Origin of the sequence: Raoultibacter massiliensis (assembly GCF_900199545.1) — a bacterium.
Classification (GTDB): domain Bacteria; phylum Actinomycetota; class Coriobacteriia; order Coriobacteriales; family Eggerthellaceae; genus Raoultibacter; species Raoultibacter massiliensis.
The window spans coordinates 73,766-131,436 of record NZ_LT962671.1 but is presented as its reverse complement, the minus strand read 5'-3'; the positions used below and the strand labels follow the sequence as shown (position 1 = coordinate 131,436).

Annotated in this window: 47 protein-coding genes (1 of these 47 cut by a window edge); 17 read left to right on the top strand and 30 right to left on the bottom strand. The window is 59.5% G+C overall.

Annotated features, from left to right (window positions below):
• Together C1719_RS04620 and C1719_RS04615 are read right to left on the bottom strand one after the other, a co-directional pair.
• Positions 1 to 792 carry the beginning of an NAD(P)-binding protein gene (locus C1719_RS04620; protein WP_102374070.1) on the bottom strand. It extends 1,047 nt beyond the left edge of the window, so 792 of the gene's 1,839 nt are visible here — the first part of the coding sequence; its start codon is at positions 790 to 792; its stop codon lies beyond the left edge, outside the window.
• Positions 793 to 916: 124 nt separating this feature from the next.
• Entirely contained in the window at positions 917 to 1,921 is a 1,005-nt protein-coding gene (locus C1719_RS04615) for an asparaginase (protein ID WP_102374069.1), read from the bottom strand.
• Positions 1,922 to 2,175: 254 nt separating this feature from the next.
• Here C1719_RS04615 and C1719_RS04610 point away from each other — a divergent pair, with 254 nt between their 5' ends.
• Positions 2,176 to 3,600 (top strand): amidophosphoribosyltransferase, encoded by a 1,425-nt coding sequence (locus tag C1719_RS04610; RefSeq protein ID WP_102374068.1) that lies wholly within the window; start codon positions 2,176 to 2,178, stop codon positions 3,598 to 3,600.
• 55 nt (positions 3,601 to 3,655) lie between these two features.
• On the opposite strand, the gene thrH is transcribed toward C1719_RS04610, so the two are convergent.
• Positions 3,656 to 4,258 (bottom strand): bifunctional phosphoserine phosphatase/homoserine phosphotransferase ThrH, encoded by a 603-nt coding sequence (gene thrH, locus C1719_RS04605; RefSeq protein ID WP_102374067.1) that lies wholly within the window; start codon positions 4,256 to 4,258, stop codon positions 3,656 to 3,658.
• 232 nt (positions 4,259 to 4,490) lie between these two features.
• Positions 4,491 to 5,444, bottom strand: coding sequence for a class I SAM-dependent methyltransferase (locus C1719_RS04600; RefSeq protein WP_102374066.1), 954 nt, complete (start codon positions 5,442 to 5,444; stop codon positions 4,491 to 4,493).
• A gap of 62 nt (positions 5,445 to 5,506) precedes the next feature.
• Here C1719_RS04600 and C1719_RS04595 point away from each other — a divergent pair, with 62 nt between their 5' ends.
• Complete coding sequence (locus C1719_RS04595) at positions 5,507 to 7,315, top strand: elongator complex protein 3 (RefSeq protein WP_102374065.1); 1,809 nt, start codon at positions 5,507 to 5,509, stop codon at positions 7,313 to 7,315.
• A 121-nt stretch (positions 7,316 to 7,436) separates the two neighbouring features.
• Here the strand turns inward: C1719_RS04595 and C1719_RS04590 are convergent, their stop codons facing one another.
• From C1719_RS04590 to C1719_RS04565, 6 genes are all read right to left on the bottom strand, one after another.
• Complete coding sequence (locus C1719_RS04590; protein WP_102375922.1) at positions 7,437 to 8,762, bottom strand: DUF1015 domain-containing protein; 1,326 nt, start codon at positions 8,760 to 8,762, stop codon at positions 7,437 to 7,439.
• Positions 8,763 to 8,897: 135 nt separating this feature from the next.
• Positions 8,898 to 11,870, bottom strand: a complete 2,973-nt coding sequence (locus C1719_RS04585; protein WP_102374064.1) for an ABC transporter permease — start codon at positions 11,868 to 11,870, stop codon at positions 8,898 to 8,900.
• Positions 11,867 to 12,550: an ABC transporter ATP-binding protein gene (locus C1719_RS04580; RefSeq protein ID WP_102374063.1), complete on the bottom strand. Its 684-nt coding sequence runs from the start codon at positions 12,548 to 12,550 to the stop codon at positions 11,867 to 11,869. Before C1719_RS04580 ends, C1719_RS04585 begins: the two co-directional genes overlap by 4 nt.
• 126 nt (positions 12,551 to 12,676) lie before the next feature.
• Positions 12,677 to 13,729, bottom strand: a complete 1,053-nt coding sequence (locus C1719_RS04575; RefSeq protein WP_102374062.1) for a sensor histidine kinase — start codon at positions 13,727 to 13,729, stop codon at positions 12,677 to 12,679.
• A 1-nt stretch (position 13,730) separates the two neighbouring features.
• The gene (locus C1719_RS04570) at positions 13,731 to 14,402 is read right to left on the bottom strand and encodes a response regulator transcription factor (protein WP_102374061.1); all 672 of its coding nucleotides are present in this window, start codon (positions 14,400 to 14,402) and stop codon (positions 13,731 to 13,733) included.
• A 108-nt stretch (positions 14,403 to 14,510) separates the two neighbouring features.
• Positions 14,511 to 16,448 (bottom strand): DUF6020 family protein, encoded by a 1,938-nt coding sequence (locus tag C1719_RS04565; RefSeq protein WP_146007837.1) that lies wholly within the window; start codon positions 16,446 to 16,448, stop codon positions 14,511 to 14,513.
• A 650-nt stretch (positions 16,449 to 17,098) separates the two neighbouring features.
• On the opposite strand from C1719_RS04565, the gene C1719_RS04560 reads away from it, so the two are divergent.
• A complete protein-coding gene (locus C1719_RS04560) occupies positions 17,099 to 17,719 on the top strand; it encodes a hypothetical protein (RefSeq protein ID WP_102374059.1) in 621 nt (206 codons plus the stop codon).
• Here C1719_RS04560 and C1719_RS04555 read toward each other — a convergent pair.
• The gene (locus C1719_RS04555; protein WP_102374058.1) at positions 17,663 to 18,649 is read right to left on the bottom strand and encodes a helix-turn-helix transcriptional regulator; all 987 of its coding nucleotides are present in this window, start codon (positions 18,647 to 18,649) and stop codon (positions 17,663 to 17,665) included. The genes C1719_RS04560 and C1719_RS04555 overlap by 57 nt on opposite strands.
• A 304-nt stretch (positions 18,650 to 18,953) precedes the next feature.
• Between C1719_RS04555 and C1719_RS04550 the strand changes: the two genes are divergently transcribed.
• The 3 genes from C1719_RS04550 to C1719_RS04540 all read left to right on the top strand — a co-directional run bounded on the left by C1719_RS04550 (position 18,954) and on the right by C1719_RS04540 (position 23,255).
• Positions 18,954 to 20,585 carry an FAD-dependent oxidoreductase gene (locus C1719_RS04550; RefSeq protein ID WP_102374057.1) on the top strand — a complete coding sequence of 544 codons (1,632 nt, stop codon included), beginning with the start codon at positions 18,954 to 18,956 and terminating at the stop codon, positions 20,583 to 20,585.
• Between the two features lie 163 nt (positions 20,586 to 20,748).
• Complete coding sequence (locus C1719_RS04545) at positions 20,749 to 22,296, top strand: response regulator transcription factor (RefSeq protein ID WP_102374056.1); 1,548 nt, start codon at positions 20,749 to 20,751, stop codon at positions 22,294 to 22,296.
• A 53-nt stretch (positions 22,297 to 22,349) separates the two neighbouring features.
• Positions 22,350 to 23,255 carry a LysR family transcriptional regulator gene (locus C1719_RS04540; RefSeq protein ID WP_102374055.1) on the top strand — a complete coding sequence of 302 codons (906 nt, stop codon included), beginning with the start codon at positions 22,350 to 22,352 and terminating at the stop codon, positions 23,253 to 23,255.
• 91 nt (positions 23,256 to 23,346) lie between these two features.
• On the opposite strand, the gene C1719_RS04535 is transcribed toward C1719_RS04540, so the two are convergent.
• The gene (locus C1719_RS04535; protein ID WP_102374054.1) at positions 23,347 to 25,191 is read right to left on the bottom strand and encodes an FAD-dependent oxidoreductase; all 1,845 of its coding nucleotides are present in this window, start codon (positions 25,189 to 25,191) and stop codon (positions 23,347 to 23,349) included.
• Between the two features lie 399 nt (positions 25,192 to 25,590).
• On the opposite strand from C1719_RS04535, the gene C1719_RS04530 reads away from it, so the two are divergent.
• Positions 25,591 to 29,694: a YidC/Oxa1 family membrane protein insertase gene (locus C1719_RS04530; protein WP_102374053.1), complete on the top strand. Its 4,104-nt coding sequence runs from the start codon at positions 25,591 to 25,593 to the stop codon at positions 29,692 to 29,694.
• An 89-nt stretch (positions 29,695 to 29,783) separates the two neighbouring features.
• On the opposite strand, the gene C1719_RS04525 is transcribed toward C1719_RS04530, so the two are convergent.
• Positions 29,784 to 31,151, bottom strand: coding sequence for a response regulator transcription factor (locus C1719_RS04525; protein WP_102374052.1), 1,368 nt, complete (start codon positions 31,149 to 31,151; stop codon positions 29,784 to 29,786).
• 217 nt (positions 31,152 to 31,368) lie between these two features.
• Here C1719_RS04525 and C1719_RS04520 point away from each other — a divergent pair, with 217 nt between their 5' ends.
• The 3 genes from C1719_RS04520 (at position 31,369) to C1719_RS04510 (ending at position 35,074) form a co-directional block, all read left to right on the top strand.
• Positions 31,369 to 33,057, top strand: coding sequence for an FAD-dependent oxidoreductase (locus tag C1719_RS04520; RefSeq protein ID WP_180963666.1), 1,689 nt, complete (start codon positions 31,369 to 31,371; stop codon positions 33,055 to 33,057).
• Positions 33,058 to 33,265: 208 nt separating this feature from the next.
• The gene (locus C1719_RS04515) at positions 33,266 to 34,249 is read left to right on the top strand and encodes a diaminopimelate dehydrogenase (protein WP_102374050.1); all 984 of its coding nucleotides are present in this window, start codon (positions 33,266 to 33,268) and stop codon (positions 34,247 to 34,249) included.
• 30 nt (positions 34,250 to 34,279) lie between these two features.
• Positions 34,280 to 35,074, top strand: a complete 795-nt coding sequence (locus C1719_RS04510) for a nitroreductase family protein (RefSeq protein WP_102374049.1) — start codon at positions 34,280 to 34,282, stop codon at positions 35,072 to 35,074.
• Positions 35,075 to 35,165: 91 nt separating this feature from the next.
• Here C1719_RS04510 and C1719_RS04505 read toward each other — a convergent pair whose 3' ends face one another.
• On the bottom strand, positions 35,166 to 36,323 hold the full coding sequence (locus C1719_RS04505) for a hypothetical protein (RefSeq protein WP_102374048.1): 1,158 nt from the start codon (positions 36,321 to 36,323) through the stop codon (positions 35,166 to 35,168).
• 333 nt (positions 36,324 to 36,656) lie between these two features.
• Here C1719_RS04505 and C1719_RS04500 point away from each other — a divergent pair, with 333 nt between their 5' ends.
• Positions 36,657 to 37,247: a hypothetical protein gene (locus tag C1719_RS04500; protein ID WP_102374047.1), complete on the top strand. Its 591-nt coding sequence runs from the start codon at positions 36,657 to 36,659 to the stop codon at positions 37,245 to 37,247.
• Here the strand turns inward: C1719_RS04500 and C1719_RS04495 are convergent.
• The 4 genes from C1719_RS04495 to C1719_RS04480 all read right to left on the bottom strand — a co-directional run bounded on the left by C1719_RS04495 (position 37,244) and on the right by C1719_RS04480 (position 40,682).
• Complete coding sequence (locus tag C1719_RS04495) at positions 37,244 to 37,990, bottom strand: TatD family hydrolase (protein WP_180963474.1); 747 nt, start codon at positions 37,988 to 37,990, stop codon at positions 37,244 to 37,246. The genes C1719_RS04500 and C1719_RS04495 overlap by 4 nt on opposite strands.
• Positions 37,987 to 38,793, bottom strand: a complete 807-nt coding sequence (locus tag C1719_RS04490) for a tRNA threonylcarbamoyladenosine dehydratase (protein WP_102374045.1) — start codon at positions 38,791 to 38,793, stop codon at positions 37,987 to 37,989. Before C1719_RS04490 ends, C1719_RS04495 begins: the two co-directional genes overlap by 4 nt.
• An 87-nt stretch (positions 38,794 to 38,880) precedes the next feature.
• Positions 38,881 to 39,822: a patatin-like phospholipase family protein gene (locus C1719_RS04485; RefSeq protein ID WP_219717798.1), complete on the bottom strand. Its 942-nt coding sequence runs from the start codon at positions 39,820 to 39,822 to the stop codon at positions 38,881 to 38,883.
• A gap of 8 nt (positions 39,823 to 39,830) precedes the next feature.
• The gene (locus tag C1719_RS04480; protein WP_102374044.1) at positions 39,831 to 40,682 is read right to left on the bottom strand and encodes a class I SAM-dependent methyltransferase; all 852 of its coding nucleotides are present in this window, start codon (positions 40,680 to 40,682) and stop codon (positions 39,831 to 39,833) included.
• A 193-nt stretch (positions 40,683 to 40,875) separates the two neighbouring features.
• Between C1719_RS04480 and C1719_RS04475 the strand changes: the two genes are divergently transcribed.
• Both C1719_RS04475 and C1719_RS04470 read left to right on the top strand, forming a co-directional pair.
• Complete coding sequence (locus C1719_RS04475; RefSeq protein ID WP_102374043.1) at positions 40,876 to 41,529, top strand: TetR/AcrR family transcriptional regulator; 654 nt, start codon at positions 40,876 to 40,878, stop codon at positions 41,527 to 41,529.
• Positions 41,530 to 41,647: 118 nt separating this feature from the next.
• Positions 41,648 to 42,640: a DUF5692 family protein gene (locus C1719_RS04470; RefSeq protein WP_102374042.1), complete on the top strand. Its 993-nt coding sequence runs from the start codon at positions 41,648 to 41,650 to the stop codon at positions 42,638 to 42,640.
• A gap of 118 nt (positions 42,641 to 42,758) precedes the next feature.
• Here C1719_RS04470 and C1719_RS04465 read toward each other — a convergent pair whose 3' ends face one another.
• The 8 genes from C1719_RS04465 to C1719_RS04430 all read right to left on the bottom strand — a co-directional run bounded on the left by C1719_RS04465 (position 42,759) and on the right by C1719_RS04430 (position 51,789).
• Positions 42,759 to 44,213 carry a DUF92 domain-containing protein gene (locus C1719_RS04465; protein ID WP_245874361.1) on the bottom strand — a complete coding sequence of 485 codons (1,455 nt, stop codon included), beginning with the start codon at positions 44,211 to 44,213 and terminating at the stop codon, positions 42,759 to 42,761.
• Between the two features lie 5 nt (positions 44,214 to 44,218).
• Positions 44,219 to 45,121: a phytoene/squalene synthase family protein gene (locus tag C1719_RS04460; RefSeq protein ID WP_102374041.1), complete on the bottom strand. Its 903-nt coding sequence runs from the start codon at positions 45,119 to 45,121 to the stop codon at positions 44,219 to 44,221.
• Entirely contained in the window at positions 45,105 to 46,601 is a 1,497-nt protein-coding gene (locus C1719_RS04455) for a phytoene desaturase family protein (RefSeq protein WP_102374040.1), read from the bottom strand. The genes C1719_RS04460 and C1719_RS04455 overlap by 17 nt, the downstream gene beginning before the upstream one ends.
• Positions 46,602 to 46,909: 308 nt before the next feature.
• Positions 46,910 to 48,331 carry an MFS transporter gene (locus tag C1719_RS04450; RefSeq protein ID WP_102374039.1) on the bottom strand — a complete coding sequence of 474 codons (1,422 nt, stop codon included), beginning with the start codon at positions 48,329 to 48,331 and terminating at the stop codon, positions 46,910 to 46,912.
• 6 nt (positions 48,332 to 48,337) lie between these two features.
• Positions 48,338 to 49,786 carry a M20/M25/M40 family metallo-hydrolase gene (locus C1719_RS04445; RefSeq protein ID WP_102374038.1) on the bottom strand — a complete coding sequence of 483 codons (1,449 nt, stop codon included), beginning with the start codon at positions 49,784 to 49,786 and terminating at the stop codon, positions 48,338 to 48,340.
• Between the two features lie 301 nt (positions 49,787 to 50,087).
• Positions 50,088 to 50,297, bottom strand: coding sequence for a hypothetical protein (locus C1719_RS04440; RefSeq protein ID WP_102374037.1), 210 nt, complete (start codon positions 50,295 to 50,297; stop codon positions 50,088 to 50,090).
• Between the two features lie 86 nt (positions 50,298 to 50,383).
• Positions 50,384 to 51,220, bottom strand: a complete 837-nt coding sequence (locus tag C1719_RS04435; protein WP_102374036.1) for a 4Fe-4S binding protein — start codon at positions 51,218 to 51,220, stop codon at positions 50,384 to 50,386.
• Positions 51,220 to 51,789: a TetR/AcrR family transcriptional regulator gene (locus tag C1719_RS04430; RefSeq protein WP_102374035.1), complete on the bottom strand. Its 570-nt coding sequence runs from the start codon at positions 51,787 to 51,789 to the stop codon at positions 51,220 to 51,222. The genes C1719_RS04435 and C1719_RS04430 overlap by 1 nt, the downstream gene beginning before the upstream one ends.
• 178 nt (positions 51,790 to 51,967) lie before the next feature.
• Between C1719_RS04430 and guaA the strand changes: the two genes are divergently transcribed.
• Positions 51,968 to 52,951, top strand: coding sequence for a glutamine-hydrolyzing GMP synthase (gene guaA / locus C1719_RS04425; protein WP_102374034.1), 984 nt, complete (start codon positions 51,968 to 51,970; stop codon positions 52,949 to 52,951).
• A gap of 498 nt (positions 52,952 to 53,449) precedes the next feature.
• Here guaA and C1719_RS04420 read toward each other — a convergent pair whose 3' ends face one another.
• The 4 genes from C1719_RS04420 to C1719_RS04405 all read right to left on the bottom strand — a co-directional run bounded on the left by C1719_RS04420 (position 53,450) and on the right by C1719_RS04405 (position 55,570).
• Positions 53,450 to 53,872: a metal-dependent transcriptional regulator gene (locus tag C1719_RS04420; protein WP_013978942.1), complete on the bottom strand. Its 423-nt coding sequence runs from the start codon at positions 53,870 to 53,872 to the stop codon at positions 53,450 to 53,452.
• A 7-nt stretch (positions 53,873 to 53,879) separates the two neighbouring features.
• Positions 53,880 to 54,518: a class I SAM-dependent methyltransferase gene (locus C1719_RS04415; RefSeq protein ID WP_013978943.1), complete on the bottom strand. Its 639-nt coding sequence runs from the start codon at positions 54,516 to 54,518 to the stop codon at positions 53,880 to 53,882.
• Positions 54,519 to 54,591: 73 nt separating this feature from the next.
• Positions 54,592 to 54,984, bottom strand: a complete 393-nt coding sequence (locus C1719_RS04410) for a TetR/AcrR family transcriptional regulator (RefSeq protein WP_245874358.1) — start codon at positions 54,982 to 54,984, stop codon at positions 54,592 to 54,594.
• 166 nt (positions 54,985 to 55,150) lie between these two features.
• Positions 55,151 to 55,570 carry a helix-turn-helix domain-containing protein gene (locus C1719_RS04405; RefSeq protein ID WP_022362993.1) on the bottom strand — a complete coding sequence of 140 codons (420 nt, stop codon included), beginning with the start codon at positions 55,568 to 55,570 and terminating at the stop codon, positions 55,151 to 55,153.
• A gap of 139 nt (positions 55,571 to 55,709) precedes the next feature.
• Between C1719_RS04405 and C1719_RS04400 the strand changes: the two genes are divergently transcribed.
• From C1719_RS04400 to C1719_RS04390, 3 genes are read left to right on the top strand one after another with little or no spacing between them, the layout of a single operon-like run.
• Entirely contained in the window at positions 55,710 to 55,922 is a 213-nt protein-coding gene (locus C1719_RS04400; RefSeq protein WP_013978946.1) for a hypothetical protein, read from the top strand.
• Positions 55,922 to 56,995, top strand: coding sequence for a site-specific integrase (locus tag C1719_RS04395; RefSeq protein ID WP_013978947.1), 1,074 nt, complete (start codon positions 55,922 to 55,924; stop codon positions 56,993 to 56,995). The genes C1719_RS04400 and C1719_RS04395 overlap by 1 nt, the downstream gene beginning before the upstream one ends.
• Positions 56,995 to 57,381 carry a plasmid mobilization protein gene (locus C1719_RS04390; protein WP_013978948.1) on the top strand — a complete coding sequence of 129 codons (387 nt, stop codon included), beginning with the start codon at positions 56,995 to 56,997 and terminating at the stop codon, positions 57,379 to 57,381. The genes C1719_RS04395 and C1719_RS04390 overlap by 1 nt, the downstream gene beginning before the upstream one ends.
• The last annotated feature ends 290 nt before the right edge of the window (positions 57,382 to 57,671 follow it).

Here is a 57,671-nt window from a genome sequence, read left to right as displayed (position 1 = left end):
CATTCCTCCAAGCTGCCTGCGCGCCTCGAACACAACCACGCGATGTCCCATGAGGGAAAGGTAGTACGCACAGGTCAAGCCGCTCGGGCCGCCGCCTACGACCGCAACCGTGCGACCGGTGTCGGCATTTCGCTTCGGCACGTCGACCGTATCGGCCGGCGCCTGTTCGACCGCGTACTTCTTGATGCCGCGAATGTTGATCGGAGCATCAAGAAGCGTTCTGCGGCACCGATCTTCGCACGGATGCTCGCACACGTACGCGCACGCCGTCGGAAACGGGTTGTCCTTGCGTATCATGTTCACAGCCTGGGCGTAATCGCCCGCTCCCGTCAAGGCTATGTAGGCGGGAACGTCGACATGCGCGGGGCACAGGGTCTCGCACGGAACGGTTTGCCCGACCCCCTGTTGGCACAGCCGATCAAACACGTGGCTTCGGTATTCGCCATCGAACTCTTCGAGCCCCGCAAGCACAGAAGAAGCGGCCTCGTATCCGATGGCGCAATCCGACGCATCGCGGATCATTTCGGCAAGCGTCTTCAGAGTGGAAAGTGCGCTCTCATCGGCCTCGCAGGCAACTACCCGTTCGAGCAGAGCCGTCAGCTGGGAAATGCCGTCGCGGCAGGGGACGCACTTGCCGCACGTCTGAGATCCGCTCGCCCGAAGAAGCGATAGCTGCACAGCCAAAGGGCAGGTGCCCGGAGGCGTCGCCGCCACGCGGCGGGCATGTTTATCCAGGTAGTCAGCGATGCGCTCATCGGCACGTGCCTTCGGCGCAACCGATAGTCTCGCCACCAGTTCCTCCCGTTTCCCAAACACCAGCGGATTCCCGCCTAAAGCCCGCCTAAGAAAACAGGCTTCTGCTCGGAAAACCGCACAGACAATGTAACAATTCTAGCGCATCGACCGGCGTTCGGCCTTACTCGGCGACCGTCCTGTCGTGATTCACCACATGGTAGAACAACTTCTTGATTTCGGCGGAATCGTCGGTCTGCCCGAGCACCCACATGGTCTTCGCCACAAGCGCCTCGGTCGTCATATCGCCGCCCTTCAGTATGCCGCAGTGATCGGCGTAGGCGCGTCCGACCTCGTACACGCCAAGATCCAGCCCCTCTTCGGGCACCTGCGTGGTCACGACGAGCGTCTTGCCCGAATCGACCCAATCGAAAATAGCCTTCCGATAGTCGCCGTAGTCGGGAATGCCCCCGATGCCGAACGTTTCGAGGATGATCGCATCGTAATCCCGTTTGAGCAGTCGGAAAACGCTCGGCTTCATCTCAGGCGTGATCTTGAGCACGAACACGCGCTCGTTCAAGCGATCGTACACGCGAGGCTTCGATTCCCTGTCCGGACAGGAAACGCACGTTCCCGCCCTGATAATGCGATTGTTCCTGATAAGCGCAATTTCGGGGAAGTTGACGCTCGCAAACGCGTTGAAGCTCATTGTGCGCTGCTTGCGCGCGCGAGTGCCCGCAAGAACAGCGCCTCCGAACACGACCGAAACGTCGCACGACCGATCGTCGCAGGCGAACAGGACGCTCTGGTACAGATTGAGCTTCGCATCGGTGAAGGGGCTTGCCATGGGTTGCTGCGACCCGGTGAGCACGATGGGCTTTGGACTTCCCTGGATAAGGTAGGAAAGGGCCGCTGCGGTGTAGGCCATGGTGTCGGTTCCGTGCAGCACGACGAACCCATCGTAATCGTCGTAGGATTTCACGATCGCATCCCCGATGCGCATCCAATCCGACGGACGCATGTTGGTGCTGTCTATGTTCATGAGCTGCACGAAGCCAAGCTCGCACAAGCTTCCAATCTGGGGTACGAACTCCGTTAGCTCTTCGCCCGTAAACGCAGGCTTCAAGCCGCATCCGTCCTCAACCGAGGCGATTGTTCCACCCGTAGCGATCAAAAGGATCTTCTTCATGTTCGCGCTTTCTTCTCAACCGTCGTCCTGAAACGATATCCGCACCATTCGCGATGCGCCAGCATAAGGAAAAATCTCCATCAAGCGACTACGCGCGGACGGTCGGCGGAAATGCGCCGCCCCGCTGCCGCTGATGGGTGCTTTCTGTGCATACCGAGAACAGCATCGCGACTTCGCCCCCCGCAAACCACCGAGAGCTTTATACTGGTATATTCGTTGTAACGAAAGCGGTCAGGCAAGGCGAAAGGTACACGATGGGCGGATTCTTCGGAGCGGCATCCCGCAACGATGTGGTGTTGGACGTGTTTTTCGGAGTGGACTACCACTCGCATCTAGGTACACGACGCGCAGGTATGATCTTTCACGACGCGAAGGACGGATTCCAGCGCGAGATACATTCGATCGAGAACACGCCGTTTCGCACCCGTTTCGAAAGCGACCTCCCAGGGTTCCACGGATGCACCGGCATCGGCTGCATCAGCGATACCGATCCGCAACCGCTGCTCGTCCGATCGCATCTCGGCACCTTCGGCATCACGACGGTCGGCGCCATCAACAACGCCGAGCAGCTCGTGGAAAACAACTTCGCCAACGGAGGAAGGCAGTTCATGGCAATGAGTTCGGGGGCCGTGAACACCACGGAACTCGTTGCCGCCCTCATCAATCAGAAAGACGACTTCGTTTCAGGCATCAAACATGCTCAGGATGCCATCGAAGGATCGCTCACGCTGCTCATCATCACCAACGACGGCCAGATCATCGCCGCGCGCGATAAGATGGGGCGCCTGCCGGTGCTCGTCGGCAAAAAGGACGACGGACACTGCATTTCGTTCGAATCGTTCCCCTACCACAAGCTCGATTACGATGATGAGTACGAGCTGGGGCCGGGTGAAATCGTACGCGTGACAGCCGATCGCTACGAGACCATATCCCCTGCCGGCGACAAGATGAAGATCTGCGCGTTCCTGTGGACTTATTACGGCTACCCGAACTCGAACTACGAGGGCATGAACGTCGAGGTCATGCGCTATCGCAACGGTTCGATCATGGCGCGCGACGAAGCGGCGGCAGGCGGCATTCCCGATGTCGACTACGTAGCCGGCGTACCCGATTCGGGCATACCGCACGCGATCGGGTATTCGACGCAGTGCCAAACCCCCTTCGCCCGCCCCTTCATCAAGTACACGCCCACATGGGCGCGTTCGTTCATGCCATCGAACCAAGAGGTGCGAAACCGCGTGGCGAAGATGAAGCAGGTTCCCGTACCCGAATTGATTAACGGCAAGAAACTGCTGTTCGTAGACGATTCCATCGTGCGCGGCACGCAGCTGCGCGAAACCGTCGACTTCCTGTACGGCGCAGGCGCCGCCGAGGTCCACATGCGCTCCGCTTGCCCGCCCCTCATGTTCAGCTGCAAGTACTTGAGCTTTTCGAGCAGCAAATCGGAGATGGAGCTTCTCGCCCGCCGTGTGGTGCAGCAGCTCGAAGGCGACGAAGGGCAAAACCACCTCGACGAATACGCCGACAGTTCGACCGAACGCGGCAAGTGCATGCTTTCCGCCATCTGCGAGGAGATGGGCTTCGATTCACTGGGATTCCAATCGCTCGACGGCATGCTCGAGGCAATCGGCATCGACCCCGAAATGGTATGCACGTATTGCTGGACCGGAAAAGAGTAGCGGCACCAAACGGTGCCGCATTCGCATCTTCCTTCAGGGGTTTCGCCGCAAGCGATCAGTCCATAGCGCGCTTGATGGCCTCCATGAGCTCGCCGTATTCCTCGAATGCAGGCAAATCGGGGTTTTCTGCCTTGATAGAGTCAGGGCTCTTGAACAGGAATCCCGCTTTGCTCGCCTTGATCATTGCAAGGTCGTTGAAGCTATCGCCCGCCGCAACGGTGGTGAATCCGCATGACTGCAGCGCGCGAACCGTCGTCAGCTTCGATTGGGGGCAGCGCATCGCGAATCCCGTGATTTCGCCGTCGGGAGCAACCTCGAGCGTGTTGCAGAAGATCGTCGGCCAGCCAAGTTTCTCCATCAGAGGCTTCGCGAACTGCTCGAACGTATCGCTGATGATGATCACCTGCGTGTAAGCGCGAAGCTCGTCGAGGAATTCCTTCGCACCGGGAATCGGGTCGATCGTCGCGATGGTCTCCTGGATCTCTTTAAGGCCGAGACCGTGTTCGCGAAGAATCCCAAGGCGGTATTCCATGAGCTTGCCGTAATCGGGCTCGTCGCGCGTCGTGCGTTTGAGCTCGGGAATTCCGCTCGCCTCGGCGAACGCGATCCATATCTCGGGAACAAGCACGCCTTCAAGATCGAGGCAGACTACATACATCGCGATTCCTTCCTTTTGCCGTTTCAGCGATTTTTCCAGTCGAAAGCCCGTTTGTCAACTCACGCCGAGCAAACGGGCGCAGGGAACTGACGAAGACCCTTGGTCTCCCATGATTTCGCCTCCCGCGATTCTTGCCGAACGTTCGAATTCGCGAACCTGAACCGCATATCCGAAACGAGACCAGCGCGCTACGGCTGCCGCCGGATGCCCTGCAACGCAGCCCCAATCACGGCTAGCGAACCCTCAAAACCACGTAGGCGTTGAGATCGTCGGTCCGGCCATCCGCCGAGAAACGCGCGGCCACCTCGATCTTGTCCGCAACGCCGGCAATCAGCCCGTCGATCTCGGCCCTCGAAAAACTATGGCAATAGCGGTAGGCGCCGGGCATGTTTTTCCAACCCAGCAGAAAATCCCCCGCATCAAGTTCGGGCATTCCAAGCTCCTCCAAGGCAACCGCGTGCACCTCCCGCGCTTTTGCAGCCATGGCCTCGTTGTTCATGAACTGCCAAAACGACACTACGACAAAGCCGCCCGAACGCGTTCGCTCGATGAGAGCGGACAAAACCCTTTTCCTGTTTTCGAGAAGCGGAATATGATGCATGAATCCGAACGAGACGGAAAGATCGCATATCGGCACATGCAATCGATCGCCCAGATCCTCGCCGCCAACCAGGCAGCCCGCCACATCGAGGTTCTGATGCTCGACGGACGCGTGGGAGCCCAAACGCCCCGCAATCGCGCGAGCGCTTTGGCCGCCCGCAACCGCTCCGTCTGCCACGCCTTCGGGAAGAAGGCCTTTGCAGTTGTCCACCGTGTAGAACGAAAAGCTAATCCCAGGCAAAGCCGAAGCAAGATACGATTCGAACCTCATGTTGCCGCACGCAAGGTCGAACACACGCAGCTCGGCGTTTCCGGACGAAACCCTTGCGCCATCCGCTGCCCCAGCAAGCTTTGGGCCGTCCATCGCGCATGTCCTGCCCGCTCCGACAACCTTGGCATCCTCCCCCTTGCAGCCGCGAGGCGCCCCACTGCCCCGACCGGCTTCCGTCGCTAGGCTTTCCGCCAAACCGAGGCAGCGCTTCCAGCCATTCCACGGCGCCTGCCGCGTCTCGGAAAACGAATCGCAGTGCTTCGCGTAGAAGTCGCTCGTGATAGCGCAGAGCATTTCAGCAGTTTCGGTATTCAAAGGCCTCGCCGATCGGATCGATTGCGATAAAGTCACATCGGTATTATAGAATGCCTTATAGCATGGATGACATCTTACTGGAAATACTCGACGAATTGAGAAGCCGTGGCGGCGTCGACAAGGGTTTCGTGGAAAACCTTGTCCGCAGACACAACCAAGGCCGCACTGGCAAAATGCCCCACTACGCGAAAAAGAAACTTTTGCCCTACTATCTCAAAACCAAGGAATCGGATCCTGGGCTATGGGAAAGCTGGAACGTCGATTCGGCCCTCGAGAAAAAGCTCATCCAAACGCTGCAAGTCAAACCTCGACGCACGGCCTCGGGCGTAGCGACCATCACCGTTATCACAAAACCCTGGAAGTGCTCGAGCAACTGCCTTTACTGCCCCAACGATCTGCGCATGCCCAAAAGCTATCTCGCAGACGAGCCGGCGTGCCAGCGGGCCGAGCGCAACTACTTCGATCCGTACCTTCAGGTGACATCGCGTCTGCGCACCCTCACACACATGGGGCACGTCACCGACAAGATCGAGCTGATCGTGCTCGGCGGCACCTGGACGGACTACCCTGAAAGCTATCAGATATGGTTCGTCAAAGAACTGTTCCGAGCGCTCAACGAGGCCGAGAGGGCAGAGGGGAAAGCAAAAGAGAGGCAGAGGTTCTACGAGGATGCAGGGTTGAGCAATTGCCGAGAGGATCTTGAAGAATTCGTGCGAGATGCACAAAGTGCAGTCGAATCAGGCGATCTCACCTACAACCGCGCAATGACGAGCCTCTACGAAGAGAACGACGGATGGAAAACTGCATCCGCCATCCAAACAGCCGACCTGGCCGAGCTGGCAGAGCAGCAAACCGCCAACGAGGATGCGCGGCATCGGGTGGTCGGCCTGGTCATCGAAACGCGACCCGATGCCATCACCTGCGAAAACCTGAGGCTGATCCGACAGCTTGGATGCACCAAGGTGCAGATGGGCATTCAGAGCCTCGATCCGACCATCCTTCGCATGAACAACCGTGGCATCGGCACCGATGCGATCCGCAAGGCCTTCGAGCTGCTGCGCATCTTCGGCTTCAAGATCCATGTGCACTTCATGGCGAATCTCTACGGATCAAACGTCGAGGCCGACAAGCGCGACTACCGCCGCCTCGTCACCGAAAGCGCCTACCTTCCCGACGAGGTGAAGCTGTATCCCTGCGCACTCGTGCACGGCACGGGGCTTTGCGAGCTGTTCGAAAACGGCAGATGGCGCCCCTATACCGAAGACGAGCTGCTCGACGTGCTCGTTACCGACGCTTCGATCACGCCGCCCTACGTTCGCATCTCGCGCATGATCCGAGACATCTCCTCTCACGACATCGTGGCGGGAAACAAAAAGATCAACCTGCGCCAAATGGTCGAAAGGAAAGCCGCCGCAACAAATACGCCGATCGAAGAAATCCGCTATCGCGAGATCAGCACCGCCGATACGGATATCGGCGAACTCTCCCTCGACATAATCCCTTTTGAAACCACCGTTTCGAGCGAGCGGTTCCTCCAGTGGGTAACGCCCGATGGAAAGATCGCGGGATTCCTCCGACTCTCAATGCCGCACAACGACTACGTATCCAGCACCCCCGACCTGCCCGTCGGACCGGGCGAAGCGATGATCCGCGAGGTTCACGTGTACGGAAAGGTCGCCGGTCTCCATAGAACAGGCGACGGCGCGCAGCACCTCGGATTGGGAAAGCAGCTTATCAAAATCGCCTGCGACATCGCAAAGAACAAAGGCTACGCCAAAATCAACGTCATCAGCTCGGTGGGAACGCGCGAGTACTACCGCGCCCTCGGGTTTACCGAAAGCGGCCTCTATCAGCAGATGCCTCTCGCCTAGAGATGCCGTTCGGGAAACGCCGACAGCAAGATTGTCCAAGGTCCAACAAACGCCCGTTCAGCGGGAAGCGCGTCTTTCGAACAACGATAGAGCACGGTGCGGGAGGCGCTTCCACACGCGACTAAATCCGATGGATGAACAGCCCGCTTCGAAGCTTCGGTTCGAACCACGTCGATTTCGGCGGCATCAGCAATCCCGCATCGGCAACCGCAAAAAGCTCCTCTATCGACGTAGGATACAAGGCAAACGCCACCGCCATACCCCCGTCGACGCGCCGCTTCAGCTCTTCGAGCCCGCGGATGCCGCCGATGAAATCAATGCGCTTGTCAGTGCGAGGATCTTCGATGCCGAGCACGGGGCCGAGCAGGTTGTCCTGCAAAAGCGCAACATCGAGACCCGCCACGGGATCGCTCGATCGATAGGCGTCTTTGATCTCGAGGGAATACCAAACACCGTCAAGATACATGCCGAACGAGCCCTTGCAATCGGGCTTGCATGGCATCGGAGCCGCCTCACCCACCTCGAATCGCTCGCGAATGCGATCGAGGAACTCCCCAGACGACAGACCGTTCAAATCGGCGACCGCTCGGTTGTAATCGAGAATCGTCAGCTGATCGCTCGGGAAAACAACCGAGAGAAAATGGTCGGATTCGAGCGAATCGCCGCAGGGCACGGCATCCGCGAAACCCTGCTTGCCCCCATCGTTGCGATCGGATCCATTGGCGGCCGAGCTTTCGCCACGGCCCCCGCTTGCCGCAGCAGCCCGCTCGCGGCGCAGCAGCCCCGCCTTCACAGCGGAGGCGGCGCGATGATGTCCGTCGGCGATGGAGAGGGCGGGCGTCGCTTCGAAGGCCGCCCGTATGGCGTCGGCATCGGCGGGGTCGTCCACGCGCCACACCGTATGGCGCACGCCGTCATCGGCCTCGAAATCGTAGAGAGGTTCGGCCGAAGCCGTTTTCTCGATCACGCGCTCGATCGTTCCATCCGAGCGAAACGCAAGGAAGATGGGGCCGGTTTGCGCGCCGCACGTATCGACGTGCCGAATGCGGTCGACCTCTTTGTCAGCACGCGTTTTCTCGTGCTTCTTGATGACGTCGTTCAGGTAGTCGTCTATCGACGAGCAGCCAACCACGCCGGTCTGCGACCTGCCATCGACCGCCTGAAGGCGGTACAGATAATAGTGGGGTTCGCCGTCGACAACATACGTTCCATCGGCGATGGCCTCGTCAAGCAACGTGCGCGCCCGCGCATAGATGCGCTCGTCGTGCTTCTCGACCGAATCGGCAAATGTGGCTTCCGCCATGTCTATGCGCAGAAACGAGCGCGGATGCCGCGCGATCTCGTCTTTGGCCTCGTCTAAGCTGAACACGTCGTAGGGAAGCGACGCAACGTCGCTTGCCCTATCCTCGCGCGGACGAATGCAGGAAAAAGGAATCACGTCGGCCATCAGCGCCATCCTCGCTTGTCGGTTTCATCAACAGTTTACAGGGTAGCGCATGGCCGAAGCGAAGCTGCGGGCATTCGGCGAAACGCCCGCAGCTTCTGAGGACAAACGGAAATCGAAACCACCCGAAAGGCTCTGCTACACGGCATCCGCCCGCAAAGCGTCCACAACGCTCGACGCGTGGCTTTTATGCAGCGCGAAAGCCACGCTCACCGCAAGTACCGCGAGCACCACGGCAACCGCTGCGCCCACGTACGGCCACGGCAGGCCGAACTCCAACCCCGAAAACGACAGCCTCGCCGCCTGGTAGAGAAAAAACGTTGTCGCCGTAGCGGCGACCAGCCCGATCACAAGACCGCGCACCGCATAGCTTGCGCATTCGTATGCGAGCATACGGGCGAACGCACGGTCTCCCATGCCCGCAGATTTCAGCATGGCGAACTCGCGCGTTCTCAGAATAATGCTGTTCGTCAGCGTGTTAAACACGTTTGCCACGGCAATGAGGAGCATGATGATCGAGAAGCAGAAGATGAAGAGCTGCACCGCTTGAGCGATAAGCCGGCTTTGCTGCGATGCCTCTGCAACATCGTACACCCTGAAGTCCAGCAAATCGGAATCTCCTGCGAGCTCCTCGAGCGCGACGGCAGCGGCGCTGTGATCTTCGGCCGTAAACGAAAGGTTGCTCCAGTAGAAATCGAACAGACCGGCTTCGCCGCCGGGGCTTTTCGCTCCGGCGGCGCTTCCCGCAACGCTTGCCGGCAGCATGATGGCAGGAAAGTGCATCGAGGCCGCAGCCGTGTTGATCGAAGCGGGCACCTCATCTGCAAGAGCGCCGATCTCCAACGTAGAGCGGGCCGCCACATCCTCGATGGGCTTCTCCATCATGTCGGGTTCGCCTTCGCTGTACTGATTGATGTATCCCGCCGATAACGCCCCCGCCGAATCCTTCAGCAGCCCGACGAATACCCATGATTCGGAATCCACCTGAACAGTATGGTCGATGACGTAGAAATCGACCGTTCCCGTATCGGCAAAGGGCTTCATATCCGCATACGAATCATCCTGCAGGATCCCTTGGTACCGATTGAGGGCGATGGCGCGCGGATTCGAGGCGTCGGTGAAACGCCCCTCGTCAAGTCCGAGTTCGCGCACGAGCTCAAGCCACGAAGCGTCATCGAGGTAGAAAATCGTCACATCTCCAAGATAGTCCCCCTCTTCCGAAAAGCTTGCAGGCGACCATGGCGAGCCCCTCTGCGCGTCAAGATCATCGCCGACGATGCGCCCGTCGCTTGAAATCATTTCTGCGGGGATAACCGCATCGGCTTGCCCCTGCCTGTACGAGCTCAGGAACTTCACGCCCTCTATCATCTCGGCACGCTCGCAGAAATCGTCGAGATCCGACGCAAACGCGCTCATCTCGGCCATCTGCGGCGCCGAACCCGAAACGGTGATGTCGGCACCGCTTCCTGCGCCATCCTGGATTTCAGCCCGGTCCGCTATAGGCGAAAGATACGCCGCAACGCTTCCGGACACCACGATCAACGCAACGCTCACCGCAAGCGACGCCACAACCGTGCGGCCGCGCGCGCTCGACCGTGAAAGGCTTCGATGTGCGATGAAACCAGGGGCGCCGAACAGTTTGCCGGCAAGGCCCGTCGGGCCCACCGCCGCCTTGCCCCCTCGCGCAGCGCGTCTTCCCACCCCGAGAGCTTTGCGCGCAGCGCGCTTGCTCAGCTTCACGTCCTGAGTCTGCCGTATGGCGTCCACCGCCGACACGCGGCCGGCACGCCGCGCGGGAACCCACGCGCTCGCAAGCAGAACGACGATGGAAAGCAGGACGACGATGGCGATCACGACCGGATCGATATGCACGGGCACTCCACCACCCGTCCCCAAAAGCGCGGCAAACGCCTCCTGGCTAAACGAAAACACCAACGCAACGCCCGCCAAACCGACAAGCACGCCCAAAGGAATGCCTATCAGACCGAGGAAAAACGCTTCGAACAACACCGATCTTCGCAGTTGCTTCTTCGACGCGCCAATCGATGACAGCAGGCCGAACTGGCGGGTGCGATCGGCGACCGAAATTGCAAACGAGTTGTAGATCAGCGAAACCGATGCCACGATGATCACGGTAGCGAGCACGTAGGCGATCATCCAGAGCGTTCCCGTTATGGGACGGCCATCGTCGATGCCCTGGTAGCGGAACAGATTGTAGTGATACGTCGGGTACACATGCTCGTCGCCGATGGCGTCGAGTACGAGATCCTGAACGGCCTGCGCGTTCGAAAGCCCCCGCACGGTAAGATACGCACCCGTGACATCCCCTTCCTCCCCCGCGTCCGCGCTTGTAACGGCAACGATGGAGGTCGATGACGATGCGGCCGTGAAATCATTCCCCAGAAAAGACGACTGGCGCTCGTAGAAACCGACGACCGTGTAGGTGCGAATGCTCGCATCGACGATTTCCTCATCATGGGGATACGTTCCTTCTGCAGAGGACAGATAGCTATGGGTTACGCTGTTGAGCGTCAGGCGCCCGTCCCCGTTCGCGTCGTCTACGACGCGCGTTCCGAGGTCGAGGGAAAGCGTGCCCCCGACCTCCAAGGGGCCGCTCGAGGAAACGCCTGCGTCGGAAGCCCCCTCGCCCAAAACCGCATTCTTGCAGAAATCGGGCAGCATGATTTCCTCGGCATTCTCCGGCATACGACCCTCGCTGATCTCGGGAATCATCGTCAGCGGCGAACCTTCGGGGGAGAAGGTGCCTTTGACGGTGCACGGAAGCGTTCGCACCGTCGCGATTTTGCCCATTGTCAGGCTATCCTGCTCGGTCAGATACGCCGAACCCAGCTCGCGGGAAACCGCCATGTCGGCAACGTTATCGCTCCGCTCGAGGTTTTCGAGGGCTGCCGCCGACATGCTCGGAGCGTACACCTGCCAAGAGCCCTCGGTCTCAAGCGTCCGCTCGTACAGCCCCGCCTGCAGGCTCGCCACGCTCGTGAAAACGGCGGCAAGCAGCGCGCACGACAACGCGATGCCGACGACGGAGACCACGGTGCGCACGCGGTTCTTCCTGAGGGACCGCAGCGTGAACGAGGTCATCACGCTCATCGTCTGATCCTCTCATCGCGCGCGATTCTCCCATCCTCGATGGCTATGATGCGATCGGCGGACAGAGCGATGTCCTCGTCATGCGTGATGACCACGAGAGTCTGCCCCATCTGCTTGTTGGAAGCGCGCAGAAGAGCCATGATCTCGCGGCTGTTCTTCGAGTCAAGGTTGCCCGTCGGCTCGTCGGCCAGCACGACGGCGGGCGCGTTCATGAGTGCGCGCCCAATGGCAACACGTTGCTGTTGGCCGCCGGAAAGCTGGTTGGGAAGATGGCTCTCTCTTCCCTCGAGCCCGAGGGAAGAGAGCAGCGACGAGAGACGATCCCGATTCACCTCGCGGCCGTCGAGCGCAACGGGAAGCGTCATGTTCTCCACGACGTTCAACACGGGAATGAGATTGTAGAACTGATATACGAGACCCACTTCTCGGCGCCTGAACACGGCGAGCTCTTCATCCGAGCGCGCGTACACATCGGCTCCGTTCAGCAGAACCGTTCCCGATGTGGGGCGGTCAACGCCGCCCATCAGGTGCAGAAGCGTCGATTTGCCCGATCCCGACGACCCTACGATGGCTACGTATTCGCCCTCGGCGATAGAGAAAGACACATCGTCGAGCGCCCGGGTCGACGCGGGTCCCGATCCGTAAACCTTAGTCAGATGCTGTACGGTAATGATGTCCATGGCGTCCGCCTTCTTCGTCGATGAATGTCCGAGACTATCGTCGCAGACGCTCCTTGCTCGGAAATGACGCTCGCATTACAGAATTGTAATTTCGCCCAACATGCCCGAAAACAGCGCAGGGAACCCCTACACCGTTAACTTCGGAAACGTGATTTCGAAGCATGCCCCTCCCGCTTCGAGATTCGACGCCCGCAACGATCCGCCCTGCGCCGAAACAAGCGATTGCGCAAGCGAAAGCCCGATGCCGAACCCCTGCGCGCGAAACGCATCCACGCCGTCTTTTTCGCTTACCGCGCCGGCCGAGCGAACGCCGCCTCGATAGAAGCGCTCGAACACGTGAGGCAAATCCTCCTCGGCGATGCCCGGGCCGGTATCGGCTATGCGGATGCGGCAGGCTACGGCATCCATGCTGAGGTTCACCGTTATCCGCCCGCCTTCGGGCGTGTGTTCCATGCAGTTCTTGACGATGTTGCCGACGGCCTCGGTCGTCCACGCCGCATCGCCGTCGAACGTTTCAACGCCATCGGCCTCGATGACGCAGTCGACCCCGCGCATGTCAAGCGCAATGGCAAGCGGATCGACCGCCGCCTCCACAGCTTTCGGAGCATCGACGGGACGTCTCTGCAGACGAACGGCACCCGCATCGAGCTTCGCCATCTTCAGCAGGGCCGTCACAAGCCACGAAACCCTGTCGACCATGCGATCGAGTTCGTGAAGCCAACGGGAACGCTCCTCTTCGCTCTGCGACCGCTCTATCACCGGAATCATCAACTCGACAGCGGTAAGGGGCGTGCGGATCTGATGCGAGATATCGGCAAGAGCGTCGGCGAGAGCCGATTTTTCCCGTTCGAGCTGATCGGCAGTGCGGGCAAGACGTGCCGTCATCTTAGACACCTCGTTGCGAAGAATCGCAACATCTCCTTCGCGGCAATCGGACAAGTCGATGCGCCGTCCCGCGTGGAGCACTTCGTCTACCTCTGCGGAAAGACGCGCTATCTCGCGATGGCGCACGATCGAGAACAGGGCGAACAGCCCGACGGAAAGAAGACCCGCAACGGCCGCGGACGCAGCAGCCTGCCATCCGGCCAAAGCATAGGCTCCCGCGCAAACGGCAAGATGGGCGCAAAGAAGCGCTATCGCCTGCCGTGCGAGCACGGGGTTCCTCACAAAGGCGCCCATACTAGCAACCCGCCTTGTAACCGAGGCCGCGAACAGTCACAACGAGCCTCGGGTCGGACGGATCGTCCTCGATTTTCTCACGCAGACGCTTGACATACACGTTGATGGCGTTGTCGCTCACATATTCGCCTGCGCTGTCCCATAAGGCGCTGCGCATGCGCTCGCGCGAAATAAGGGAGCCCGAGTTCTGAGCGAACAGAAGAAGCAGCCGGTATTCTAGGGCGGAGAGCACGACCTCTTCGCCCCGCTTGCGCACCGTAGCCGATACGGGGTCGATTTCAACATCGCCGAGCATCAGCGATGTCGGTTGGCCTTGGATGCGCCGGAGTGCGGCGTTGACGCGCGCAAGGAGCTCCCTCGCGCGAAACGGCTTCGCGATGTAGTCGACCGCGCCCATGTCAAGGCCGGCAACGGTGCTGTACTCGTCATCGGACGCCGTGAGAAACACCACGGGCATGGCGGGGGCAACCTCGCGGGCGGCTGCGCACACGGCAAAGCCGCTCCCCTGTTCGAGCGAAACATCGAGAAGAGCAAGATCGTACAACGACGTTGCCAGCAAATCGATTGCAGCGTCTTGGCGCGACGCCGATTCGACTTCGTATCCTTCGCTGGCAAGCAGTTCCGACAGGGCCGCCACAATGGCCGCGTCATCTTCGACAAGCAGTATGCGCATACGGTACCTCCAACAGGTTCAGACCCATCGCATGATACGCCAGTCCGCGCAAGCGAGCCAAATCGCCCGCACTTCGCCACGGAGTCTCCCAACAGATGAAGAGCTCTCTCACCTATGCATAGCGCTAGCGGACTCGCCTTCCTCCCCCAAAGTAAAGGCAATCAGAATTCCGCAAACCATCATGATCGGCACCGCGTAGCGAGTCAGCCCATTTGCGGGAGAAGCGATGCAGATGAGGAAATTCAACGCAAAAGGAAGAATCATCACCAGCTTGCGCTTTTCACCAGCCCGCACCAGGTAAGCTGCGAGGAAGGCGAGAAGCCAGAGGTATACGGCGGGATAGACGAGCATGCCGATCCCCGGCACATACGCAAAGCAGTCGATAAGGGACACGAACGCATTCACGGCCCCGGTCTCCTGAAACGCAAGCGAGGAATCCACCACTTCGCCGTACACGTCGGGCGCCGGAGTGAGCTGCCACAAGCCCATGCCGGAAACGGCATGGTCGGGGTCTCCGTAAAGCTCGGGGTACCACCATCCGAGGGTCTGATCCACGAACGCCTCGGCGAACAAAACCGGATGGGTAGAACCCATTTCGATGTACGAACGCGCAAAAGCCAGCAGATCTCCGGCATCGTACTCCTTATGGAAGAAGCCGAACTTGATGTTGTCCGATATTTGCGGGTTGTACACCGATTCGACCAACCCGCTTGTATCGAGAACGCGGCTCACTCCCTCGGAAATCGAATCGGTTACGTCTTCGGGCGCCGCAATCCAGTAGCGGGCGGTCTGCTGAAGGGGGATGGCGAGGGCTTCGGAGATCGAACCGTTCTCAGCATCGAGGGCGCCCATGAGCACGGTTTTGTAGCCGATGCCGTACGAAAGAACGACGCAGATCGCAAGGCCGACGAGCGCGGCCGCGCGCCTGCGCGGCTGCTTGAGCATGAGCAGGTACAAGCCGAGGCAGCACAGGATGGCGCATGCAACGAGGGATCCTTCGTTGCGGATGAGAGAGACGGCCAAAGCCAGCAGAAACAGCCGGACGTAATCCCTCTTCCGCGCCCGCCCTCCCGAAGCGCAGCGCCTTGCAAGCTCGAACACCGATACGACCAGCATTCCGAACGCGGCATAGAACAGCGCGTCCTTCTTTACGCTTACAACCGCCCCCCCCCAGACGGGAACGAAAGCGAAAAAGACGATGCACGCGACGGCGATCCACCGCTGTCGCGGAGCGATCGCGCGAACGCATTCGACGATCCGCGCGCACGTATAGGAAACTAGCGCAACCTGCAAAACGACGTAGGCAAACACGCCGATCGAATCGGATCCCAAAGCCCTCCCAACCTGGACGAGCGAGCCGAGCAACAGCGTGGTCGCTAGCGGATGATGCCCGGTATAAGGGTCGGCGCCGAAGAACTGGCGCAGCTGATACGCACCGTCAACGTAGATGGTGCCAGGGAAAAAGACGATGATGTACGGCAACCAGCTAAGCGCAAACAGCGCCATGTAGCTCCAGGGGCTATGTTCTTGCAGGAAAAAGGAGAGCCGCGTGATCCTCGAGTGTACGGCCTTCCCGCAATCGGGCAGGCTTTCCCCCGCATCCGCCCTGCCCCTCAACGCATCCAGCTTCTCGAACAAAAACCGAACGCCGTAGTAGAGAGCGATCCACAGTCCCGCAAAAACCAGGACCGTGAACAGGCATCGCTGCCATGAGCCGATCATAGTGTCGAACGTCCCGTATACGCCGTAGGTAACATCGTTGACGGTAAAAGCTCTGCCAACGACGAGTACGGCCGAGAAAAGGAAGGACAAAACGATGCCCGCTTTGTCAACCCGGTCGGTCCTGCCAACCTGCTTCCCGTACCAAACGAAAAGAACGCAGAGCGCAACTGCAGCCAAAAGCATATCCGACCTGTTGCCCAGGTAAAAAAGATCGGGAAGAGAAAAATCAGGGTCTTGCACAGCGGTAAAATGGCTGCAAATGGCGAACGAGCTCAGAAGAGCCATTACGAAGCTTTTCAAGCAATACCCTTGTTTTTCGAACATGCAAGTCCTTTTTTATGGCAATTTCAACCGCTTGCAGCAAACCGCAACCGACCGACCGTCAGTTCATGCTGCCGCGCAACAGCGCAGCACACACGCCAAGCACGAAGGGTCAGAGCGATTCGCCTCGATCGGCAAATCAAAACGGCAGGCCCCTCGGCGCTCGTGGGTTCCACTATGTGAAAGTGTAACAGCAGTTACCCGAATGCCCTCGATTTTACAACACCAGCCATAATTACTCTGCAAGCAAAACCGCATAGCCAAAGCACCCGGAAGACGCCCCGCAGAAAGCACGCCCCGTTGCATCAAAGGGCTTTCAAGCGGGTCACTCCCTAGGGAGCTTAACTACCAGTCAAGATTCCACTGCGAGTCAAAATACGGCCTAGCCAAAAATGCCGAAAGGCGCCACGTAGGTGGCAATTTGACTTCAGCGAAAGAGCCTGCAGGCTCTTTCTTTTTTTCAAGTATACGCTCCCATCTAACCTTTCGATGAATTTTATCGATTCGGAAAAAACTGCTTGTCCTCTTTTTGGTACTTCGACCTGCCTTTTCACCTCTCTCCCCCAATCTCTGTCCCATATTGCGTACATATGTTCTTGTTTCAATCGGTATTCTTGCGAGAAACCAAATGTTTTGCATGCAAGGAGCATCCCATGAAAGCACACAGCGTAGACCCCGCCACATTCGGCATCAGCTCCGAGCGCATCGTCGGATCGCGCATCGCCGACGTGCTGCTGGGGTGGGACGAAGAGTCCAGGCAATGGATGGAGCGAAGCCCCGTCATCATAAGGCTCGAAGCATGCGACCTGCTTATCGCGATCGCAGATCAGCGTCGCCTGGCACTCCAGGTAGGATCCTTCGACACCGAAAAGCCCCCGCATCTACCATCGAGCAAACACCCCCGAGGCATCGGCGACGAGAAAAAGTCGGCCGCGCTGCGCTGGGAGAGCTATCGGCCCCTCTCTCCCCTGATCGGGGAGAGAATCGAGCGCCTATCGTTAGTCCAGCAAAGAGAGAATCGACCGCCGGAAATCACGATCCGCACAGAGAATATGGGCAGCGTCCATATAACCGTGCAGCATCGCAAAGTCGTTATAGAAGCCGAAGCGCTTGTACTCCACGAAAAGGCGGCTCACGAAGATCCGAAGCAAAAAGCCTTTGAGTCCTCCAGCCCAAGGCCCTTCCCCACAAACCGCGAGCCGGCACCCTCAACCTGGTCAATCCCCGTAAGATTCCACGATCCCAGCGAGGTAATCCCGGTACTCGCGAGCTAGCGACCGAGGCTTCTCGATGCGCACATCGCCGCCGAACTGCGCGAGCCAGCCAAAAAACACGGGGCTTTTCATAACCACGGTGCTCACCCGAGCGGAGCCATCACCGAGCGGTGTCGAATGCACGTCTTTGCCGAACCGGTCGAGCACAGCGCACATGGCCTCTTCTTCAACGATGAACGATGCGGAAACGGGATCCCCCTTGTACATGCCGAACGCACGGCTCTCGAGTTCCCGCACGTCGAAGTTCGCAATCCGCTCGTTTCGCTGCACGCGCTCATCGAGCAGCTCGATATCATCCATGCGGTCAACGCGATAATGGGTGAAGTCGTCGTGCTTTTCATTGAACGTAACCAGATAATAACATCCGTCGGAGTACACGAGCTCCACCGGAGTCTCGACGTAACGCTCGCCGCCATGCTGCATGACCTTTTCTTTGGCGGCGTTGTACTTGAAGTAAAGAAACGAGATCTTCCGGTGCGCGGCCAAAGCGCTTTGTATGCTGTCGACGTTTTTGAACACCGACTCGTTTTGCGTCTTAATGCGTCCCTCTACGTGCAGATGCTTGTCGAGAAGTTTGCGCTGCCGCTTCGATGCAAGTTTTTTGATGCTCCGAATGAGCGCGTCGCTCTTGCTTTTCGTGAGGAACCGACTTCCCTGCACGGCGTCAACCAGCAGAAGAAGCTCGGGAAGGGCGAAGTCGCGATCCTCCACCGCGTACTCGACCGGATAGCGCTGATGCGTCCTCACGTCCAGCCCGAAATCGCGCAGCGTTTCAATATCGCGGTAGATCGACTTGCGCTCCGCAGAAATCCCCTGCTCTTCGAGTTTCTCGATGATCTGCGTCATAGTAAGCCCGCTTTTGGAATCGGTTTCCTCCTGAAGCATCTTCATCAGATAGAGCAGCTTGAGCTTCTGATGTCCTTCCGCCATGATTCCTCCTTGTCAGCAGGGCGATCTCGCAATCGTACACGATTTGCGGCGATAAGGTTTCCACAATAGCGATCCTTTGCGGGACGGCAGTCCCGATTATAGTACACAAAACAAAGATCTCCCGCCCGCATAGCACCGACCCACCCCTGTTTACCCCGGACTAGTCCGAATAGTCGAGCGCGAAACCCCGTTTCTAGACGCTTTGCAGGATGCGCTGCGTCCCTGCCGCACCTAACATGGAGCCGTTCCGCCGCGGCGATCGTTCTCGGCGGACGGGATGAAACCATGAGGAAGGGAGAGAGACATGGAACTTGATCGCAGGAGCTTCATCAAAGGAAGCGTCGCACTGGGAAGCGCTGCCGCCCTGGCAGGACTCGCAGGATGCTCGACTCCGGCCCAGAGCTCGCCGGAAAGCACCGCACCGGAAAGCCAATCGGGAAACGCCAAGGATTACAAAGCGAAGCCCGAGCCGATCGGCGACGACCAGATCGCTGAAACCCTCGAGGCCGACATCGTAGTCGTCGGCGCGGGAAACGCAGGCGCCGTCGCTACGGCAACGGCCTCCGAGGAGGGCGCAAGCGTCATCCTTTTGCAGAAGATCGAGAGCGTCTATTCGCACGGTTTCGTATTCACGGCCATCGGATCGAAAATGCAGCAGGAAATGGGCTATGATGTGAACGGCTGGGAGATCGTCGGCGATATGAATCGCGAGACCGGATGCAACCTCGGCAAATGGGACGTCCTCGGAAACTGGGTCAACTACAGCGGCAACCTAGCCGACTGGATCGTCGATCGCTTCGGCGAGACGAAGTACGGCCCGTTCATCATCGAAGACCCGGTAGCCCCCTCGGAGCACTGGAACCGATCGTTCAAAACCACGTTCATTCCCGTAGGGGAGATGATCGGCACGGGCACCATGATGACGCTCGCCACCGAACTCGTTAACGACGCGGTCGCGCGAGGCAACACCGAAGTGCGGTACAACACGCCCGCCGTCCAGCTCCGACAAGACGAGAGCGGCCGCGTGACCGGAGTCATCGCCCAGACCGAGGCGGGCGACTACATTCTGTGCAACGCGAAGAAGGGCGTCATTCTCGCTGCAGGCGGCTACGAGGGAAACCCCGAGATGCGCGCGGAATACCTGCCTCAGGCAGACGGCCTCGAATCCGCCTACACGCGCCCCGACGTGACTACGGGAGACGGCATACTCATGGGCATGTGGGCCGGCGGCCAGATCCAGCGTTCGCCGCACTGCTCCAACATCCACTACGACCCGAGCCTCAGATTCCATACGCTGCAGGGAACGACCATCCCGTTTCTGCGCGTCAACACCGAGGGGAACCGCTTCTCCAACGAAGATGTAAGCTACGACGAGGTTTGGGCGCAAGACGTGCGGCAGCCCGAGCAGATGCACTTCCAGATATTCGATGACAACTACATGGAGGACCTGCCCAACATGGGCACCGGCATGACCCAATACGGCGATTGGACCACAATCGTGCCCGACGGCGTCGAAAACGGTTGGGTGTACAAAGCCGACACCATCGAAGACCTCGCAAAGCAGATGGGCGTTCCCGCCGATGCCTTCGCAGCAACGGTGCAGCGCTACAACGAGCTTGCGGAAGGCAACTACGACTATGAGCCCGACTTCGGAAAGCTCGGTTACAAGGTGAAACCAATCGCGAAGGCACCGTTCTACGCGATACCGCGTCACGCTTCGGTGCTCACCACGCTAAGCGGCCTTGAAGTGAATGCCGACATGCAGGTTCTCGGCGAAGACCGTAAACCCATCGAAGGGCTCTATGCCGCAGGCAACTGCTCGGGCAACTTCTTCGGAGGCGTATACCAGAAGATGACCACGCCGGGCATGAGCGTAGGCAGAGCGTTTCTAACCGGACGCGTTGCCGCCTGGCGCGCCTGCGGCATCGCCGACTAGCGCAGGCCGCACGCAGACGGTCGCCCGTAGGCAAAGTACGTTCCTACCGATCCCCCGTGCACAGCGCGCCGATACGCCGCTTGCTCGGGGGATCGGCGCGCAAAGACGGTATAATGCATGGATACGGGATGGTGGCAGCTAGCTGTGCCAGGGGAGATTGTCAATGCTGAACAGGATACTCACATGCGCGGAAACGCGCTGGCCCACCATGGGATTTCTCTCCCTGGGGCTCATTTGGGGATGGCTTGACGTCCAGACGTCCTCGTTCGTGCTCTTCCCCCCGGAATCTTCGGGCAGCTCGGCCGGGCTCGAAGCTTACCTGTTCTGGTTCTCGCTTTTCATGACCGCCGCAATTCTGCTCGGCGTGCTCTTCTATCGCAAGGCCGACGCCTCCTTCGGGCGCCCAGGGGCGTTCGCTGCGGCCGCATGCTCTCTATCGGGCAGCATCGCCGCAAGCGCCGCAATCGGCGCCGGATGGATTCCCGCCGAGTTCACGTGGATCGGAGCGGGGCTCGCGGGCATCGGGGCGGCGTGGTTTATGATGTCGTGCGCCAACGCCTACATCAATTTGAAGGCGAAGGATCTGTTCGTATCGGTCGGCTTGTCTAAAATCGTCGGCATCGCCTATTACTTCGTCACCTCGTCGTTGCCGCCAGCGCTCTCCCTCGCCTCCCTTGCCGCAACCCCTGTCGTCATCGCGCTTTTCCTCTGCCGGATAAACTGCCCGAGCGCCGAAACGCGGAAGGGGGAATCCGCGCCGATCGGCACTCGAAGCGATTGCGCCGAAGCATCGCCAACCGGAACCGAAAGCTTCTTCTCGCGAACAACCGACGAGTTCAGCGCCCTGGGCATTTCGAAGAAAAGCGTCCTCAAGCTCTCCATGGTGTGCTTCGTGGTGTTCTTCATCGCCGTGCTCACCAAGCAGGAGGGACTTGCCGCATCCGACCTCGATGCTTCGCTGGCATCGTTTCAGCTTATCAATTTCGGCACGCTGCTCTTGAGCCTCCTGTTCGTTCTCATCGTGGTGGCGCCGCCCAAGCAAGAGCTCACCGCGCTCACCAAAGGGTTCTATGCCGCCATGGCGGTAATCCTCGTTCTCTTCATCGCCACGACGCTTGGCTCCTACCATTCTCCCGCATTCTCGTGGATCAGCGGATCGCTGAGAAACATGCTCGACGCCATCGTATTCGCCATCAGCGCCCTGCTTGTACGGCGCCTCCACACATCGACCGCCCAAACATATGGATTGATCTGCGGGTTCCCCGTATGTCTTGGCGGATTTTTCGGGCATGCGCTCGTCAACAACGTCCTGTTCGCGGGAACCGAGCACATGTACTACCTGACGCTCGTCATCGACCTCGTGGCCATCATCCTGCTGTTCACCGTGTTCACTCCGCGCGATCTCGAGCTCCTGTTCGCCGTCGGCATCGCCGAGCTCCCGGCACAAGGCGAGCAGCGGCAAGCCGGCCGCGTCGAAGCCGATTGGGACGACGTGATTGCGCAGGCAAGCTTCTCAACCCGAGAAGCCGAGGTATTCGCGCTGCTCATGGACGGGTACACGATCCGCCTCATCTCCCAGGAGCTGCATATTTCGCAGAGCACCGTAAAAACGCACATTTCGAAAATCTACCTTAAAACCAACGTGGCCACTCGCGAAGAGCTCTTCATCAAGCTGAAAGCGCACGGCGGCAAAGAGGCGCCAGGCGAATAGGGCGGCATCGAGGGCACGGCCGCATCGGCAAAAGAACACGGGAGGAACGTCGAATGGAGCTGCATCAGCTGAAATACATCGCATCGGTTGCCCGGTGCGGCAGCGTTGCAAAGGCGTCGGAAGATCTCTATGTATCCAAGCAAGCCATCTCGAAGGCGATCATATCGCTCGAACAGGAGCTCGGGTTCGATATATTCGATCGCGACGATAAGATGAGCCCAACCGAAGAGGGAAAGGAGATCCTCCGACACGCCGATGCGATGCTGCGCGAACTCGATGAGATAGACCTGTTCATCGATGCGCGCAAAACAGGGGCAACCGACCGCACGGTGATCTCGGTCGCGTTCAAATCGTTTCCCCTTGATTTTCTTTTCTTCAACGAAAGCCTTGACGCCGTTCGGCTGCTGCGCGAATTCCAGACCAGAACGCCCGGCTGCACCCTTTCAACCTACAAGCTCTCCGACACCGCAATACTCAACGCACTCGAAGAAGGCGCGATAGACCTCGGATTCGTTCAAGGCGAATACGAGCGCAAGGGCATCAAGCTCGTGCCCGTCTCCATGGTCGAGACGCGGGCCATCACGCTCAAAACCAATCCCATCTGCGACAAAGCGTCCCTGCGCATAGAGAACCTGCGCGGGACGCCCATTCGAAGCCCTTTCGATTTCGACCACTTCATCCACTGCTTCATCTCCCGCTGCCGCGAGCGCGGCTTCGACCCGCTGTTCCAAGAAGTGCCCCTCAACGACGATGCGATCAACCGATTTTGCGGCGAAGGCGGCATTCACCTGCAGCCCTTCGATCCCTCGATGGAAACGGCCTACCCTGAATCGCGGTTCATGCCTTTCCATCCGGAAGATAAGATCGATCTCCCCCTTTGCCTCGCCTACAGCGAGGCAAACGAGAAGCCGTACGTCCAAAGGCTTGTCACCTTCATCAGAAACGGCGTTCGCCGATAGTGCGCAAACGAAAACGGGAGCCGCCCTGCTGCAAGGCGACCCCCGTCCTGAAAGAACCTGAAACGGCTATCGGCGCTAAAGCCCCGAGACGTCAGCCTTCGTTGTCGATGAGGCATTGGGCGGCAATCCAGCCGGTAATCCAGCTCGTGCCCACGCCGCCGAACACGGTGGAATTCCAGAAGCACCCGTAGTTCGCCTCACCCGAAAGACCGCCTGCTGTGGTCGCATTGGCGTACAGGCCGGGAATAAGGGTCCCGTCTTCCTTCATGACCTGAAGGTTTTCATCGGTTCGCAATCCGCACATGGTCTTCGCCATCTGACCTCCGACGATGGCTCCGTAAAACGGCGGATCCTGTACGGGATGAAGCCAAGTCGGATCGTACGGAGTCGACATCTCCTCATCGACGCCCTTCTCGCACAGCTCGTTGTACTCCTTCACGGCGCTCTTCAGAACTTCGGGGTCGAGCGTCAGCATCTCCGCAAGTTCTTCAAGCGTATCGGCTTTTTTGACGGCGCCGCGAGCGACGGCATCTTCGACCTCCGAAAGCCAATCAGCCGAGACAAGGCCGCCGTTGTCGATAAGGACATCCGGATCGGTCAGCGGGATGCGATTGCGATCGGACTGCGTCGGCAAAAGCACGTTGTTCTCGAAGATGTTCGTTGGGAAGTTCGAATCGCAGATGGAGTACACCTTGTGCCCCACCGCCGACATCCATGCGGCGCAATTGCTCAAATCGCCCATCTGGCCACCGGGGTTCGCAAAGAGCTCCTGGGTCTGAGCGAAATACGGTTGCCGATTACCGCGTTTGTCAATGATGAGCCAAGGATTATGGAACAGCTGGCGCTCGCCGTGCCAGAAATAGTGCCAGAATTGGCCGTCGCCGCCCGCCGTCTCCTCGTCGATGGCGCCCTCCCAGCAACTCCACGAATCGTACCCCGAAAAATCGGCTCCGAGCCCGAGACCCATGCGGAATACCTCGCCGGTGTGCGAGGGCATGGGGCCGCCCTGCACCGTGCCCTCATAAGCGCTCGGCAGATACGCCTTGATGAGATCGCGGTTCATGCCGAAGCCGCCCGCGGAGAGGATCACGCCCTTGGCAGCCTTGATGTAGCTTTCCTTGCCGCCCGATTCGGCAACAACGCCGAGCACGCGCTCGCCATCGGAAACGAGCTTTGCGCATTTCGTCGACAGGCGAATGTCTGCACCCGCATCCAGCGCAACCTGCTCCATGGCGTTAGTGGGATTGTCCATACCCAAAACAACATTCTGGGTTCCTTCGTGAACCGCCCGATCGTGCCAGATGGGACCGAGGCAGACCATATCGACGCCATCCTGCTCCATGATCCAGTCGCATGCGGGACCAGACATCTCGAGCATGTTCTTCAAATACTTCTCGTCAATCGAGTAAGAATTGTCCTGTTCGTACAAACGCATGAACGCATGAACGTCGGGTGGGAACGAAGGAACCGAAAACTCCAGTTCGTTTTGGTCCTTCGAGCCGCCGAACACGTTGGCGAACGTGCAGGCGTGCCGGCTTGCGCCGCCGACTATGCCTTCCTTCTCGATGCCGATGACCTTCAATCCCTTTTGAGCCAGGTAAGCCACGGCCACAAGACCGCCGCCGCCGACGCCGACGACTACGACATCGGCCTCATCGTCCCACGTCTCAGGGGGGTCGGCCGGCATGATGGGGGCGGCGTCGGGGAGATCGGCTCCCTTGACCCGCTCCGCGAGGCGTGCGGTGATCTCGTCGGTCGGCACCCCCGCATCGCCCGCAGATCCTTTCGGTTCCGATGCGGCAGGCGCCGCGCATCCCGCAAGCGCAGCGCCGCCGAATGCAGCGGCGCTTGCCACAAGGCCGCCTTTGATGAAGCTTCTGCGCGAAAACGCTCCCGACGCCGCTTTGCTCTTTGCTGTGTTGAACGGTGATTCCATGCTCTTCTCCTATCCCCCTGGCCGAAGCCAGCTAGGACAACCGCTTCCGGCTGCCTGATCCCTCTACTGAGTTTTTCCCTAGGGCTGCACTGAAAATCAACACGTGTTTTTGCTTTTCGAGCGTATCACGCCGCAAGGGTCCCTCCCGTCAAATAGGCATTGACGGGAGGGCAACTTCCCGTTGCCGCCCGCAAGCGCGCAAAGAGCCGCATCGGCGCAACCGGACCCTGTTCGCCGAAAACCCCGACGGACTCGATTTCCTGATCACTCCGCTTCCATATTTAACCTTCTCGATTGGAGCGGTTGGGTTTATCATTGTTCTTCGACTGCTTTTCGGCAGCGGTCGCGCTCGCGAAGCGAGATGCGCCGCTCGCTCATCTAGGGGAGGGTTTTCTCACAATGGAATGGCTTGCGCAAGCGCTCAACTTCATCATGGAGCCATGCTATCGGCTGACCGGCAACTGGTGGATCGCCATACTTCTCTTCACCGTCATCGTCAAGATAATCCTGATTCCCATGTCGCTCTGGTGCCAGAAGAACAGCATCGTCATGGTTCAGCTTATGCCCGCGCTGAACCGCATCAAAGTAAAGTACTTCGGAGACAGAGAAACCATCGGCGACAAGCAGCACGAGATGTTCAAAGAACGCCATTACCATCCCCTGCTGAGCCTCGTGCCGCTCGCCGTGCAGATACTCATCCTGTTCGGCTTGGTGGACGTCATTCACGGAATCACCGATTACGGGGCTCCGGGAACCGAGCTTCTGGGCATGGTTCCCGCAACGGATGGAGGCATCGCCTGGTTCATGCCGTTCGCAGCGGGTCTTTCGGCAATCGTCATGGGCTTTGCGCAAAACCGCATCAACCCCCTGCAGCGAGAGCAGTCGCGCATGGAGAAAAACACCACGAACGGCCTATCGATCGGCCTGTCGTTCGTCCTCGGCATATTCGTTGCAACGGGCATGGGCTTTTACTGGGTATGCTCGAACCTCATGTCGATAGCCATCCAGGCCCTCTGCAACGTGATCATCGTGCCCAGAAAGCACATCGACTACGAAGACCTCGAAGCAAGCAAGAAGGAGCTCGAAGAGCTTGAAGCGCTCGATAAGAGCGATCGGAAATGGTACCAGAGAAATCCGCTCGCCAAGCGGGAGAAGGCGGATTACAAGCGCTTCTTCAACGTGGTCAACAAGCATATCGTGTTCTATTCGGAAAGCAGCGGATTCTACAAGTACTTCCAGGGCGTCATCGAGTGGCTTCTCGAAAACTCGGATTGCTCCATACATTACGTTACAAACGATCCCAACGACCAAATTTTCGGCATCGCCGAAAAGCAGCCGCGCATTCGCCCCTATTACATCGGGCCCAAGCGCATCATCACGCTGATGATGAAGATGGATGCGAGCGTGGTCGTAACCACCCTCGAAGATCTCGACACCTATTACATCAAGCGCTCGTACGTATGCGACGAAACGGAATACGTCTTCCTGTTCCATCACATGACGAGCACCCACATGACGCCCAACAAGGGCGCATACGACGGCTACGACACCATCCTGTGCTCCGGTCAGCATCAGATCGACGAACTTCGACGCGCCGAGGAAGTGTACGGGACGCCCGCCAAGGAGCTCGTGCCCTACGGATACGATCTTCTCGATCGCACGATCGAATCCTACCGGCAGCTCGTCGAAGAGCGGCCCGACGAAGCGCATGGTCGCCCCACCGTGATCATCGCCCCCTCGTGGCAAGAGGGGTGCATTCCCGATTCGTGCATCGATGAGATCATCGGATCGCTGCTCGGCAAAGGGTATCGCATCATCGTGCGCCCCCACCCCGAGTACACGAAGCGCTATCGGCCTCGCTGGGAGTCGATTCTCGCCCGCTGGGCCGACGTCTCCGACGAGGAGCTTCAGTTCGAAGGAGATTTCGCCTCGAACAAATCGGTGTTCACCGCAGACATCCTCATCACGGACTGGTCGACGGTTGCCCACGAGTTCTCGTTCTCCACCAACAAGCCGAGCATCTTCATCGATACGCCCATGAAGATAGGAAACCCCGATTACAAAGACATCGACATAGTGCCGACCGACATCTCGCTGCGCAACGAAATCGGCATCTCGCTTTCACTCAACGAGCTCGAAAAGCTTCCCGATGCCATCGCCGAGATGCTTGCCAACCAGTCCGCATGGCACGATCGGATCGCCGAGACAACCCGACGTACCGTGTTCAACATCGGGCACAGCGCAGAAGTTGCCGGAGAATTCCTGCTTGCCCGCATAATCGACAAGCAGGAGAAAGCAAAGGGCCGCTGCAGCGAATCTCCCGAAGGCCGCACGGCCGACGCCGAGGGGGGCGCTGCGGCAAAGCGCTTTGAAGACAACAGGACGGCAGGCGAGGCGAACCGGCGCGCAACCGCCAAAAACGCCGCCCGAACGATAGCCTCCCATATGCCCGAGGCGGCAATCGCAACGCTGTTCGCACTTCCGTTCATGACCCAACCGGCCTATGCGTACGTCGACCCCTCGGTCATGACCTATACGATCCAAGCGCTTGCAGGCGTTGCGGTTGCCCTTTCCGCCGTACTCGGCGTCGTGTTTCGAAAAACGCGCCGCAAGATATTCGCAATGCTCAAAATCGACGAGAACGCGCATAAGGAAGTCGAACCCGACGTTCACCGGGTAATACACGGCCAGCGCGTTTCGGAAAACGGATACGAAGAGCATACGGCGCCCACCGCGGATTCCGGCAACGGCAGACAGGCTGCAGCCGAAAGAAATCGAGGCTCGCGCGAACACCTCCGCTGGCGTGCGCGTCTCGGGTATGCGCTGCTCGCTTCGATCTTCCTCTTCTACACGCTGTTCGTCGTTGCCCCCTTCGAAATCGTCGCCTCGAACTCGGCCAGCCTCATCATGGGCATCGAGGATGTCGGATGGTACATGGTCGGTTTCGCAGGCGCGCTCGCCGCTGCATGCGCGCTGCTCATGTCGATCCTGCGCGGCCGCGCCTTCACCGTCGCGCTCGTCTCCGTAACGGCCGTCGCCATCGGATGCTACCTGCAAGCCATGCTTATGAACCAGGGGCTTCCCACCGCCGACGGAGCCTCCATCCCCTGGCACGATTACACCGCCGTAACCTTTTCGACGGCGCTCGTTTGGATAGCGATCATCGCGGGGCTGATTATCTTAAGCCGTCGCTTCAGCCGTCAAGTCCGCTTCCTCGGCGCCGCAGCAGCCATCGCCCTCATCGCGGTGCAGACGGTTGGCGTCGCAAGCCTCCTCGTCGACCCGGCGGCCCTCCGCGGAGAGAAACTCGACCCGATCGAATGCACCGAAGACGGCTTGTTCGAGCTTTCCCCGAAAAACAACGTCGTTGTACTCGTGCTCGACACCTACGACACCATAGACTTGAAAAACGTCATCGAGCTAGAGCCGGAAATCACCCGTCCGTTCGAGGACTTCACGTTCTTCGAAAACTCCACGGGCTCGATGATCCCCACACGCTACGCAGTTCCGTACCTGCTCACCGACGTTACGCCCCAAGTCGGGCAAACCTACGACGACTACTATGCCGATCGGTACGGCAACGGCCGCTTCATCGACGACATACACGACACCGGCTATTCGATCGGCATATACAGCGATTCCATCGGCGCCGATTTCATCATCCCCTCAGAACGCGACATGGCCTCGAAAACCATCAACCTGCACCCCACGACCACCAAACATGTCAACGTCCCGGGAACGATCGAAATCCTTGCGAAGTGCGCTCTGTACCGCGACATGCCCTGGCTCCTCAAGCCGCAGTTCTGGTTCTACACCGACGAGATGAACAACAAGATGGTATCGACCGTCGAGGGCACCGACGATGCGAACACCCTTTATCAGATGAACGATCCCGCCTACTACGAGAAACTCAAAGAAAGAAAGCTCAGCCTCGTCGACGACGACACGGCGGGCGCGTTTCGGTTCATCCACCTCACCGGCGCCCACTACCCCTACATCATGGACGAGAACGGAATCGATATCGGCGAAGGCAATGCGACGTTCACCCAGCAGGCGATCGGCTCCATCAACATCGTCGCCGAATACATCGACCAGATGAAAGAGCTCGGCATATACGACTCTTCGACGATCATCGTCACCGCAGACCACGGATACTGGTATCTCACACCCGACATGATAGGAGATACGACAAGCCCGATCATGCTCGTCAAACCGGCAAACGATTCCGGGCAGAGAAAGCCGCTCGAGATATCGGATGCCCCGGTAAGCCATATGGATTTCCACCCCACCGTCATCGAAGCCATGGGCGGCGACAGCGAAAAGTACGGCGACACCGTGTTCGAGATAGACGATCCCAACCGAAAGCGCCTTTACTACATGACCACGTCGAACGGCAAACACGATACGGGCATCAAGGAGATAGAGGTCGATGGCGACGCGCTCGACTTCTCGGCCTGGCACCTCACCGGCAACGAATGGCCCATCATTCCTCCCGAGGATTGATGGGCTCCCCTCGCGCGCTCGCGGTTTCGCCGCCAGCTAGACGAAGCTGCGAACCGAGCCCGATCGAAGCGTGCGAGTAGAGGCGCCCGTCAAACTGCCAGCCGCTTGGATAAGTCGATCAGTTCCTGCTTCGACTTGACACCCGTTTTCGAATAAATGTGTCTGACATGGGTATCGACGGTGCTCTTCGATATGAACAGCTCGTCCCTTATGTAGGGATGGCTTCTGCCCTCGAGCAGGTATTCGAGGACTTCCCTCTCCCGGTTCGACAACGCGTACGCCTCGGCCATCTTCGCGCTGCGCATGACGACATCCGCTGGCTGAGAGAGCGCTTGCGCGGGCTTCTCTCCGACATCGGAGAAGAGAAATGCGCTGATGACAACTAACGCAGCTAGAACGCATATCACCAATGATGCGCCAGGTTGAACCAAAGCGGGCACGACAGCATGGTACAGCGCGGGCCCGAGAAACGCCCCCATCATGATGGCAGCGAAACCCCAGCCGATGATGCGCATAGGATCAAAGTCGTCCTTACGGGAAAAGCCGATGATCTGCATCCTCAGTATCGTCTCAAGGGAAGCGTGAGCGGCGGCTAGAAGAAGGCAGGCCAGCGAAAGCGATGCGATGTCGTCAAAAGAACCGAGCAAAAGCCCAACGGCCATAATCGGCAAAACCCAGCGAGCGGCAGCGGCAAATCCGACATTGGACGAATACTTGGTGAACAGCCAGATTACCAGAGCAGACACGGCCAACCCCGTACCGAAAAGAGCCAGCTTGGGAATGGCCAGCGCACCAACACCCGTTGCAAACATCTCCCACACGAAGCTTACGATGGTTATCGCTATGCAGGTACGGGCCATAAGCCAAAAGAAGTCCTTGCCCGCCCTCTTGAACCTACGGAGCCCTTGCTCGGCCTCGCAGGTGCATCGAACGCAGACGATCGCATAGCAAGCAAGTTCGACGAGGGGCATAACGAAAAGAAACACCACAACATGCAAGGAGAAAAACATCCCGATGGAGAACACGAGAAGGCCAACGGCGGCAAACGATGCTATGAAGATCTTTTCGTTCGATTCGATATCCTGCCCGTGGAGCAATACGCCCCAGAAGATCAGAGACACCGTGGTTCCGCAACCCATCAGAAAGTCGCTGACGAAAAGAAGAGGGAAAGGATCCTCAAGTCGAAAAGCCACAAGACTCAAATAGCAACCCAGCAAACGAAGCAAACATCCGACGGCAAACAGGAGCAATTTGGTCGGGCGCGATGATATGAGGGACGATGCCGCAGGAATCAGCAAACCTGGAACCACTCCGACGATGGCAAGCCTCAAAAGAACCTGCTCGGGGTTCTGCAAGCTCGCCTGGATCACAACATCGACATCCACTGGAGGAAACGAGCAGAACACCCATGCGAAGCACAGGCACATTCCGGCAACCTGAAACCAAACCGTTTTCATATCCCACTCCCCTCCCGCATGATTATACCCAATCGCTCTCGCACGACTTCCCTCGCATACGGGTCGAGGGGAAAATCATTACTTTCTATCGATGCTCGAAACGAGGTAAAAGCGAACCTATCGATGCGGCATACAACCTCATCCCGAATACTTGCCCCAAGCAATCCATGGATGCCGATCGAGGCCCATGGCAAGGGATGAGAGAAAGGGATACAACATGGAGAAAATCAGCCGACCCATCGAGCGCAGGAGCTTCCTGAAGGGAGCGGCCTCGCTTGGCGCAGCGGTAGGACTGGGATCGCTCGTCGCCTGTGGGGGAAACCCGCAAGCCTCCGAACCAAATGCCAAAAGCTCTTCTGCGAGCGACAAAAAGCGCTCTTGGGAAACGGCCCCAGACGCTATAGCCGAAAGCGAAATTTCAGAAACCATCGAGGCCGATGTCGTCGTCGTTGGTGCCGGAATGGCCGGAATGGCGTCGTTCATGTACGCCGCCGAAACCGGCGCGCGCACCGTCCTCATCGAAAAAACGAGTTCCTACAACGGCCGAGGCCTTGATTTTGCCGCAGTCGACACAAGAGTGCAAAGAGAAGCGGGCATCGCGATCGACAAGGGCAAGCTAGTCGATGACCTCGTCAAATCATCCGGATACAAAGCCAACGGCAGCCTGATCAAGCTGTGGGCGGATCATTCCGGTGAAATTTTCGACCGGTTGATCGACATGACCGAATCGGACGGCGGGCAGGTAACCCTCGGCTCGGGCTCCTCGGCTTCGGCGGATGCCGAGGATTTCACCACGCGCACCTATCCGACGGACCACATGTTCGGAGGCCTCGTAGAAGGTCCGCTCGCCCTTATTGGCAGAATGGAGGCGGCGGGGAAGGAATCGGACGGCCAGGTGCTTTACGATACGAAAGCAGAGCAGCTCGTCAAAGACGATAGCGGCAAGGTCGTCGGCGTCGTGGCATCGAAGAAAGACGGCTCTTATCTGAAAGTCAACGCCTCAAAGGGAGTCATCCTCGCGACGGGCGATTACGGCAACAATCCTGAAATGGTCGAAGAATGGTGTCCGCTCGTAAAGAACGCAGAGGGAAGCGTTTACCCCAATCCGGATGTCAACGTCGGCGACGGTATCAACATGGCTCTCTGGGCTGGCGGCACCGTGCAAAGCGGATCGCATGCAGCGATGGTGCATCCCATTTTCGGAGGCGGCGCCATGAGCACCGCGTCTTTCCTGAAAGTCAACAGCAACGGCAAGCGCTTCTGCAACGAGAACACCACCCTTCCGGGAATATCGAACATGTACATGACCAGTCCCGACAGAGTCGTATGGTCGATATTCGACGCAGATTTCGAAGAGCAGATGGCCAAAATGTCGGCTCTGAGCAACTACAACAACAACACGGCAGGACCCCTTACCAAATACTTCAGCGAAGGCAAAATGGATCCGGCCAACCCGGGTTCGCCGACCGACGTCGTCAATCTTTGCCTCGATGAGGGAACCACCGTCAAAGCGGATACCATCGAAGAGCTTGCGGCGGCCATCGGCGTCCCTGGCGAATCGCTCGCCGAAACCATCGAGCGGTACAACGAGCTTGTCGAACTCGGAACCGATGAGGACTTCGGAAAAGACGCCGCCGATCTTCAGCCCATAAAAACCGCTCCTTTCTTCGCATCGTCGCTTACCGCTAAAGTGCTCGTTATCGCATCCGGGCTGAACGTGAACGATCAAATGCAGGTTCTCGGAGAAGACGATGCCCCCATCGACGGGCTCTATGCGGTCGGCAACGTTATGGGCAATTTCTTCGCCAACGACTACCCGATCTGCGCACCCGGACTGAGCCATGGGAGATGCCTTACCCTCGGGGCTCTTCTCGGCAACGCGGTCGCAACGGAAGCGAAGCTGTAAGCATCGCAAGCGCATGAAACGCGAAGGCCTCGGTGCCGACCGAGGCCTTCGCCCGCCCGCCATCCGTAACAATTCGCCCGCAAACCCCATACCCGAATTTCGTTTCTTCTACGTTAACCTTTGGGTAGCACTTCCCTTGATGCCGCCGTTTCGCGTTACTATGGTTCCATACACAGAAAACCGTACACGACTACCTGCAAGGAGCACCATGGAACGCATACGCATTGGAATTCTCGGCTACGGAAACCTCGGACGCGGCGTCGAGCTCGCCATCTCCCAACAAGCAGATATGGAACTCGTCGGCGTGTTCACCCGTCGCGACCCCGCAAGCGTCAAGGTTCAAACCGAAGGCGTGCCCGTTCGTCCCGCAAGCGAACTCGATGAGGGCGCCGACGATATCGACGTGCTCGTCTTATGCGGAGGAAGCGCAACCGACCTGCCCGAGCAAACCCCGCACTACGCCGCGAAGTACACCGTCGTCGACAGCTTCGACACCCATGCGAACATCCCCGAGCATTTCGCCGCAGTAGACAAGGTTGCCACAATCGGCGGAACCATCGCCATCATCTCCTGCGGATGGGATCCGGGCATGTTCTCGCTCAACCGACTGTACGGAACCTGCGTTCTACCCCAAGGAACCGATTACACGTTCTGGGGCCGCGGAGTCAGCCAAGGACACTCCGATGCGATTCGGCGCATCGACGGCGTCGCCGATGCGAAGCAGTACACCATCCCCGTCGAAGCTGCCCTCGAAGCGGTTCGCTCGGGCGCTAATCCAGAGCTCACCACGCGCCAAAAGCACACGCGCGAATGCTGGGTCGTGCTCGAAGAGGGCGCCGACGCCGCAGCCGTTGAAGAGCAGATCGTCACTATGCCGAACTATTTCGCCGATTACGATACAACCGTGCACTTCGTTTCCCAGGAAGAGCTCGACCGCGATCACGCCGGCATCCCCCATGGCGGCTTCGTGCTTCGCAGCGGCGAAACGGGCGACGGGAACCCCGCATTGATCGAATACTCGCTCAAGCTCGGCTCGAACCCCGGATTCACCGGAAACGTGCTCGTAGCGTTCGCGCGGGCCGCACATCGCCTTTCGGTCGAAGGTCAATCGGGCGCCCGTACGGTGTTCGACATCGCACCCGCCTACCTATCCTCCCATAGCGGCGACTACCTGCGCGAGCATCTGCTCTAGACGAAGCCGAGGATCGCGAGGAAACCACCTATGGGAACAGCCGTCCACATCGACGCCGATCGCTGCATAGGGTGCGGCGAATGCGTAGCCGATTGCTTTCCGGGAGTACTGCGACTCGATGCGGGGATCGCCGTCGTTGGCGGCCCCTGCATCAAATGCGGTCATTGCGTTGCCGTATGCCCGACGGAAGCGGCAAGCATACCCGAATACGGTGCAGACGACATCGACGACATCGATCGCACGCCCGCCATCGAACCCGAGCAGCTGCTTCGCGCCGTCAAATCCCGCCGAAGCATCCGCTCATACCGCGAAGAGCAACTCGATTGCGCCGTCATCGAGGACATGGTTCAGGCCGCGCGCTACACCCCAACCGCCAGAAACAGGCAGCGCACGAAAATCATCATCGTGCAAAACGAGCTCGCCGAGTTCAAGGAACGTCTCTGGGATGAGCTCCCTCAGGTGATTGAACAGCTGAAACAGGAGCGCTCCCCTTATGTCCGCGTATTCGAGCAGACGTATCGAAACCATCGGGAAAACGGTTCCGACCAGCTTTTCTTCAATGCTCCAGCGTTCGTTCTCGTCGTAACCAAAAATCCGTGGGACGGGGGGCTCGCCGCAGCGAACATGGAGCTCGCCGCCGTCTCCCATGGTGCGGGAGTCCTGCACAGCGGATATCTCAAGCGCATCATCTCGGGAAACGAACCGCTCGAAAGCTGGCTCGGCATAGAGGGCAGGGAAATCGCCTGCTGCATGCTTGCCGGATACCCCGCCGTCCGATACCGCCGCACGGCTCCGAGAAAAGCCGCTTCGGTGATCGTTCGGTAATCATCACCATCGTCGTCGGCCGGCGGCGTGCAAAGCGCAAATCGCCCGCTCTCGATTTCCGCCGGCATCATCCTTTCGAATCTGGTCGCCCTTAACCGGCGGCCACTCGATTCCCAGCCGATTGACCGGCAGCCGTCTCGCCTGCCGCCTTGCTTGCCGATCCCTGGCCGGAACCCGATCCCGAATTCGATCCCGAATTCGATCCCGATCCTTGGTCGCTGCTCGGATTCGATCCGGAACCCGAGCCCGACTCGGAACCGGACCCCTGGCCGGATCCCGACGACCCCTGGCCGTCGCCGCTTCCGGCATTCCCGCCGCTTCCCTCGCCGTCCGATCCCTGGTCGCTTCCGCCCGATGAACCCGACGAACCCGATGAACCCGATGAACCATCGGTTTTTCCATCATCGGCCGACCCCGAAGATCCCGAACCCGACTGATCCGATCCCGAATCCTTCCCGGCATCGGGTGATGCGGCATCGCCTTTGCCTTTGTCAGAACCGGTATCGGAAGCCGATGAGTCCGACGAAGGCGCAGCTGCATCGTCCGCCGGTCCGCTCTGCGTATAGACCGAAGGCAACGGCGAGACCTTCGCTCCGATGCCCTGTCCACCCGTCAGAGCATTGACCAAGAACGCCGAAACCACCACCGCGACAAGCGCAGAAACAACCGCTACGGCAGCAACGCTTCGCTGGAGCCTCTTCTTGTGCTTGCGCAGCGTCTTCGCGCGAATGACGGTCGCATCGCCCTGCAAGGCAGTATCGTCCAGGCTCGGCGTGTGAGATTGCCTGCGGGTTATCGGGCTCAGCACCGCCGTCTTGTCGGCGGCAACCCCTTCTGCGAGCACGGGAGATTCGCTTTCGCGCGCACGTTCGCCTCTGGTGCTTTCGGCAGGCCCCTCTAAGGACTCTGCCGCAAGCACCGCAGTCCGCACCGATGCCACCTCGGCCGTCGTCGCAGCCGGCAAGGCGTCTTCGCTTCCGTCCCCCCTCGGGGCCGACGGAGCATCGACGGGGTTCAGATCACGCAGCTTCTCTGCCGAGGCGGCGAGGAATTTCTTATACAGCTGGGATGCAACCGCAGACACGATGGAACCAACCGCAACGCCTATCACCGAACCGGCGATGCCGATCTGGGAAGCGAGCAGCATGGAGGTTACCGCCGCAAGAGCGCCGGCGATAACCTGGGTTGCCGAAAGGTCGTCGAACAGACCCCCCTTCTTGGCTTTCCGGTCCTGCGCTTCGCTTGCCACGGCGGGCCTCCTTTCGTTTCCTTCAGTATGTTGAACACATCTTCACCACTGAACATACCGCACGTCGAAGCGGGCTTTCCATTCTCCATCCAACCGTTACCTCCCAGCCACACAACATGCGCATCGCCTCCTGAAATCATCCGCAAGAAGTCCGCATCGAGGTGGCACGAAGCTGCGAGCGGCGCAAGGGGGTTTCGGGGCCTTTTCGAAAACCGCGACGACTCCATCGGCAGCCGATCGGCATAAACCGTGACGCTCCCTGATAAACGCACCGGTACGTGCTATAGTTTGCATGCGCTTTGATGCGTACGTGCATCTTCGGAAAGGAACGCCATGGCCGCCACCGTCCAGACCCTGCTCGAGAATCAGCCCGATATCTTCTGGGGCTCGTATCACGATGACCCGAACTATCATTTCGGAATCTCCCTCAATTACCGAGAGGACATACTCATCCTGCTGGCCGTCTACGTCATGAGCGATTGCATCGAGGATGAAGACGGCGGCGAAGAGATGCTCGTTGGACCCGAGGTTCTTTCGGAATGCTATACGATCGAGGACCTCGAAAAGCACGGCATCGTGCTCAGCGACCTTATGGGCGAAGACGACGCCGAGGCCATCGGCTGGTATTGCGCCGAGCTCTCGGTGTTCAAGAAAAGCGACCTTGATGCCATCAGGGAAAGCAGCGCCCGCCTCGATGGCTATCTCGACACCGTCATCAGCATCCTCGAGGCCGACGCCGAAGAAGCGGCGGCCGATGCCGAGGCGTTCGAGGACGTTTCGTTCTTCGACATGCAGCACGATCTGGAGGCCATACCGACCAATATCGACGACGGCGCGCTCGCCAAGCCCTTGCCGTTCGAATTCCGCCTCGTCGGAGACGCATTGCTCGGTTGGCAATCGGCCGACGAAAGCGAGTACCGCTAGAAACCCGAGAACAGCCGCTCGGACGTCTGCTCGATGCGGGCAGCGGCATCAAGGCCGCGCAACCGCTCGATCTCGTCAAGCGTGTCGGACAACAGCCCCGCAAGGTCGAACGAGGATGCCGGCGCGCCCGGCCCGGCAGGGGCGTCGGTTTCGAGCAGCAACCGGTCTTCGGGAATCGCCTTCACGTACTCCCGGCCCCGCTTCGACGCAGCCATCTTCGGCCCCACAGAAAAGAAGCAACCGAGGCCGATAGCGCGTTGCAGCTGATCTGACGATCCCGAAAACCAATGCATGATGCAGGCGTTCGCCCGCGCGGTGCCGAACCGCTCAAGCATGTCGAGCATCGCATCTTCCGCACGCACCGCATGAACGGATACGACCTTTCCGCCGTGTCCGCACGTTGCAAGCACCCGTTCGAACGCCGCCAGCTGAACGGCTTCCGAACCCTTGCAGCGCTTTCCAAAATCGAGCCCGACCTCCCCGATGAACGACGACCCGGAAGCTATCTGCTCGAAAAGGGCGATATCCTCCCACCCGCAGCTTCCATCGGCGACCCACCACGGATGAAGGCCGAGGCCGACGCGAATATTAGTATGGGACCCGAGCAATTCGAAGGCCCTTCCGAAATCCCGTGGCGTCACCGTCACGGAAAAACACTTCAGGTCTTGCTCGTCGGCCTTCGCAGCCGCCGATCGCACATCGTCAAAGAAATCAAGATGGCAATGCATGTCGAACAAGGTCATCGGCATTCGCCGCCCGTGCGCTTGATCGAATCGGCCAGCTTCATCGCATTGCGCTTCGCCTCGCCGCCCCCGCCGATGCCCGACAGCTCCCGAATGACCTCGCCGGCTATCATCTGCCCCATGATGGGAGGAACGAACGACGCCGTTCCCAGGTTCGATCGGTCTCGCCGTTCGCTCCCCTCGCCCGATTCCGTTTTAACCGGCTCTTCGCACGAGTACAGAACGCGCAGGCGGTCGATGCCCCGCTTGCGTGCCTCCTTCCGCATTATTCGGCAAAGCGGGCAATTAACCGTCTCGTACAGGTCTGCCGTTCTGAAGCATTCCGGGTGAAGCTTGTTTGCAGCCCCCATGCTGCTGATGAGGCGCAATCCCCTTTCCTGGGCAAGAAGGGCAAGGGCGAGTTTGGTCGAAACGGTATCGATCGCATCGACGACGTAGTCGAGCTCGCCCCGATACGCATCGAACAGCTCCGCAAGGTTGTCGGAGAGCACGAACATATCGTGAGCAGCCACTTCCGCCCAAGGGTTGATATCGGCTATCATGGCCTGCATGACTTCGGTTTTCTTGCGTCCGACCGTACTGCGAAAGGCGATCGCCTGCCTGTTTATATTGCTTTCTTGCACGATGTCGTGATCGACGATAACGAGGCGTCCCACGCCACCTCGCGCCAGAGCCTCAACGCAGTTCGATCCCACGCCGCCCAGACCCAACACCATGACAGTGGAGCCCCCAAGGCGCTCCACGCCTTCGCGACCCAGTATGACCTCAAGTTTCGAGGTAGCGCTTTGCCCATCGGCACCCATAGACCATCCTTTCGACAGAAAACCATGGTAGCACGACCATGCAGATCGAAAAACGTCGAGGACGATTGCGAAAAGCGGGGATCGCCGCTACGGGCGCAGCCACGCCTCCCAGGCATCGGCCTCGCGTCGGGCCTGCGCGTACCCGCGTTCATAGGAAGCCTGCAATTTCGAATAGTCGGTCTCCTTGTTGGAAACGCCCATCGATTCGGGATAGAACACCATCGCAGAGCCCTCGCGTTCGAGCCGTTCGATCTCGTCGAGGATCTCGTTATAGTGGCGCCAACGCTCGATCGACCGCTCGGCCACCAGCGGATGCTTGCGGAACAGCATGCGGAACAACCGCTGCACTGTCGGGCTCATGGGCTTCTTGCGGTATTCGCGCTCCTGCGAGCGGATGATGAAGAGACGCTCGAAGCCGTCACGCCGCGCCGCATCGAGCAGGATTCCCCAGCTATCCCCCATGCCGCCATCCATATACGTCCGTCCCCCGATAGTCGTAGGCGGCATGAAGATGGGCATGGTCGAACTTGCGCGCACGCGCAGCATCATATCGCGCATGGTCGGCATGTCGGCCTTTGTCCATTCAACGGTCTCACCCGTATCCCAATCGAACCCCTCGATGTGGACATCGGCGGGGTTCGCCTGAAACGCGTCCCAATCGAACGCAAACGCATCGTCCATGCCGGCATGCTCTTCGGCGATTCCCTCGTATAGGTACGGCCCGTTGAAATACCCCTTGCCGCAAAGCATGCTTTTCACGCCGCCGAACCGAGGATCGTTCACAAGATCGACGAACGAGGCCTTGGTTCTGGCAATGTCGCACGATACGTAGTTGACGGCATGGCTCGAACCGGCCGAAATTCCGTACACCTTTCCGAAGCGCATCTCGCGCTCGAGCAGCGTCACCACGGCTCCCGCCGTATAGCTCGCCCGCATGCCTCCGCCTTCGATGACAAGCGCGACATCGGGTATGTTAACCGTAAGAGATTCCATGAAAGCGATTATACCCGCGCCGAGCATGCCCGCCATCAGAAATATCACCGATCAGTCGAAAACGGCATCGCCTCTCGCTTCTTTACGGCCACGACGCCCAGCTGCGATGACTCCCCGGTCAAGGGGCTTCCCATCAGATCACCGCCGACGTAATCGACGACAAGCCCCGCCGAATGCAGCTCCTGCGCGATGCGCTGTTCGGTAAACACTGTCAGATGATTGTGGTAGACCGCTATCTCATCGTCCACGACAACGCTGGTTTCGCAATACGAGTTCGTTTCGGGAAACAACCATGTCTTGCCGATGACCACATGCGGATGCGTGCGGAAGAACCCCGTTTCGAACGATTCCCACGAACCGCCTGAATCGAGCTCGGAAAGCCTCTGCTCCGACGCCACGTCGAAGGCGAACATTCCACCGGGCCGAAGGGCTGCGGCAATGTTGCATAAAACCGCTTGCCTCTCATCGGGCGACAAGACTCCGAGATCCTCCCATACGAGAATCGCCGCATCGAAGCAGCTCTCGCCGAACGGCTCGCAATAGCTCTGGTTACGGTATTCGATAAGCTGCCCCGCCTGTTTCGCCTGCGCGGTCGCATAGGCTATCGAGCTCTCGGAAATGTCGATCCCCGTCACCGCAACGCCTTGCCGGGCGAACCGCTCGGCATACAAGCCAGGGCCGCAACCAAGGTCGACAAGGGATCTCCCCTCGTCCAGACACAGCCTGTCTCGCAGAAACGAAACCGTCTTATCTATCCGATCGGGCGCATAGCTCGCCGAATCCGTGCTCCCATCCAGATGAGCCTGCAGCATTTGGGGAGATATTCGGGCATCGGTCCATATGCTCGCTCCGCGCTCGAAGGGTTTGGGCTTTTGCAGTGCGGCGTAGAGATCCATAGCATATCGCTTTCTCGTTTGAACAACGGCTCCATTATATACGGGAGGCCGCAACCGCAGCCATCGCGCTTGCGCCCGCTTCGCCCGCACGGTCGTTGACGGATCGTCAAAAGTGTCTATTGACGATCCGTCAACCAAAAGCGTATCCTGCGCTCATCAGGCGATGCCGAGCACATCGATCGGAGGTGTACCGATGAGCGGCGAAAGCGAGCAGCATGCAACGCGGCGCGCAGATATAGTGGAAGCAGCGCGACAGCTCTATGAAGAGCAGGGGCTCTCCCGCACGTCGGTGCAAGATATCACGAACCGCGTCGGCGTCACGAGAACGCTCTTCTACCACTACTTCCCCGGCAAAGACGCCGTTACTTCGGCTGTGCTCGACGATTACATCGGCGATTACCTCGAAGCGCTCCACCACTGGAACGCGCAAAGGCAACAGGGGAACATCGAACACGCGCTCGAAAGCGTAGTCAAACTTTTGCGCCTGGGCGTATTCGAACACGACTCGTTCAGAAGAGCGCTCGCATCACGGGAGAATTCGGCACTCTACCTCGAATTTCTCAACCGCGTTGCCGACCGCATGGCCTCCTACATCGTTGAAACGACCGTGCGCGACTACGAGGCGCTGCACGAGATCAAGATCGATCACGTTTACGAAACCTTCTACGTGCTGATCGTCGGCGTCGTAGGGTTCGTGCGAAGGCATCCCGAAGTCGACGACGAGGTTTTGAAGGACATCATCGCCCAAACGCTGCACATGGACAGGGGATGCGGGCCCGCCGACGGCCCCAAAGGTCCCAAGGATCCTGAAGGCGAATCGAAAAGACCCGACACGCAAGGAGCGTAAAGGCATACCGACAACCGAAGAAGCCGGATGAGCCAAGCCGCCCGGCAAAACGAAAGGAGCGCCCGCAAGGATGCTTGGCCCCGCACGTCTCACACCAAGGAAAAGAAAGGGATGACCAATGCTATTCCAAGTCTATGGCGAAAACGCCATCTACCAATGGATCGGATGGGCCGTCGTGTTCATCAGCCTGATCCTCATCAACGAACTCGCACGCCGCACGAGGGCGGGCGGCGTCTTCTGCTTCATCGTGCTGCCGGCGGGGCTCACGATCTACTTCATAGCAATCACGGTCGGTGCCGCATCCGGCGCCGAATGGGCGCTCGACAACCCAACCCATCTGTACATGAACAGCTGGTTTCACTACGCGAAGCTCTATGCGGCAACCATCGGCTGCATCGGCTTCATGGCGCTCAAATACAGATGGGGCGCGATCGGCAAGTCGCATTGGTTCAAATGCTTCCCGTTCGTCATCGTTGCCATCAACATCCTCATCGCCGTGGTGAGCGATTTCGAATCGGCCGTGCGCGCATTCGGAACCACCTGGGTTTCAAGCGAGGGAGTCACGTTGTACGGCGGCTGGCACAACGTGTTCAACGGCATTGCGGGGCTTATCAACATCTTCGTCATGACCGGCTGGTTCGGCATCTACGTTTCCAAGAAGAAGCAGGACATGCTCTGGCCCGACATGACGTGGGTGTTCATCATCTCCTATGACATCTGGAACTTCTGCTACACCTACAACTGCCTGCCAACCCATTCGTTCTATTGCGGCCTTGCGCTTTTGCTTGCGCCCACCGTCGCCGCATTCCTCTGGAACAAGGGCGGCTGGATCCAAAACCGCGCCTTCACGCTTGCCATCTGGTGCATGTTCGCCCAATGCTTCTCGATGTTCCTCGATTCGAGCGTCTTCGCCGTGCAGTCGGTGAACGACCCGAATGTGAACCTCGCCATCTCGATAGTATCGCTGCTCGCCAACGTGGCCGCCATCGGCTACGTAATCTACCGCTCGAAGAAACTCAAGCGCAATCCCTACACCAACGAGATATTCGTGGGGACGAAAGATTACGAAAAGGCCATGGCGCGCGCCGAGGATGCACCGAAGGTCGCCTAAGCCTGTCAATCGAAATCCCGCAGGATCGCAGGATAGGCCGGGCAGCGCGGCGGAAAAACGCTGCAGACGGGGGCCGCGGATCGCGTTCGCGGCCCCCAGGGAGATCAGCGAGCCCCGCCTACACGACCAGCAGCAAACCGAGGGCCACGATGATCGCCCCGCTCATGAAGTTCACCGCATCGTTGGTGACCCATGCGTAGCCCGATACGAGGACGCAACCGCCCCGTCCACCCGCAGACGGCGCCTCCACCAGATCGGGCTTTTCGGATACACGGTATTTTGCCTGCAGAAGGGAGCCGAGCACGCTGTCGACAAGCGAGCCCAAAACGCCGCAGGCGATGATGAAGAAAAACGCATCGGGCCCCGTCGGCACGGAATAGCCGAACGCGTGGAACAGAAGCATGGCAAGAAAGGCCGATGTAGTCGATCCGATGGCAGTTGCAACCAAACCGAGAGGGCTCACGCCGCCGGAAAGGCCACGCTGCATGCGCTTGCCGGTCAGGATGTTGATCGGCGGGTTCGCGCTGAAAACTCCGATTTCCGACGCCCATGTATCGGCGGTGCTTGCGGCGAGGGCCGCAGCCGAAACGATCAGGAACCTCGAATCGCCGGTAATCGCGTATACGACGGCGCAGGCCAGAAACGGCACGCTGTTCGCCAACACCTGCCTGAGCCTCCTCGTTTCATGCTTTTTCCTGCGTTCGGCATTCGACCGCTTCGCCATGATCCTCGACGCGATGTTCGAGCTGCCGAAAAACCACATGAGCAAAAGCCACAGGGGCCATCCGCCGATAGAGAAGGCAAGCGCTCCCACGATCGCCGCACCGAGCCCTCCCGCAACGGTCAGCAGGCCGAACCGAATCGAAAGCACCGCTACGGCACCGCTTAGGAGCAGGCCGACGAGGCCAGGCGTGTATGCAGCCGCCGGAAGGAACAGCACAGCGTACAGCGCCGAAACCCCTAAAGGAACCGTCAGGTTATCGAGTCCGTCCGACGAGATCGCCTCGAGCACGGCGGCCGCAGCCGCAAGCAGCGCCGCAACGAGGATGGCGAACGGCCGGCCCGCAAGCAAAAGCACCGCCGCGCACGAGAAAAAGCTCACCGCAAACATCACCGCACTTCCCACAAGGGTCTTGCCCGAAGAAAACGGAACCTTCCGCGAGCCGTACCGTTTCCCGATCACGGCTGCGAACCCGTCGCCGAACGCCATGCTGAACACCCCGAGCGCGCCCACGTAGGGGTTGCCGATCCAAAACGAAAACAGCGCGAGCGCCGTCAGAGACACCGCGTAATACACCGTACCCGGCGTGTCGCCCTCCTCGCGCGACATGAACCGAAGCACCTGCTTGCGGTACGCATATCCGTTGACAACGATGAAAACCGCCGGCAGCGCGGCAGCCCACAACGGCGAATCGAAATACAGTGCCGCAATCACCCACCAGCCCCCGAGTGCGATGTGGACGAATTTTCGCGTGGCCTCGGATGAAGCGCCTTTGCGCGAAAGAATGCCCGATACGGCGAGAACAAGGCCGACGTAGACGAGCGAGAGCCCCATGCCTATGTAGTTCTGCACGTCGATCACCTTCCCTCGACAAGAGCGGGCTGCGCGGCCTTGCGCAGCAACGCCTCTGCTTCGGCCACCAACTGACGGGCCCTTTTCGGAGAAACGACGCTGCGCGCCGTCAGGCACCGGTAGCCGCTCTCGCGAACCTGATCCATGATGCCCCGATACAAAAACAACGACGATATTGTGGCCATTCGACTATCCTCATCGAGCAGCGCGACATCGCGCTGCATGGGAAGATAGAGTTCTTCGGAGCGTTCGGCAAGCAACTCCCACGCACACACGAAACTCTGATTGAGAACGCGCTTGTCAAGCTCGGCTTGCGAATACCCCGCTTCGCGCATCGCATCGGCCGGCAGGTACACGCGCCCGCTATCGAGATCCTCTCCGACATCGCGCAAGATATTGGTTATCTGCATGGCCACGCCCAAGTCGATCGCGCTTTGCTTCAGCCCGTCCGAAACTGCAGAGCGCGAATGGAGAATCGGCAGCAGCATCAGCCCGACCGAGCCCGCAACGTAGTACCCGTACTCTTCAAGGTCGCCGATCGTCTGAGGCTGCCTGAAAGAAAGATCGCGGCGCTGGCCCTCGATCATGTCGAAAAACGGCTGTTCGTCAAGGTCGAAAGATTCGAAGACGACGTCCATCGCCCGCCACATCGGCTCGTCGCGCGTCAACCCCGAAAGAAAGCGCTCGAGATCGCGTTCGAGCGCATCGAGAGACGCTTCGCTCGCTTCGACGTCCACGCAGTCGTCGGCAGCGCGGCAAAACGCGTAAAGGGCGAACACGCTTTCTCGCTTGCATTTCGGCAAGAGGGAAAACGCGCGGTAGAAGCTCTTCGAGTTTCGCCTGATAACATCCTCGCACCATGCGAAATCGCCGGCGCGTTCGGTGAATCGTCTATACGGCACGGTCATCTTTCATCAGCTCCTCGCAAGCCAGCTTCGCGCTCATCAGCACGATCGGCACTCCCGCACCCGGATGGGTGCTGCTTCCACAGAAATACAGGTTCTCGCAATCGGTTGCCTTGTTGTGCGGACGCCAGTAGTTGCTTTGCAGCAGCGTCGGCCGCAGCCCGAACGTCGCGCCTTGGCAAGCATTGAACCGCTCGGCAAAATCGACTGGCGTATAGATCTTCTCGAACGCGATATGATCGCGAATGTCGCTGTACGCGGTTTCGCGCTCCACGAGATCGAGCACCTTTTTGCGATAGAGCACCGTATCGGCTTTTGTCCATGCGGGCGATCGATCCGAGAGGGGAGGAACGGGAACGAGCACGTAAAGCGTCTGGCACCCTTCCGGAGCAAGCGAGGGATCGAGAGACGAGGGGGCGTACAGGTAAAACGAGGGGTCGTCGGGAAACCGCGCGTCATCGAAGATATCGGCGATGTTCTTCTGAAAATCGGAGGCGAACCTGATCGAATGCAGAGCCCGCGTCGGATATCGCTTGTCAAGGCCGAGGTACATGATGAAGCACGAACACGAGTAGTCCATCGCCTCTATCTTCTCAGGCGTGTACTTGCCGCGCGCCGAAGCGTCAGCGACGAGCTCCTTCATGGCGTAGGGGAAATCGGCGTCGCACACCACGTAGTCGGATTCATGCAATTCTCCGTTCGCGACAACGCCGACGGCTCGCCCGTTCTCGATCGCTATGCGCTCGACCGGCGACGAGGTGCGAACGATTCCGCCCATCTCGGCAAGCAGCCTGCCCATTGCGTTTGCCATCGAATACATGCCTCCCTTGATGTACCACACACCGTAAAGAAGCTCGATCATGGGGATGATCATGTAAAGCGACGGCCCTTCGTAGGGCGATATGCCTATGTAGAGCGTTTGGAATGCGAGCGCCTTGCGCAAGCGGTCGTCTTTCACGTATTTCGACACCGAGGAATAGGCGTCGCCGAGCGTATGGAGCCGAACTCCCGCCACCAGGCTCCGGGGATTGTAGAAATCGGTCGGCTTGCGAAAAGGCCGCTGAAGAAAGTTGTCCCTCGCGATGCGGTAGCGCTTGTACAGCTTGGCGAGGTATTCGAAGTAGCCCTCCGCATCCTCTTCGCTCACAGCCTCGAGGCTCGCCGTCAAATCGGACAGGTTGTTCGAAAGCGGCAACCTCTCTTCGGGAGAAAAGCTTATCTCAAGCAGCGGTTCGACTCTTTCCATCGGAATGTAATCGTCGGGATCGCGTCCGCAAAGCTCGAACACCTCGCGGTACAAAGAGGGCATCATCACGATGGTCGGACCCACATCGAACGCGAAACCCGATCCCTTGATGCTATTCATCTTCCCGCCGACAAGCGGCTCTTTTTCAAAAAGCTCCACCTCATATCCGGCTTGCTGCAGCCTGATGGCGGCTGCCAAACCGCCCACCCCGGCACCGATGACGCTGACCCGTTTCATACGACTCCTTAACCGAACTTTATATATGCAGTAAGGTCATTGTATTGTCCCTTCTTTTCACTTGGGTCTTTGATCTGCGGTTTTATAGCAAGTTGTTCCATCGCCGTAACACAGGTGTCATCCAGGTTGCCCAATCGTTGCTCCCGCGAATGCAAAACGAATCCATTCGATGCGCAATCGACGGGGAGGCAGAGCGGATGGCTTCCTGAAAAGCGCCTCGCAAGAACAAGCGCATGCTGGTCGTGCAGGATCGAACGAATGCGCCGCCCGAAACCGGACGGCGCATCAAGCAAACCGGATCGCAGCGCCTAGGCGCGCGCTTTCGATTGCTCGCTTGGGGACGCTATCTCGAATCCCTCGGCATCGAGTTCGGGGGCGCCTTCGGCAATCCTTCGCTCGACGAGTTTGCGGGCCGCGGGAATCGATGCGAGCAGCGTGACCCCCATAAGCGCCGACGCGACGATGACCATGATCCATACGGGCACAAACGACAGGAACGCGTCGAACATGATGCCCGAAACCACCGCGCCGACCGCCGCGCCGAACATTTCGAACGCGGTCACGATGCCGGTGACCGTACCGAGGTCTTTCTTCCCATATTCCTTGACCACCATGATGGGCGGCGCAACCGTTCCCATGCAAGTTGCGAACCCGAAGAACAGACAGGCGATAATCGGACCCCAATCGGTTGCGGGAAAGCACAGGGCGATGCCCGCGAGCACCGAAGCGACGGTACCGAGGATGGTGCCCACCCTCATGCCCCATCTATCGTAAATGGCTCCCAGGGCGATTTTCGCAAAGATGACGACGGCAAGGTAAAACGACCACACGCCGCCCGCCCAGATCGTCGAGTGCCCGCCGGTAACCACCTCGACGCCGTCAAGCGTCACCGATGTCATGTTGGATATCGAGTTGGTGATGATGGCGCCGTTCACGATGCCCATCATCACGAAGCCCACGATGAGCATCCAAAAGCCCGCGTTCTTGCGCAGGTGCCTCCACCCGATAGACACCGAAACGGGTTTATCGGGGGAGCGATCGGCTTTCTCCTTCTCGACGACGCCCGCACCGTAGGGCTCAAGCCCCTTATCGATCGGTCGGCTGCGAAACATTATCACCGCGATCGGAAGAGCAAACACAAGGCAGATGACCGCAAGCAGCAGAAACGCCGAGCGCCAACCCGACCCGACGATCATCGCACTCGTCACTGGAGAAAGGATGACGCCGCCGAGCCCCGAACCCGAAAGGGCGATCGAAACGGCGAGGCCGCGCTTGAGCGTGAACCAGTTCGATATGAGAACCGAGACGAGCAGGCGCGTGCCCGCAACAACCACCATGCCGGCGATGATGCAGAGCGCGTAGAGCTGCCACAGCTGCGTGATGAACGAGAAAGCCACGAGCACCACCGAACTCGTGAGCACCGTAACGGCGCCAAGCGCTCGCGCGCTGCACTTATCGGTCAGCCTGCCGATCACAAGAGAAGCGAACACCGCCACGACCGTGCAGATGGACACGCCCGTGTTGAACTGCCCCACCGTGATGCCAAGATCTTCGACCATATGGGATTGGAACAGAGGAATGCAGTTGACGAAAACAGTGTAGCAGGTTGCCATGATGAGCAGGCCGCCCGCAACGATCCACCAGCCGTAGAAGAATTTTCCGCCTTGCGAAAGGCCCTTGCGGGAATCCCCGCTCGCCCGCCCCGCATTCGGCTTCGTGGTTTCGGTCATGGAGCCTCACTTTCCCAAACGGTCGAGGTTGCGGATAAGCTCGATATAGAATCCGATGCCGCGCTTGTACGCATCGACATCGAGGTTCTCGTCCTGCCCGTGAATGCGGGCGCGCTGATCGCCTTTGAACAGAAAGCCGGCGAAGCGGTACGTGCGCGGGCAGATGCGATGCCAATGCCGCGCATCGCTCGACGAAGATTGAACGTAGGGTGCGATGCCGGCATCCGGATAGATGCTATGCGTCACGGCGCGCAAATAATCGAACGCCGCGTCATCGAACGGCGATATCGGCGAGGGATCGATGGCGAACCTCAGGTCGTACTCGGTCTGATCGTCGAAACGCTCCTTTATGCGGCCAAATGCAATATCGATCGTCTCGGACGGATCGATGCGCACGTTTACCGTGCCCTTCGCCTGCTTGGGTATGATGTTCGCCGCAGGAGACCCCTCGAGTTCGGTAATGGCGTAGGTGGTGCGCACCATGGCGGCCGTCTCGTGATCGCCCTTCATGATCTTGAGCACGAGCGGACGGAAGAGCCAAAGGTTGCCGAACACGAGCCTGAGGCCGAAGCCGCCGTAGGAAGCGAGCTCCTTGAGCATGGCCTCGATGGGCGTCGAGAGCTTAGCGGGCGCCGGGTTCTTCTGCAACGCGTCAAGCCCCGACACGAGTTTTGCCGTCGCGTCGTCAAGCGACGGAGTCGAAGCGTGTCCGCCTTGCGAATCGACCGTGAGAAATGCGCTGAACAGCCCTTTCTCGGTTACGCCGATGGCCGCGAACGGGCGGGTTACTCCAAGCGGCGGATTATCGATAACCGCACCGCCTTCATCGAGCACCATATACGGTTCGATGCCGCGATCGCGGAAGAGCTGCACCATTGCGGGCGCGGTGTTGCCGTTGTCCTCCTCGCAGTTCGACGAGCACAGGTATATGTCGCGCGGCGGAACGTAGCCCTCGGAAAGCAGGCGCTCGGCCGCCTCGAAGAGCGCGGCCAAAATGCACTTGGTATCCACCGACCCGCGCGCCCATATCTTGCCGTTCTCGATATCGGCCGCAAACGGATCGTGCGTCCATTCCTCGGGATTGGCCGACACCACATCGTGGTGGGCCATGAGAACGATCGGACCGAGCGCGGAGTTCACACCCGGCCACCTGAGCATGATGCCATACGTTTCAACGAGCTCGAGTTCGAGGCTCTCGAATACGCGGGGATACAACTCGCGCATGCGCGGCACGAAGCGATCGAACGGCTCATGATCGGCGTCGGGATCCTCGGCCGCCCACACGGTGGGCATGCGCAGCATCTCGCGGAAGCGCTCGACGGCGGCATCGTCGCCCGATTCGGAACTTTGCGGCAGAGGGTCGCTCACCGGCGTCGGCTTCAGGCGCAAGGCATTCACCACCAGCACAACGACGAAAACGATGACGATCGCGAGGATCGCGAAGATCACTGCCATGTTTCCTCCTTTTCACCGACAGCGCAGCGTCGGCGGCACGGTCTGCGCGTCCTGCCCGACGCAGTGCATGCGGCGCGCGAGGCGCGGTACACAGATTCTTGCGTACTGTCGTCCAGTATAAGCCACCTGCGAGAAGTTGGCGGCGGGATTGCCCGAACGCTTCGCAGCAGCTCCGCCCGCAGCAGACCGCGCCTCACGGCAGCGCCCTTCGGCACCATGCGCCGCGAACGACGGTGCTCGCGACCGGTCGCTTAAGCGCGCCATCTTCGTGCAACCGCAAAGAGGGTCACGCGGATGCGGCTTACTCTCGCAAGGCCGCGAGTTTCTCTCGAAGGAAGGCGCAGTGCTGCTCCTCCTCGCTCGTCCAAAGGCCGAACAAGATCTCTTGCAGTGCAATACCGGCTGTCACGCCCTCTCGACCTACCGGATACAGGCATTCGCCCGTACGGGAATAGAAGCGCACCTCGTCGAAGAGTCCTGATCGCTCCAATGATTGATCAATGCAGATCATATGATGATGCTTATCGTAGCAAAAAGGCCACTATCACGCAGGAGCCTCTATCAAGGGGCTGCAAGAACGCCATTTGCGCTGCGACGTTATCGGCTGCACCGCAGGGCCAACACGTCTTTGGGGCACGCATCCGCGCACGCCGCGCATTGGATGCATTCGGCATCGAGGATGTCGCCCGACGCAAGCAGCTCTTGCATATCGAGGCTCATCGGGCATGCCTTCGTGCATCTGCCGCATGCGATGCACGCTTCGGGTTCGGCGACGATGCGCAGTTGAGGCAAACGCGCCGCGCGGCCAAGCTTGCCACCGATCACCATGAACGGTGCCATCCAGCAGACGCAGTGGCACATAGCGCGCCGACCCAAAAACAAATTCGGGACGAAAAACAGCGCCACGATGCCGAAATAGATGGGAAGCCCGAGCGGGTTGTTCAATGATACGCCGCCTGGGATACCGGCCAACGGATCGATCAGGGTGAATCCGCCCGCCACCCAGGCGCAGACGATGATGGAGGCGAGCCACGGCACCCAAATGACGTACTTGATGCGCGTGCGCCATCCTAGCTTCGCGGGCTTTCCCACTACCGTGGACTCGAGTTCCTGCAAACCACCCGCCGCACACAGCCACCCGCAAAACGTGCGACGGCATACGAGCGACAGCAGGAACTGCGCGGTGAACACGAGCGCGCTCGCCACGACCACGCCCGTTAGCGCACCTTCGATGATAAGCACCGGCGAAAAATAGAAGATCGTTATCGGGAACAGAAGAAACGACACCAACAACAGCAAGCGCCGAACGCGCTGACGGACCGCACCCGAGCCGTGTTTACGAGGGCGACCGCCGATGAAACGCGAAGCTCCGTTTTCCGCAGATGCCGCCCTACGCCGCCCGGCCCCATCGGCCGCACCTTCGCCTGCCGTCATCAGCTTCGCTCCCCTTCCCTGATCTGCGCCACGAACGCCTGAAACGAACGATCCATGCGTTCGTGCAGATCGGCATCTGTGAATTGTGCGCCGCAAGCGATCATAGCGGCCATGCCGTGCGTGTAAACGATCATGCTGAGATAGAGTTCGTGAGCCGCTTCGGCCGAAAGGTGCCCCAGGTCTTGGATGCAGTCTTCCACCCCATCGAGAGCAACGCTTTGGAACAGCTCCTCGAAGCCTTCGGGGTGCATATGGGGCGAAAGATACAGGAAGCGAAAGAGGTTAGTCTCGGTTTTCGCGAGGCGCAGATGCGAGAAACCGTTCGCCTCGAACAGATTCGCCCCGTCGTGCATGTGCTCCAGATTGTAGGCGGCTACCCATGCGCGCGCATGGTCGTACAGCTCCTCAGCAAGAGCGGCCATATCGCCGAACAAGCTGTAGATCGGCTGCACCGAACACTCGGCACGCTCGGCGATCGCCCGCGCGCTCAGGGCTTCTTCCCCCTGTTCGCGCACGATGCTTAGCGCGGCGTCGAGCACCCTGACCTTTGTCACCCTTTGCTCGGGCATTACAGCCTCCTATATATTACATATGTTATATTACAAGTGTAATATATATCTGCGCGAACCGCGCGTCAATACCGTAAATTACGTGACGATCATCGTGATCCGACGCGCTGTCGCAACACGGTCCCGCCGATTCGCTATAATCCCCTCATACGAAAAGACGACCCAGAGGAGGACATGAATGGATCCCAACAAGCGCCCCGATGATATGGAGCGAATCGCATCGCCCGAACAGGCAAAAGCGTTCATCGACGAACAGGTCGAAGCGATTCAGGCCCAAGTGGGCGATCAGAAGGTGCTGTTGGCCCTTTCCGGCGGCGTGGATTCGAGCGTGGTCGCAGCGCTCCTCATCAAGGCTATTGGCAAGCAGCTCATCTGCGTGCACGTAAATCACGGTCTCATGCGCAAAGGCGAAAGCGAGCAGGTTGTCGACGTGTTCCAAAACCAGCTCGATGCGAACCTCGTGTATGTCGACGCGGTGGATCGCTTCCTTTCGCTGCTTGACGGCGTCGCCGAGCCCGAGGCGAAGCGCAAGATCATCGGCGCCGAATTCATCCGCGTGTTCGAGGAAGAGGCCCGCAAAGTAGGCGACGAGGTGAGCTTCCTCGCCCAGGGCACGATCTATCCCGACATTCTCGAATCCGACGGCGTGAAGGCCCATCACAACGTGGGCGGCTTGCCCGACGATCTGCAATTCGAGCTTTGCGAACCTGTGAAGCTCCTGTACAAAGACGAGGTTCGCGTGATAGGTCGCGAGCTGGGACTGCCCGAGAGCATGGTCGAGCGCCAGCCTTTCCCCGGCCCGGGCCTGGGTGTGCGCTGCCTCGGCGCCATCACGCGCGATCGGCTCGAAGCGCTCCGCGAAGCCGATGCCGTTCTGCGCGAAGAGTTCGCCGCAGCCGGCCTAGAGGGCAAAGTGTGGCAGTACTTCGTGACGGTCCCCGATTTCCGCGCGACAGGCGTCCGCGACGGCGTGCGCGCGTTCGAGTGGCCCGCCATTATCCGCGCGGTCAACACCGTCGACGCCATGACCGCCGAGGTTCCCGAACTCGATTGGGCGCTGCTCAAGAAGATCACCGACCGCATCCTGGCCGAGGTTCCCGGCATCTGCCGTGTGTGCTACGATCTCACGCCCAAGCCTATCGGCACGATCGAGTGGGAATAGTAATAGAACGTTTGTTCGTATTTTTCATACGGTTTCTAGCGGTTCCGATGGCGACCGATGACGACATTTCAGAACGTCCGCACCTGCAAACCGCATGATTCCGAAATCAGATAGAAACTCACAAGGCTCCTCGAAAGAATCGAGGAGCCTTCTCGTTTCCGCAGATAGACGCATGGTCGGTTGTCACCCCATGGCAAACGGGCATGGGTCGAACGAGCCTGAAACGACTCGAACAGAACCGAAGAGAACCGACACGACCGAAAAACCTACAAGCCAACGAGAGGCAATGATGGCGGGAGGCTTGCAAGTGCCGTCGAAAATCGACGAAACTCAAACGAAACTCACCCGGAAAAACGAAACTCAAGAATGACGGTTGCCCCTGGTGGAGAGCCTGGAAGCGTCATTCTCGCAAACTCACGAAAACGGGTTGATTTCGCAACCACTCCTCCCGAGTAGTAACGCGAGGCTTGCGGGCCCCTGGCGCGCTCAGCCGTCGTTTTACTCGGAGGGATGACTCCTCGTCAAGTGGGAATAGAGCTTCTCGAAAGAATCGGCGGAGACGCAGTGCTCCAGGCGGCAGGCATCTCTGGATGCTTCGTCGGCGGCGACCCCGGCGTCGCGCAGCAGCCTCTCGAAGAAACGATGCCTCGCACTCGTCGCCTCAGCGATAGCCCTCCCCTCCGGCGTGAAGCCAACGTCATGGTCGACGACCTCGACAAGACCCGCCTCCGATAACTTCACGAGGGCCTTGGAGACGCTCGCCCTCGAGATGCCCAAGTGCCTCGCGATGTCGACGTTGCGGCATCGCCCATGCGAAGAGCGGATCTCCAGGATCGCCCTGAGGTAGTTCTCGGCGGATTCGCGCGACCGGGACGGCTTATTCCAAGGGCGGGTGCTTTCATTCTTTTCCATCTTAGACATGAAGGGGCTAGTCTTTTCGCGCGATTGCCACGCAGGAGGTGAGGCCGATCCGCCGCCAGCTCACGCTGCCGAACCACGTGCCGAGGATCTCCCGCATCTCGCCCTCGGAGTAGATGCGCACGTCCCCCTCGGCGGAGTGCGGCATCCACGCGTTCATGACGGCGCGCGCGGGCGCCGGCTGCCATACGTCGCCGACGACGAAGGTGCCGCCCGGGCGCAGCGCGCGCCACACCTGGAACGCCGCCAGCGCCGGATCGGGGTAATGGTGGAACGAGTCGTTGCAGTACGCCGCATCAAAAGAATTATCGCGGAAGGGCAGGCGCTCCGCGTCGCCCACGACCACCTCCGCCCTCCCGCCGAGACGCTCGGCCGCCCGCTCGGCCATGTTCGCCGAAAGGTCGACCCCCACGAGGGCGCAGCCCGGGATCTCGTCGAGGACGATTTCGGCGAGGGCCCCGGTCCCGCACCCCAGGTCCAGCACGCGGGGCGAGTCGATGCCGCCGCACGCCCGGGCGACCTCGCCCGCCACGATGCGGTAGAGCCCCCGCGCATGGTCCCCCTGCATTCCGGCGTCGTAGGTCTCAGCCTGGGCGTCGAACGCTGCCCTCGACCGCGCCTTCAACTCGTCTGCGTTCTTCTGTTCCATGTCGCTCCCTTCTATTGAGCATTGTTCAACATCTAACGTCAAGAAAAGCCCCAACTGGAATTGGGGCGGTTATCTAATCTGCCTTCTCGCCCGACCTGAACTCGGCGACCAGGGCGGNGGGGAGCGCGCCGTTCCCCCCCGCGGGGAAGAAGTGGGCGTGGTCGAACGCGCCGGGGTCGGCCCCCGCCTCGATCGCGCGGTCGAGCTTCTCGTCGAGCGAGAGGCCTCGGTCGTCGAGGATCGCGATGATGCCCTCGGCGCAACGCCGCGAGTACTCCTCGATGGCGGCGTCGAACATGTTCTGCTTCGAGTCGAAGTAGTGGTAGGCGAGACCCGGCGCAACGCCCGCCGCCCGCGCCACCGCCCTCACCGAGACGTTATCGTAGCCCTCCTCGGCGAAGAGGCGCATCGCCGTGACGAGCAGCTCCCGCCTGCGCTCATCCGGGTTCTTGACGATTCTGGGCATAGCTTCCACCTCCTCTAGCTCATGGTAAATCATTATTGAACATTGGTCAATAATGAGCTTGGCGCAATCACTTCAGATAGCCACTGGCGAACAGGCCCTTGGTCGAAGGATCTTCATTCAGCTGCATGCTGGCGGCATAAGCCTCGAGCGCCCCGCGGCATGCTGCTTAGCATCCGCCGAACTCCCTCTTCCAGGACTCGTATTCCTCGGGGGTTATCTCTCCGCGGTCGAGCGCATCCACCTGGGATTCCCAGGCCTTGATGGCGGCGGCGAGCTTAGGCGCCTTCTCCGCGCCGGGCGCGACGGCGAGCCTGCCTCCACCGACGGGCCTGAGCCCGAACTCCTCCTCGATCCTGAAGAGGAGCTCGAGGGCGTCCCTGGCGGATTCAGCCTGGACGGGCATGAGGGCCTCGGGGGCGACCCCGAGGGCTCCTGCAATCGCATCCAGGGCGGAGCCCTTCAGCGCCCTCCTGCCCGCCTCGTAGTTCCTGATGGCCGCGTCGGTGCAGCCGGCCCTCTCAGCGAGCTGCCGTTGCGTCATCCCCCGCGACTCGCGCAATGCCCGTATGCGGCTTCCCGTCGTCATCTCTCCTCCTCTGATCGTTTCCCCCATGATACTAGAGAACAAAAACGTTCTCAATTTGTCTTGACCGAACATTTTCGTTCTGCTAGTGTCACGAATTACAGAACGTTCCTGTTCTGTTCATCGAACGAAGGAGGAAGATATGGAGCAGAATTCTAAGCCGGTGATCATGGGCGTCGAGGAGGTCATGCACGCCCTCAGCATCAGCAGGCCCTACGCCTACCGCATTATCAGGATGCTGAACTCCGAGATGGAGCAGAGAGGCTACACCACCATCAAAGGGAAGGTGAGCCGAAAGTATTTCTACGAGCGCTTCCACTGCGCCGACGGCGTTCCCAGACAAGAGGCCCGCTGATGCCCGCCTACATGAACGGGAAGACTGGCGCCTGGTACGTCCAGTGCTATTACAGCGACATCGACGGCAACCGCAAGCACAAGGTGAAGCGAGGGTTCGCGACCAAAGGAGAGGCGCTGGCATGGGAGACGGAGTTCCTGGCCTGCGCCGACGGGTCCATGTCGATGCCCTTCGAGGCATTCGTGAAGAGGTACTCCGAAGACGTGAGACCAAGGCTCAAGCTCAACACCTGGCTCACCAAAGAGCACATCATCCGCACGAAGATAGTGCCATTCTTCGGACCCAAGAGGATGTGCGACATCTCCCCCAAAGACGTGGTGGACTGGCAGAACAAGATGGTGGGCTCGTACGACGACGAGGGAAAACCGTACAGCGGCACCTACCTGAGAACCATAAACAACCAGCTGAGCGCCATCTTCAACCACGCCGTCAAGTACTACGGCCTGGGAAAGAGTCCCGCCGCCCCGACCATCAAGATCGGCGAGCGGCAGGGGTCGGAGATGAAGTTCTGGACGAAGGAGCAGTACCTCGCGTTCAGCGAGGAGGTGATGGACAAGCCAGCCAGCTTCTACGCGTTCGAGATCCTGTACTGGTGCGGCTTGAGGGTCGGCGAGCTCCTCGCCCTCGAACCGAACGACATCGACCTTGGAAAGTGCCTCATCCACGTCACCAAGAGCTACCAGCGGATCCGGAGGAGGGACGTCATCACCTCGCCCAAGACGCCCAAATCGAAGAGAGATGTGGTCATGCCGGAGTTCCTTGCGGACGAGCTCGCCGATTTCCTCGGATCCATCCCGGAGGAGCGGCGCGCCTGCCGCATCTTCTGCTTCACCAAAAGCTACCTGCACCACGAGATGAAGCGCGGCTGCGCCGCATGCGGGCTCGAACCCATCCGGATCCACGACCTTCGCCACAGCCATGTCTCGCTCCTCATAGAGATGGGGTTCAGCGCGATCGCCATAGCGGACCGGCTGGGGCACGAGACCTACGAGATGACGCTTCGCTACGCCCACCTCTTCCCCAGCAAGCAGTCGGACATGGCAGCGGCGCTCGACCAGAGAAGGAGGCCCTGATGTCCAGGCCGACCGTCGACTACAAAGGGCGCCGGCGCAGCAAGACGATAGCGTTCCGGGTCTCGCCGGAGGAGGACGAGGTGATAAACGCCCTCGTGGCGGCGAGCGGCATGACCAAGCAGGACTACATAACCTCCAGGCTCGAGTGCCGCGACATAAACGTCAGCCCGAACGTGAGGGTCTACAGGATGCTGCGCGACCAGATGAGATCCGTCTACGTCGAGCTCAGGAGGCTCAGGAGCGCCGACGGCATCGACGAGCGCCTCATCGAGCTCATGCAGGTGCTGACGCGCGTGTTCATCGACCTCGGCGCCGACGAGCTCGGGGCGGTCGGGGACGACGTGGCGCAGCAGGACGCGGCGGTCCTCAGGATGGCGAGGGGCTAGCTCCGCCGGGCGGTCCGGCAAGGGCTTCCCCCGAGCAGTCGACCCTCAGACAGCCTCCTGGGGGCATTCGCGGCACGGCGGGCTCCGTTCGATCGGATCGCCTTGCCTCCTCCTTGGGCATCAAAGGTTCGCACAGCCGCCCGATGCGCCCCGCAAGGGTTGCGATGCTTTTCCGATTTCTTTTGCCGCCCGAGAGAAAAGGCGAAAGCGGCAAAACAAAGCGCCCTCCGGGCTTCGGAAAACCAACGGCCCGATGGGGCGAGGAACGCGCCTTCGCTTCCTCCCTTGCA

Excerpts from the sequence above, each read along its gene's own strand:
- C1719_RS04615 (WP_102374069.1), bottom strand. The coding sequence starts at position 1,921 with ATGAAGAAGATCCTTTTGATCGCTACGGGTGGAACAATCGCCTCGGTT.
- C1719_RS04610 (WP_102374068.1), top strand. The coding sequence starts at position 2,176 with ATGGGCGGATTCTTCGGAGCGGCATCCCGCAACGATGTGGTGTTGGAC.
- thrH (WP_102374067.1), bottom strand. The coding sequence starts at position 4,258 with ATGTATGTAGTCTGCCTCGATCTTGAAGGCGTGCTTGTTCCCGAGATA.
- C1719_RS04595 (WP_102374065.1), top strand. The coding sequence starts at position 5,507 with ATGGATGACATCTTACTGGAAATACTCGACGAATTGAGAAGCCGTGGC.
- C1719_RS04590 (WP_102375922.1), bottom strand. The coding sequence starts at position 8,762 with ATGGCCGACGTGATTCCTTTTTCCTGCATTCGTCCGCGCGAGGATAGG.
- C1719_RS04585 (WP_102374064.1), bottom strand. The coding sequence starts at position 11,870 with ATGAGCGTGATGACCTCGTTCACGCTGCGGTCCCTCAGGAAGAACCGC.
- C1719_RS04580 (WP_102374063.1), bottom strand. The coding sequence starts at position 12,550 with ATGGACATCATTACCGTACAGCATCTGACTAAGGTTTACGGATCGGGA.
- C1719_RS04575 (WP_102374062.1), bottom strand. The coding sequence starts at position 13,729 with ATGGGCGCCTTTGTGAGGAACCCCGTGCTCGCACGGCAGGCGATAGCG.
- C1719_RS04570 (WP_102374061.1), bottom strand. The coding sequence starts at position 14,402 with ATGCGCATACTGCTTGTCGAAGATGACGCGGCCATTGTGGCGGCCCTG.
- C1719_RS04565 (WP_146007837.1), bottom strand. The coding sequence starts at position 16,448 with ATGTTCGAAAAACAAGGGTATTGCTTGAAAAGCTTCGTAATGGCTCTT.
- C1719_RS04560 (WP_102374059.1), top strand. The coding sequence starts at position 17,099 with ATGAAAGCACACAGCGTAGACCCCGCCACATTCGGCATCAGCTCCGAG.
- C1719_RS04555 (WP_102374058.1), bottom strand. The coding sequence starts at position 18,649 with ATGGCGGAAGGACATCAGAAGCTCAAGCTGCTCTATCTGATGAAGATG.
- C1719_RS04550 (WP_102374057.1), top strand. The coding sequence starts at position 18,954 with ATGGAACTTGATCGCAGGAGCTTCATCAAAGGAAGCGTCGCACTGGGA.
- C1719_RS04545 (WP_102374056.1), top strand. The coding sequence starts at position 20,749 with ATGCTGAACAGGATACTCACATGCGCGGAAACGCGCTGGCCCACCATG.
- C1719_RS04540 (WP_102374055.1), top strand. The coding sequence starts at position 22,350 with ATGGAGCTGCATCAGCTGAAATACATCGCATCGGTTGCCCGGTGCGGC.
- C1719_RS04535 (WP_102374054.1), bottom strand. The coding sequence starts at position 25,191 with ATGGAATCACCGTTCAACACAGCAAAGAGCAAAGCGGCGTCGGGAGCG.
- C1719_RS04530 (WP_102374053.1), top strand. The coding sequence starts at position 25,591 with ATGGAATGGCTTGCGCAAGCGCTCAACTTCATCATGGAGCCATGCTAT.
- C1719_RS04525 (WP_102374052.1), bottom strand. The coding sequence starts at position 31,151 with ATGAAAACGGTTTGGTTTCAGGTTGCCGGAATGTGCCTGTGCTTCGCA.
- C1719_RS04520 (WP_180963666.1), top strand. The coding sequence starts at position 31,369 with ATGGAGAAAATCAGCCGACCCATCGAGCGCAGGAGCTTCCTGAAGGGA.
- C1719_RS04515 (WP_102374050.1), top strand. The coding sequence starts at position 33,266 with ATGGAACGCATACGCATTGGAATTCTCGGCTACGGAAACCTCGGACGC.
- C1719_RS04510 (WP_102374049.1), top strand. The coding sequence starts at position 34,280 with ATGGGAACAGCCGTCCACATCGACGCCGATCGCTGCATAGGGTGCGGC.
- C1719_RS04500 (WP_102374047.1), top strand. The coding sequence starts at position 36,657 with ATGGCCGCCACCGTCCAGACCCTGCTCGAGAATCAGCCCGATATCTTC.
- C1719_RS04495 (WP_180963474.1), bottom strand. The coding sequence starts at position 37,990 with ATGACCTTGTTCGACATGCATTGCCATCTTGATTTCTTTGACGATGTG.
- C1719_RS04490 (WP_102374045.1), bottom strand. The coding sequence starts at position 38,793 with ATGGGTGCCGATGGGCAAAGCGCTACCTCGAAACTTGAGGTCATACTG.
- C1719_RS04485 (WP_219717798.1), bottom strand. The coding sequence starts at position 39,822 with ATGGCGGGCATGCTCGGCGCGGGTATAATCGCTTTCATGGAATCTCTT.
- C1719_RS04480 (WP_102374044.1), bottom strand. The coding sequence starts at position 40,682 with ATGGATCTCTACGCCGCACTGCAAAAGCCCAAACCCTTCGAGCGCGGA.
- C1719_RS04475 (WP_102374043.1), top strand. The coding sequence starts at position 40,876 with ATGAGCGGCGAAAGCGAGCAGCATGCAACGCGGCGCGCAGATATAGTG.
- C1719_RS04470 (WP_102374042.1), top strand. The coding sequence starts at position 41,648 with ATGCTATTCCAAGTCTATGGCGAAAACGCCATCTACCAATGGATCGGA.
- C1719_RS04460 (WP_102374041.1), bottom strand. The coding sequence starts at position 45,121 with ATGACCGTGCCGTATAGACGATTCACCGAACGCGCCGGCGATTTCGCA.
- C1719_RS04455 (WP_102374040.1), bottom strand. The coding sequence starts at position 46,601 with ATGAAACGGGTCAGCGTCATCGGTGCCGGGGTGGGCGGTTTGGCAGCC.
- C1719_RS04450 (WP_102374039.1), bottom strand. The coding sequence starts at position 48,331 with ATGACCGAAACCACGAAGCCGAATGCGGGGCGGGCGAGCGGGGATTCC.
- C1719_RS04445 (WP_102374038.1), bottom strand. The coding sequence starts at position 49,786 with ATGGCAGTGATCTTCGCGATCCTCGCGATCGTCATCGTTTTCGTCGTT.
- C1719_RS04440 (WP_102374037.1), bottom strand. The coding sequence starts at position 50,297 with ATGATCTGCATTGATCAATCATTGGAGCGATCAGGACTCTTCGACGAG.
- C1719_RS04435 (WP_102374036.1), bottom strand. The coding sequence starts at position 51,220 with ATGACGGCAGGCGAAGGTGCGGCCGATGGGGCCGGGCGGCGTAGGGCG.
- C1719_RS04430 (WP_102374035.1), bottom strand. The coding sequence starts at position 51,789 with ATGCCCGAGCAAAGGGTGACAAAGGTCAGGGTGCTCGACGCCGCGCTA.
- guaA (WP_102374034.1), top strand. The coding sequence starts at position 51,968 with ATGGATCCCAACAAGCGCCCCGATGATATGGAGCGAATCGCATCGCCC.
- C1719_RS04420 (WP_013978942.1), bottom strand. The coding sequence starts at position 53,872 with ATGTCTAAGATGGAAAAGAATGAAAGCACCCGCCCTTGGAATAAGCCG.
- C1719_RS04415 (WP_013978943.1), bottom strand. The coding sequence starts at position 54,518 with ATGGAACAGAAGAACGCAGACGAGTTGAAGGCGCGGTCGAGGGCAGCG.
- C1719_RS04405 (WP_022362993.1), bottom strand. The coding sequence starts at position 55,570 with ATGACGACGGGAAGCCGCATACGGGCATTGCGCGAGTCGCGGGGGATG.
- C1719_RS04400 (WP_013978946.1), top strand. The coding sequence starts at position 55,710 with ATGGAGCAGAATTCTAAGCCGGTGATCATGGGCGTCGAGGAGGTCATG.
- C1719_RS04395 (WP_013978947.1), top strand. The coding sequence starts at position 55,922 with ATGCCCGCCTACATGAACGGGAAGACTGGCGCCTGGTACGTCCAGTGC.
- C1719_RS04390 (WP_013978948.1), top strand. The coding sequence starts at position 56,995 with ATGTCCAGGCCGACCGTCGACTACAAAGGGCGCCGGCGCAGCAAGACG.